This is a genomic window from Methylomagnum ishizawai (assembly GCF_900155475.1).
GTDB classification, from domain to species: Bacteria; Pseudomonadota; Gammaproteobacteria; order Methylococcales; family Methylococcaceae; genus Methylomagnum; species Methylomagnum ishizawai_A.
Genome location: NZ_FXAM01000001.1, coordinates 2,239,651 through 2,297,321 on the forward strand (window position 1 = coordinate 2,239,651; position 57,671 = coordinate 2,297,321).

Below are 57,671 nucleotides of genomic sequence, written 5' to 3' on the forward strand. Positions count from 1 at the left end.
TGCAATTGCAGCTTGAAGCCGCCCACCGAACTCATGCCCCGGATCGGCGGCGGCGCGAACACGGCGACATAGGCGTCGCGGATGCCGAACATGCGCTGCTGGATTTGGCCCATGATGGCATCGGCGGATTGCTCGGGGTGGAGGGCACGCTCCTCGAACGGCCCCAGCCGGGCGAACAAGGTCGCGGCGTTGGATTGCGCCCCGAAGGTCAGGATCGAGAAGCCGGCGTAGGCGTTGACATGGGCCACGCCGGGAATCTGGGTGATGATTTCGCTGGCTTCCTTCACCACGGCGTCGGAGCGCTCGAACGAGGCGGCGTCCGGCAGTTGCGCGTAGATGATGAGATAGCCCTGGTCGGTCTGGGGGATGAAGCCGGTCGGCACCTTGTCGAAGGCCAGGAAATTCAAGCCGTTCAGCCCGGCGTAGAGGATCAACATCACCGCGCCGAACCGGATCAAGCGCCGGACCAAGCGGGCATAGCCTTCGCTGAACGCCCCGAACACGGCGTTGAATCCCCGGAAGAACCAGCCGAACAGGAAATCCAGCAGCCGGGTCAGCGGGTCTTGCTTATGACTGTGGTCGTGGGCACGGTCCAGCATCAGGGCGCACAGGGCCGGGCTAAGGGTCAGCGAGTTGAAGGCGGAAATCAGGGTCGAGACCGAGATGGTCAGGGCGAATTGCTTATAGAACGCCCCGGTCACGCCGGTGATGAAGGCCGTGGGCACGAACACCGCCACCAGCACCAAGGCCGTGGCGATGATGGGGCCGACCACTTCGTCCATGGCGCGGCGGGTGGCGTCGCGGGCGTGGAGTCCCAGCGCGATGTTGCGCTCGACGTTCTCCACCACCACGATGGCGTCGTCCACCACGATGCCGATGGCCAGCACCAGTCCGAACAGCGACAGCGTGTTGAGCGACAGCCCCAGGGCCGCCATGATCCCGAACGTCCCGATCAAGGACACCGGCACCGCCAGCAGGGGGATGATGGTCGCCCGCCAGTTTTGCAGGAACACCAAGACCACCAGCACCACCAGGGCGATGGCCTCGAACAAGGTCATCACCACTTTTTCGATGGATTGCTGCACGAACACCACGGTGTCGTAGACCAGCACGTAATCCACGCCTTCCGGGAAGCGTTGCTTGAGCGCCTCCATGGTTTGGACCACGGCCTCCTTGGTCTCGATGGCATTGGTGCCGGGCATCTGGAAGATGGCGAGGCCGACGGTTTCCTGGCCGTCGAGGCGCAATTGCGAGGCGTAATCCTTGGCCCCGAGTTCGATGCGGGCCACGTCCTTGAGCCGGGTGATTTGGCCGTCCGCGCCGTTCTTGACGATGATCTCGCCGAATTGATGCTCGTCGGACAAGCGGCCTTGGGTGGTGAGGGTGAATTGGAATTCCTGGCCCCTGGGTACCGGCGGTTGCCCCAATACGCCCGCCGCGACCTGGATGTTCTGTTCGCGGACGGCGTTCACCACATCGCTGGCGGTGAGGTTGCGGGCGGCGATCTTCTCGGGGTCCAGCCACACCCGCATGCTGTATTCGCGGCCCCCGAACAGGAACACATCGCCCACGCCGGGCAAACGGGCCAGGGCGTCGCGCACTTGCAACAGGGCGTAGTTGCTGAGGTAGACCGAGTCGTAGCGCTGGTTGGGGGAAACCAGGTTCACCACCAGGCTCAGGTCCGGGCTGCGCTTGCGGACGCTGATGCCTTGGCGGCGGACCTCTTCCGGCAGGCGCGGCTCGGCCAGGGTGACGCGGTTCTGCACCAGCACCTGGGCCTTGTCCAGGTTGGTGCCCTGCTTGAAGGTGACGGTGAGCTGCATCACGCCGTCGTTGGTGGACTGCGAGGACATGTACAGCATGTCCTCGACGCCGTTGACCTCCTGCTCGATGGGCGTCGCCACAGTTTCCGCCAGCACCTCGGCGTTGGCACCTGGATAGGTGGCCTTGATCTGCACGCTGGGCGGGGCGATTTCCGGGTATTGGGCGATGGGCATGCCGATCAACGACAGCCCACCGACCAGCACGATGAGGATGGACAGGACCGAGGCGAAGATCGGCCTATCGATGAAGAAATGGGTGAGTCGTGTCATGGTTGGGCCGTCGTGTTATGCCGTTCGAGCGCCGATTCCGACAGGAGGGTGGTTTCCGGCTTGATCTTGGCACCGGGACGGAGCTTCTGGATGCCCTCGATCACGACTTGATCTTCCGGGGTCAAGCCCGCGGCGATGTCCCTGAGGCTGCCGAACAAGGCGCCGGGCGTGATCTTGCGGTATTCGACGCCACCGTCGGGCTTGGCGATCCAGACGAATTTCTGGCCCTGGTCGGTGCCGATGGCGCGGTCGGGCAGCAGCAGGGCGTCATGGGGCGTGCCGCCCGGAATCCTGACCCTGGCGAAGAAGCCGGGACTGAGGATTTCGTCCGGGTTGTGGAACACGCCGCGGATGCGCAAGGTGCCGGTATTGGCGTCGAGCCGCGGCTCCAGGTAGTCGATGACGCCGTGGTGGGGGAAGCCGGTTTCGTCCATCAGGGCCAATTCGACCGGGATGCCGGTGCCTGTGCCTTTGCTGGCCTGGGCCAGGCGGCGGTATTTCAAGACCGCCCGTTCGTCGGCGTCGAGGTAGACATAGACGGGGTCGATGGACACGATCCGGGCTAGTGGCGTCTCGTCGGCCTTGACCATGTTGCCCACGGTCAGGAGTTCGCGGCTGATCCGGCCCGAGATCGGCGAGCGTACCTCGGTGAATTCCAGATTGAGCCGGGCGGTTTGCAAGGCGGCTTCCAAGGAGCGCACCGCCGCCGTGGATTCGCGCACGGCCTTGGTCCTGGCGTCGTATTCCTCCTCGGAAATCGCCTTCGACTGGTGCAGCCGTTCGGCGCGGCCCAGGTCGTTGCGGGCGAGGTCGAGGCGGGTGCGGGTTTGTTCCAAAGCGCCCTCGGCCCGGTCCAGTTCGGCGCGGTAGGGCCGGGGGTCGATCACGAACAACAGGTCGCCCTTGCGCACCACATCGCCATCCTTGACATTGACCTTGTCCAGATAGCCATAGACCCGCGCCTTCACCTCGACCGCCTCGGCGGCTTCGATGCGCCCGGTGTATTCGTCCCATTCCGCCACGGGCTTGTGCAGGGGCAGGGCGGTTTTGACCGGGACCGGCGGCATTTGCGGGGGGCCGGGCGCCGCCGCGGGCGTTGGGGGTTGGCCGCAGCCCGACAGCAGGAGCAGCGGCAGCAGGGCCGCGAACCAGCGCGGCGTTGAGGAGTGGGAGGCAGCGATATTCATAGGCTGGACCGGGGGGGGTTGGGGGAGCGTCTGACGCGCCTGGAAAAGGTAATCTTCCTTTTCATTATTTTCGTTAAAATAAACGGCGGAGTCCACTACAAACACGAGTCAATTTTTATGATGTGCCTAGGCCGTCCCAAGAAGGGCGAGGAAGCCAGACGCCGCGAGCAACTGCTGGAACACGCCGTGCGCTTGTTCGCCGAACATGGCTATAGCAACCTGAGCCTTGAAACCATCGCCCGCGAGGCGCGGGTGTCCTTGCGGACCATCTACCGCCAGTTCGGTGGCAAGGCCGAGTTGTTCGGCGCGGTCATCCGCCATTTCAGTGATTTGTTCGTCGCGACCCTGCCGCTGGACCCGGCCCAAGCCAAGCCCATCGAGGACATCCTGGTCGATTTCGCCAGGGAATATCTGTTCCGGCTAACCCGGCCCGAGATGATCCGGCTGTGTACCCAGATGCAGGGAGAAACCCGTCAATTTCCCTGCCTCGCCGCCGAGTTCTACAGCCAAGGGCCGGAACGCACCCTGCGGCGGCTAGCGCAGTTTTTCGCGGTGCATCAAAAAACGGGGCGGATCGCCGCCCTCGATCCCGATTTCCTGGCGGGGCAGTTCATAGGTTGTTTGCGTGGGGAGTGGTTCCACCGGCTGCAATACGGCTTGGCGGCGACGCCCGGCGAGGCCGAGATCGAGACCCGGTCGCGGCAAGCGGTGGATTTGTTCTTGCGGGGTTGCCTGACGGCGGCGGGGTAGGATGGGGGCCGGACCCCGTGGGGTCCGGCCTGTCTGCGGGGTCAGTTGGTGCCGGACAGACTGTTTGTCTGCTTGGCGGGGGTGGTGGCCGGTTTCGGGTAGACCAGGGTTTGCGGGGCGCTGTTGGTCTGGGTGAAGTTCTTGGCGTCGCTCACGCAGGACCAGCCGCCGATTTCCACCTTGACCTGGGTGTTGATGCTCGGTTTGGTCATGTTCAGCTTGTTGCCGGTCAGTTTGACCGTGCCCTTGTTGCCACCACAGCCCTTCACGTTGAACGCGAACGAATCCTTGCCCGACTTGGCGCTATCGACGAGTTGGCCTTTGACCAAGCTGCCGGTGGCGTTGGCCGTGCCCGTGTTGTTGTTCACGTAGGCGGTCAGGGTGTAGTCGCCGCTGCCGAACAGGGCGGTATCGCTGCCGGGCGGTCCCGAGACCAGGATGTAATAGTCTGCCGTGGCCGGGGTGTTGATGGTGAACTGGAAGCCGTCGGTCGAGGCGCATTGGCCCGCCGTCACCGTGTAAGCCTGTTGCAGGAAACCTTGGGTGTTGAAATACGACAGGGTGTAGACCTCGCCCGTGTCTTGGCAGCGGAAGGTGATCGGCACCGTGTTGTTGGGGTTGGTGCCGGTGTCGTTGTGGTAGACGTAGTAATCGAGGTCGGTGATCGAGGACAACTGGGCGGTCACCGGCACGGTGTTGGACAGGGGATAGGCGTTGACCGGGGTGTCGTTGGGCTCCAACTCGCCGGGCAGGCGCACGGTGGGACCGGATACGCCGCTATTGCTGGCGATGGCCAGCACGGTGTAGTCGGCCTGGGTGAAGCTGTCCGGTTCGCCGGAGGGCGGCGAGGTGACCACGAAATAATACCGGGCGGAAACCGGCGCATCGATGGTGAATAGGTAGCCACCCGCCGCCGAGCATTGGCTGGAGGGGATTTCGTAGCTGGTTTGCTCCACACCCTTCTCGTCATAGGAAGAAAGGATGTAGTAGGTATCGGACTGGCTCTTGCAGCTGAAATAAAACGGAATCTTGCCGGTTTTGTTCTTGGTGCTGTCGTTGTCGATATAGAACCAATCCTGGTCGTACATGGAGGCGAGTTGCGCGGTGGCGGTGGTGCCCGAAACCAGGGGCACCGCTTCCACGATGCCGTCGTTGGGTTCCTGCTGTCCGGCGATGCGGGAGGTATAGAGCCTCAGGGCATAGTCGGCGGTCGGGGTGACGATCTGGTCGTAGAAGGTTTTGCGGGTTTTTTGTTCGGTGCCGATGGTGATCTGGTCTTCCAATATCACGTTGGCGGCGATCATCCTGCCCCAGACCCGCACGTAATAACGGCCTGGGCGCTGGGTGTTCATTTGGAAGCGCATCGGACCTTTGGTATCCGCCGTGCCGCGTTTGCAATCGCTGGGGGGAACTACGTAGCTGCTTTGTTTCTCGACCCCGCCCGCCGTGGTGGGGTCGGCGTCGTAAAAGTATTCGATCCGCCAGGTGAGGTCTTTTTCGGGATCGATGGTGAGCGATATCATGCTTTCCACATAATAGCCCAGTGTCTTGTCGCAGCCGAAATAGACCGGCGTCACCGGGCGGCTGGAATCGGGGACATCCACGTAGAACCAGTCGTAGTCGCGGGGGCTTTGCAATTGGCCGACGATTTCATCGGTCAAGGAAAACGGCGTCGCGAGGCTGGGGTCCAGATTGGCCGAGCCATCGAAATCGAAATTCCCGTTCAGATCGGTTTCGAGGACGTACCTGACCAGTGGGTCGGAAGGCTGGTAGATGGCGGAACCCGAGATTTTGGAATTGGGTTCTTGTTCACTCACCGAGGCCTGGGACTGTGTTCCCAAAAAGACCAGTGTTGACGCCAAGATAGATTGATAACGCATTGGATGTCCCCAAGCAGGAAGTGATTGGAATCGGACCCACCCGATGAGGCACCGTGCGTCCCGGTCTGGCCTGGTCGGGTCGGGCGAATGGCTATTAAGTGTAGCCGTTCGGGATCGATCCGGGACGGTGCGCCGATGACCGGGGGTTCCGGGATGTTCAACGGAGGGCCGGGGTTGGGTGCGGGTTCAGTCCGGCGGCGGGGGCGGGGCCAGCACTTCGCGGCTACCATTGGTCTCGGCGGGGCCGACGATGCCGACCCGCTCCATGTCCTCGATCATGCGGGCGGCCCGGTTATAGCCCACCTTGAGCTTGCGCTGCACGCTGGAGATGGACGCCTTGCGCGATTCGGTGACGAAGCGTACCGCCTCGTCGTAGAGCGGGTCGGTTTCCTCGCCACCTTCGCCGCCGCCCGCGCCGCCCTTGAAGCTCCCGGCCTCCGCCTCTTCCGAGAACTTGGTGATCTCGTGGATATAGTTGGCGGGGCCGGTGCGTTTGAGGAATTCCACCACATTGTGGACCTCCTGGTCTGAGACAAAAGCCCCATGTGCCCGCATCGGCAAACCGGTACCGGGTGGCAGGTAGAGCATGTCGCCGTTGCCGAGCAGGGATTCCGCGCCGCCTTGGTCGAGGATGGTGCGGGAATCGATCTTGGAGGAGACCTGGAAGCCGATGCGGGTGGGGATGTTGGCCTTGATGAGGCCGGTGATGACATCCACCGACGGCCTCTGGGTCGCCAGGATCAAATGCAGCCCGGCGGCGCGGGCCTTCTGGGCCAGGCGGGCGATGAGTTCTTCCACCTTCTTGCCCACGATCATCATCATGTCGGCCAATTCGTCGATGACGATGACGATATAGGGCAGGGGTTCCAGCGCGGGCGGTTCCTCGCCGTCCAGGGCGTCGGCGGCGGACCACAGGGGATCGGCGATGTATTCACCATCCGCCGCCACTTCGGCCAATTTCTGGTTGAAGCCGGCCAGATTCCTGACGCCCAACAGCGACATCAGCTTGTAGCGGCGTTCCATTTCGGCCACGCACCAGCGCAGGGCGTTGGCGGCTTCCTTCATATCGGTGACGACGGGCGTCAGCAGATGCGGGATGCCCTCGTAGATCGACAATTCCAGCATCTTGGGATCGATCATGATGAGGCGCACTTCCTCGGGCCGGGCCTTGAACAACATGCTGAGGATCATCACATTGACCGCCACCGACTTGCCCGAGCCGGTGGTGCCCGCCACCAGGAGATGCGGCATCCGCGCCAGGTTGGCGACCACCGGCTGGCCGCTGATGTCCTTGCCCAGCACCAGGGTCAGGGGCGAAGGGCTGTGCTGGTAGGCGTCGGAGGCCAGCACCGAGTGCAATAGCACCATCTCGCGCTCTTCGTTGGGGATTTCCAGGCCGATCACCGATTTGCCGGGGATGATCTCCACCACGCGCACGCTGGTCACGGACAGGGCGCGGGCCAAGTCCTTGGCCAGCCCGCTGATCCGGCTGACCTTGACCCCCGGTGCGGGCTGGATTTCAAAGCGGGTGATGACCGGGCCGGGCAGTACGTCCGTCACCTGCACCTCGACATTGAAATCATCGAGGATGCTTTCCACCTGCCGCGACATGTCCTCCAAGGCGGCTTCGGAATAGCCCTTGATCTTGGGCGTGGTGTCGCTGAGCAATTCCAGCGGGGGCAGGGTGCCGGGCTTGACCGGCGGCAGGTCCAGGGCGGGTTTGGACAGGGGGGCGCGGGGTTTCGGCGGCTGTGGCGGCGCGGCTTGGGTGGGTGTGGGCGCGGTGGGATTGTGAACTGCGGGAGGTGCTTCCACCAGAGCTTTGGGACGGGCGACGGGCACGGCGGCTTCGGCGGGCGGTTCCGGGGTTTCGGCACCGGGGGGTTCGGCCACCCGCTTGGGTTGGGGCTTGGCCTTGGTGGGCGCGGGTTCCAGGGGCGGCGCGGTGCCGGGTTCGGACTCGGCTTCGACTTCCGGCCCAGCGGCGGGCGCGGGCTTGAACGGTTGGAACAGCGACAACACGGCGTCGATGGCGATCAAGGCGGCGCGGCCCACGAGGTCGATCAAGCCCAGCGACGAACCCAGCCAGGACAGCCCGGTGAACAGCGAAATCCCGGCCACGAATACGGTCAGGAGCAAGATGCTCGACCCCGCCCGGCCAAACGAACCCGCGAGCAACTCGGCGGTTTCCCCGCCCAGGATGCCGCCGCTGGTGCCGGGCAAGGCCAAGGGCGGATGGATGACGTGGAGGTCGGTGAGTCCCGCCGCCGCCGCGATGGCCGCGCCGAAGCCGGTCCAGCGCAGGGCGCTGTCGATGGGATTGGCCGGGGCGGCGAGACGGCCCTGGAAGATGATGTAGCCATAGCCCGCCAGCAGGAACGGGAACAGGAAGGCGGTGACGCCGAACAGGGTTAGGAAGAAATCGGCCACCCAGGCGCCGACCGCGCCGCCGGCGTTGGCGATGGTCTTGCCGGTGCCGATATGGCTCCAACCGGGATCGTCGGCGTTGAAGGTGATGAGCGCGACCAGCAGGAACAAGGAGACCGCCAGATAGACCAGGAACACCGATTCGCGCAAGCCCCGCACCAGGACCGCGCCCAGGTCTTGGCCGTCGAGCAGCTTTTTATGGAAATCAGCCAAAATGCCCACCAAATCAAAGGAATAAACGATGCGGGCGCTATTGTTCGGGATTGGGGGGGAGAGTTCAAGAGCGCCCGTTCACGGTCGCGCCATCGGACAGGGCCGGGCAAACTGGAGCGCGAATTTTGAGTTTGCATGGGCCGACCCGGCACGCAAGCCAAAGTCCGCGCTCCGGGGGTGGCCAATCACGCCAAGCGCCACCCTGAAATAGCCTGCTTCCACAAGGTTTCCGGCAACGCCCCCAAGACGCGGACCGGAACCTTTACGCTCAAATCCCACACCGTCATACTTGGTTTTTTGTGCCACTCCCAACACCGAGGAATTCGATGACTGAACAGAGACATTGCCGCTTGCTGATTTTGGGCTCGGGACCGGCGGGCTATACCGCCGCCGTCTATGCGGCGCGGGCCAATCTGAAGCCGGTGCTGGTGACCGGCCTGCAAATGGGCGGGCAACTCACCACCACCACCGAAGTGGACAACTGGCCGGGCGACGCCGAGGGCGTGCAGGGACCGGAACTGATGGAGCGCATGAAGCGCCATGCCGAGCGCTTCGAGGCCGAGATCATCTTCGACCATATCCATACCACCGATTTATCGGCCCGCCCGTTCAAGCTGATGGGCGATTCCGCCACCTACACTTGCGATGCCTTGATTATCGCCACCGGGGCTTCGGCCCGTTATCTGGGGCTGGATTCCGAGGAAGCCTACAAGGGCCGGGGCGTGTCGGCCTGCGCCACTTGCGACGGTTTTTTCTACCGCAACAAGCCGGTGGCCGTGATCGGCGGTGGCAATACGGCGGTGGAAGAAGCGCTTTACCTCGCCAACATCGCCTCCCATGTGACCGTGGTGCATCGCCGCGACAAGTTCCGTTCCGAGAAAATCCTGGCCGACAAGTTGCTCGAACGCGAGCGCGAGGGCAAGGTCAGCATCGCCTGGAACCATGTGATGGGCGAGGTTTTGGGCGACGACGCGGGCGTGACCGGGCTCCGCATCAAGCATGTGCGGGAAGGCAGCACCCAGGATATCAAGCTGGACGGCGTGTTCGTCGCCATCGGCCATAGCCCGAACACTGAAATCTTCGCCGGGCAGTTGGAAATGCGGGATGGCTATATCGTGGTCAAGAGCGGCCTGGGCGGGAACGCCACGGCGACCAGCGTGCCGGGCGTGTTCGCGGCGGGCGATGTGGCGGATTCGGTCTACCGGCAGGCGGTGACTTCGGCGGGGTCGGGCTGTATGGCGGCCTTGGATGCGGAGAAGTATCTGGACGGGCTGGAGTAAGCGGGTTTGGGACCGGCGTGTGGACGTGCCGTGCGCCGGTTCAATCCTGTTTGTCGGTGGTTAAGGTGGATCATGTGGCCCAAGGAAGCGCTCGCCATTGAAATGGAGGGGCATCCGCTACCCATACCTTGGTTTCCCAAGCGATTTCAGCGAGATATCGAGCCATGATTTCCCGATGAGGGAAACTTGGCCGTCTCGATCCCCGCGTACCTCCGCCGGTCCTTCTCCGACAGCCTCTCGAACAGCCGCCGCATCTTCGTCTCGATGGCTTCGTCGTAACCCATCATCCCCACTCGTCCCTCAATCCGCCAAGGCCTTCATTATCCACCGGCCCGCTTGTTCCGGCGGGAAGCCGGGAAGTTATTTCTGGCCAGATCCTAAATCCACCGCCTAGTGGAACCCCATCCCTCGTTACGGTTCAAATAACCCGTTGCGGTTTAAAAAAGCCAATGGTACGGTTTATTTAAACCTAAGCTGTTGCGTCGCCCTCTACAGTCTGGTTTAATAGTTTCGCATCGAAACTATTGGACGGCGACCCGCAACGCCCGGACCCATCCCCGGCATCGTATCCTCCAGGAGGACAACCCCATGATCCGTAGACAGTTTTCCTATTATTGGCGATATCTTGGCCGGGATATTCCGGCCGGGATCGTGGTGTTCCTGGTCGCGCTGCCCCTGTGCCTGGGGATCGCGCTGGCCTCGGGTGCGCCCTTGTTATCGGGCGTCGTGGCCGGCGTGGTCGGGGGCTTGATCGTGACCTGGGCCAGCGGTTCGCAACTGAGCGTGTCGGGACCGGCGGCGGGGCTGACGGTGATCGTGGCCCAGGGCATCGACCACCTGGGCGGCTTTCCCGCCTTCCTGGTGGCGGTGGTGCTGGCGGGGTTGTTGCAATTGGCGCTGGGCTTCCTGCGGGCCGGGATGATCGGGGCTTATTTCCCGTCCTCGGTCATCAAGGGGATGCTATCCGCCATCGGCTTGATCCTCATCATGAAGCAATTGCCCCATGCCGTGGGTTACGGCGCGGACCTGTCGGGCGAGGAGACCTACATCCCCCAGACGCCCGGCGGCACCCTCGATGAAATCTTCCTCGCCTTCGACGCCATTTCCCCCGGCGCGGCCCTGGTCAGCCTGGGGGCGCTCGTCATCATGGTGCTGTGGGAAACCCGCTGGTTCAAGCCGCTGGCCTGGATACCCGGCCCGCTGGTCGCGGTGGCCTTCGGGGTGGCGTTCAACCTGTTGAGCCAGGGCACGGCTTTCGCCATCGCCGAGGTCCACCGGGTGGCCTTGCCGGATTTGCAGGGCTTGGGCGATTTCGCCGGGCATTTGGTGTTCCCGGATTTCGCCCAGCTCGCCAACCCGGCGGTGTACACCATGGCGGCCACCATCGCCGTCATCGCCAGCCTCGAAACCCTGTTGAGCCTGGAAGCCGTGGACAAGCTCGATCCCTTGCGCCGGATCGCCCCCACCAACCGCGAATTGAAGGCGCAGGGTTTGGGCAACCTCGCCAGCGGCCTGTTGGGCGGTTTGCCGATGACCGCCGTGATCGTGCGGAGCTCGGCCAATGTCAACGCGGGTGGCCGGACCAAGCTGTCCTGCTTCGTCCATGGCCTGTTGCTGTTGTTCAGCGTGGGGTTCCTGTCGCGCTACCTGAATTATGTGCCCCTGGCGGCCCTGGCGGCGATCCTGTTGCTGACCGGCTATAAGCTGGCCAAGCCCGGCTTGGTGGTGGAGATGTACCGCAAGGGCACCGACCAATTCGTGCCCTACGCCGTCACCGTGGCGGCGATCCTGACCACCGATCTGCTCAAGGGCATCATGGTTGGCATCGCCTGCGGGTTGTTCTATGTGATCCGGGCCAATTTCCAGGCGGCGGTGAGCCTGACCCGCAACGGCGACCATTATTTGCTGCGCCTGCGCAAGGATGTGTCCTTCCTCAACAAGGCGCTGGTGCGGGAAGCCCTGGGCCGGGTCGAGGCCGGGGGCGATGTGCTGATCGACGGCACCCACGCCGATTTCATCGACCACGACGTGTTGGAAACCCTGCGCGATTTCCTCAAGGCCGCGCCGGACGATGGCATCACGGTGGAATTACGGAACGTCCGGGGCTTGCGGGTCGGGGACGCGCCGGAGTCCAAGCCGGTGGTTCCGTTCCGGCGGCGCGCCGGGCACGCCGCCGCCCTTCCGCTACCACATTGACGATTCCGGGACCGGCGCGGGGGTGTGTCCTGGCCGCTTACCCCCTCGCGGCGGGATGTGGGTTCCCGCGCCGGTTCCGCCTTTTACAGCCATCCGGGGAGATACTATGCAACCCTTCGAAAGACTCTTGTTGGAAAACCGCGCCTGGGCCGGGGAAAAAAGCGCCAAGGAGCCGCATTATTTCGAGCATCTGGCGGGCGGGCAGCGGCCCGAGTTCCTGTGGATCGGCTGCGCCGACAGCCGGGTGCCCGCCGAGATCATCGTCAACGCCCAGCCGGGCGAGATGTTCGTCCACCGTAATATCGCCAATCAGGTCATCACCACCGATTTCAGCAGCCTGGGCGTGTTGCAATACGCCGTGGACGTGCTGGAGGTCGGGCATATCATCGTCTGCGGCCACTACAACTGCGGCGGCATCCGGGCGGCTTTGAAGCGGCAGAACCCGGCCCTGCCCATCCTCAACAAATGGCTGAAGCACATCAAGGATGTCTACCGCCTGCACCAGGCCGAACTCGAAGCCCTGCCCGGCGAGGAAGAACGCGCCCACCGGCTGGTGGAGTTGAATGTCGTCGAGCAGGTGTACAACCTCGCCCATACCTCGCTGGTGCAGCAGGCCTGGAAGCGCAAGCGCCGTCCCGCCCTGCATGGTTGGGTCTACGGCCTGGACGATGGGATCATCGCGCCGCTCATCAGCTTGCCGCCGGGCAGTTTGGTGAATCCGATCTACCAATACGCCGAGGCTTAGGCGGGAGGTGGGCGATGGGAATAACGACGATATTGGCCGCAGGCGGGCTGGTGGTGGCGTTCATCGTCCTGGTGTTGATCCATTCCGCCGAGGTGGATCGCCGGGGGCCAAGGCGATGAACCCCGGACTGGTGGAGGTGGGCGGTTTATCCTCGGCCTGGGACCTTTTCGGTTTGGGTGTCCGGGCCGCCGGGGTGGGCACGGAATACGCGCCCACCCTGCGGAAAATATGAAAATGCCCTAGCCGGCCAGGGCGGGCATCGCTTCCTGCGCCGCCACCTGGGCGTCGCGGCGGGATTTGTAGAAGGCGATGGCCGCTTCCCCGACCAGCTTGGACACGGCGCTGGCGCTGATTCCCGAGGCCGGGATCGCCGCCACCGGGGCCCATTCCAGGGCGTTGACCAGCAAGGGCATCGCGGCGGACGCGCCCGAGGCCGCCACCACCGCCATCATTTCCCCGACCCGCGCCTGGTCGTCGATGTCCTGGCCGTAGAGCAGGGCGACCTCCAGGATCAGATACAGGTTCATGCGGGCCATCATCGACGCGCCGCCCACGAAGCCGGCCAGTTTCAGGATGTTCCCCGCGCCGGGGAACAACTGCGGCAGGTGCAGGAGGGCGCCGCCCACCAGGGACAGCGAGCATTGGGCCAAGATCAGGCGGCGGGCCAGTTGTTCGGTGCTTTCGTCCGGGTAGAGGGATTGCACGCGCTGCACCACGCGGCGGATCTCGCCCTTCCTGAGCCTGAGGAAGAAATAGAAGAACTGGTCGGTCGCCACGCTCTGCGGCTTTTTTTTGAGGGCGACGGCGCGGCGGCGGGCGGGTTTCTCGGTCGCGGACGGGTCTTGCTTGAGGGGGATGCGCGGCATGGTGGAAGGTCTCCTGGTCTCGGTTCATGGATGGCGAATGTTAGCACCAAGCCCAGGCCGTGAGTCACCGTCGCTTCCCCGCGTCCTGGTGTAGCGCGGTCTCGGGCAGGGGACCCCGTGGTTTTGAATCCGGGGTGGCGGTCAGCGCGCCAGCAAGGCACGCAGGGCTTCCAGGGCGGGTTGATAGTCGTAGTTGCCGACCAGCCGTTCGATTTCCTCGATGCCGGGACCGTAGATCGCGCGTAATGCGGGGCCGGCTTCCCGCAGCGCCGTCCCGGCCTGGATATCGTCGTCGGCGAGCAGAGCTTCCAGGCGTTGGGCGGCGGCCAGGGCTTGCGTGGGATCGATGGGCCGGGCCACTTCGGCCAGGTTGGGCAAGGCGCGGACCTGGACCGCGAGTTGGGCCAGTTCCCGCTCGCACTCGGCGATGCGCCTCCCGGGTTGGCCGGGGTCCGAGGGTGCGAGGATGTCCTGGTTGATCTCGCTGACGAGGTGGTGCAACCGGGTCGCGCCCAGCGTGCCCGCCGCGCCCTTGAGGTTATGGGCCAGCCGTTCCGCCCCGGCGCGGTCGCCCGCGTCCAGCCGCTCGCGCAGGAGCGCCATGTCCGCCACGTGGTGGTCCAGGAACATCCGCAAGAGTTGCAGGTAGCGCTCCGGCTTGCCGCCGGTCCTCCGGCATCCGGTCTCGACATCGAGACCGGCGATCTGGAATGGGAACGGCGGGCGGCGCTCCGGTCCGGGGACGGTGGGCGGGGCGGGCCGCCTCAGCCATTTCTCCAGGGTGGCGAACAACAGGTCCGGGTCCACCGGCTTGGCGACATAATCGTTCATCCCGGCTTCCAGGCAGCGCTGGCGGTCCTCGCTGAAGGCGTTGGCGGTCATGGCGAGGATCGGCACTTGCTGGCGACCCGGCAGGGCGCGGATGGCGCGGGTGGCCTCCAGGCCGTCCATCACCGGCATCTGCACGTCCATGAAGATCAAGGCGTAGTCCTGGCGTCCCGCTTTGTCCAGCGCCTCGGCCCCGTTTTCCGCCACATCGACCACGAGCCCGGCTTCCCGCAGCAGTTCCAAGGCCACATCGCGGTTGATGGGGTTGTCCTCGCAGAGCAGCACCCGCAGTCCCTTGGGCAGGCAACTGGGGGCGGTGGCGTGGGGCGGGGCGGGGAGGTGGGGTTCGCCGCCCAGGATGCGCATCAGGCTGTTATGCAGGGCCGAGGGCGTGACCGGCTTGTCCAGCACCACGTCGAATCCGGCCTCGCCCGCCAGTTCCTTGAGTCCCGGCTCGTCGTAGGCGGTGACCAGCAGCCGGGCCGGTGGGCGCGACAGGGCCAGGCCGCGCAGGCAGCGGGCGGTTTCGATGCCGTCCAGCCCCGGCATCCGCCAATCCAGGACCACCAGGTCGAAGGGTTCCCCGGCCCGGTCGGCCCGTTGCAACAGGTCCAGCGCCAGCGCGCCGTTGCCGGTGGTTTCGGCGCGGAAGCCCAGCGCCGCCAGCAATTCGGCCAGCACCAGCCGGGCTTCCGGCAGGTCGTCGGCCACCAGCACGCTCAGTCCCGCCGAATAGGGCCGGGGCGTGGCCGGGGCCGGGGGGGCGGCTTTTTCCAGCCGCGCCGTGAGCCAGAAGGTGCTGCCCCGGCCGGGTTCGCTGGCGACGCCGACGCTCCCGCCCATCATTTCCGCCAGCCGCCGGGTGATGGCGAGTCCCAGCCCGGTGCCGCCGTGGCGGCGGGTGGTGCCGGCATCGGCCTGCTCGAAGGCCTGGAACAGGCGTCCGGCGATCTCGGGGGCGATGCCGATGCCGGTGTCGCGCACCTCGCAGTGGATCAGGGCGTCCTGGACGGTTTCCTCCAGCAGGCGGGCGTGCAGGACGATGGTGCCTTGGTCGGTGAATTTCACCGCGTTGCCGGCGTAGTTGAGCAGGGCCTGGGTCAACCGGGTGGGGTCGCCCCGGAAGCCCCGGCACAGCTTGGGGTCGATATCGACCACCAGGTTCAGCCCTTTGGCGCGGGCGTTCTCCAGGACCAGGGCGGCGACCCGGCCCAGGATCGGTTCGAATTCGAAATCGGTGGCGTCCAGGCTGAACTTCCCGGCCTCGATCTTGGAGAAATCCAGGATGGCGTTGATGACCGCGAGCAGGTGGCGGGCCGATTCGGAAATCTTGCGTAGCTTGTCGCGCTGGTCCGGTCCCTGGACGCTGTTCTGGAGCAGGTGGGTGAGTCCGACGATGGCGTTCATCGGGGTGCGCAGTTCGTGGCTCATATTGGCCAGGAAGGCGCTCTTGGACTGGCTGGCCTGTTCGGCGGCCTGCTTGGCGTGCAGAAGGGCTTCCTCGGCGGCGTGGCGCTCGCTGATATCGGTCACGAAGGCGATGAAACCGCCCAGCCCCGGTGCGGTTTCCCGGTAGTACAGCTTGACCTCGACCGGGATCGGATGGCCGTCCTTGTGGAGGTTGACCGACTCGAAATGGCCGTAGCCGCGCTCCTGGATGGGCCGGGTCCGTTCCGGGAAGCCTTCCCCGGCGAAGCTGGGATCGATATCCGGCACCTTCATTCCCAGCAGTTCCCCACGGCTATAGCCCAGCATGGCGCAGGCCGCGTCGTTGACGTAGAGGAGGCGGCCCTCGGCGTCGGCCCAGCGGATGGCGATGCCGATCCGGTCCATGGCGAACTGGGTTTCGCTCAGGCGTTGGTTGCTGGCTTCGAGCGCCGCCGTGCGCTCGCGCACCTGGGTTTCGAGTCCCAGTTTGAGCGCGTGCAGTTCGCGGAGGAGGTGGTGGGTGCGGAGGGCGGCGTGGACCGCGAGGAACACCCGGTCGGTGGCCAGCTCCGACTTGAGCCGGTAGCCGTGGATGCTGTAGTCGCGCACGGTCTGGCGTCCGGGGACGTAGTCGGTCTGGCCGGAGAGCAGCACGACCTGTAGGGTTTGGTTGCCGAGGCCTTGGCGGATGTGGCGCAGGAGGTCCAGTCCGGCCGGTTCGGTGTCCTGCGCGATATCGAGCAGGAGCAGGGCGGTGTCGGGGTGTTGGACGAGGAGGGTGGGTGCCGCCGCCGCGGAGTCGGCGTCCAGCAGTTCGAGCCGCCGTCCCTCGACCCGCTCCCCGCCCAGCGTCCGGCGCAGCGCGGCGTGGATGTCCGGGTCGGCGTCCACCAAAAGGATTTTCCACGTCGGCTCCGGCGACTCCAAGGCGGGGCGCGGGGGCGGCCCGGGCGTGAACCATGGGGGGAAGTCGTCCGGTTCCGTCATAGGGAATCTCCTTTGGCAAGCACTGGTTCAGGCCAGGTCCGATCCGCCGGTGCGGGCTGCACCGCCGGGGAGGCGCTGGGCCGGTGCGGGCCGGACCCATGCCCTGGCTTGAGCCTGTGGCGAGGCATGGTCGAAGCTGGCGGAGTGGGTTTCTTGTGTCATCGTGCCCGCGCCTTATCATGGTAATCGATAATCGGCTGATCGTGACGGTATGAGCGTTTTTAGCGGTATTTTGGGCGGTTGGCCCTGGGGGTTGGGTCCGGGCCGTGTTCAGGCGGCGGGCGGGGTGTCTTTGTGGCCGCGTTCCAGCCATTTGAGCAGGGTGGCGAACAACATGCCGGGGTCCACCGGCTTGGCGATGAAGTCGTCCATGCCGGCCGCGAAGCAGGCATTACGGTCTTCTTGGAAGGCGTTGGCGGTCAGGGCCACGATGGGGACGTCCTGGAAACCGGGCTGCCGGCGGATGTGGCGGGTGGTTTCCAGGCCGTCCATTTCCGGCATCTGCATGTCCATCAGGATCAGGGCGTAGCCGCCTTGCGCCAGCAGCCGTAGCGCTTCCCTGCCATTCGCGGCCAGGTCGGCGGAGAGTCCGGTTTCCTCCAACAGCATCAGGGCCACTTCCTGGCTGATGATATCGTCCTCGACCAACAGGATGCGGGTGCCCCGGTGGTCGCGCCGGAGCCGGGCTTCCGGGGGATCGGCCGCCTGGGGCGGGGCGGGGTGGCCCTTGCGGAGCCGCGCCGTGAACCAGAACAGGTTGCCGCCGTCCGGGGTGTTCCCGGACCCGGCCCCGCCGCCCATCGGCTCCGCCAACCGCCGGACGATGGCGAGCCGCCGCTCGGGGGAGGTGGCGGCGCCGCTGTCGGCGACCTCGAAGCGGATCAGGCAATCCCCGGCGGTTTCCCCGGCCATCCGGGCCGACAGCGTGACGTGGCCGCGTTCGGTGGACTCGATGGCGTTGTCCAGATAGTGCGTTAACGCTTGGCCGAGCCGGGGGGCGTCGCCTTCGAGTTGGCGCGGCACCTGGGCCAGGTTGACCCGCAGCGAAAGCCCCTTGGCCTGGGCGCGGGTGCCGAGTCCGTCCAGGGTGGCGCGGATCAGTTCGCTGAGGTTGAACGGGGTTGCCACCGGTGCCGATCCCTCCGCTTCGACGGCGGTGGGGCCGAGCCAATCCCCGGCCAGGCGCAGCGCATGCCGGGCCAGGGCTTCGATCCGGTCGAGCGGCTCGGTTTGGCGTTCGGCCACGCCTTCCCGCCGCAGCCGTTCGACCCAGTCCAGCAGGCTGTTGAGCGGGGTTTGGATGTCCTGGCCGGCCTGGGCGAGGAGGGCGCTCTTGGCCTGGCTATCGGCTTCCGCCGCTGCCCGCGCCCGCGCCAGCCGGTCCAGGACTTGGCGGCGGCGCAGGATGGCCTGGAGTTCATCCCCGAGCCGGCGCAGGCGGGTTTGGTCGGCCTCGTCGTAGTCGTCAGCCTTGTGGCCCACCCGCAGCAACAGCCGGGTTTGGCCGTCCTCGATGACCGGCGCTTCCAGTTGATGCGGGGGCGTGAGGGGGTTCCAGGCCGGGTCGGCGCTGGAGTCCTGGGGATATAGCGCGATGGTTTCGTGGTCGCTCCCACCCAGGCGGGCATAGCCGACCGCGCTGCCGGTGGCGCGGGCCGCGATGGCGAGGCCCAGTTCCAGGATGTCCCGCTCCGGCAAATCCTCGGCCCGGCGGTCCAGGTCGCGCAGGTCTTGCAGCCAGGGTTCGTCCGCCGCTGCCGGGGTTGGCTGGGCCGCGCGGCCCGGATCGGCCAGGGCGTGGCGCTCGATGGCGCGCTCGATGGCGCTGCTCAGCCAGGTGGGGTCCGCCGCGTCCCACGCGTCCCCATAGTCCTCGACGGCGATCCTGACCAGCGGGTAGGGCGGCGTTTCCGTGCCGTCCGCCGCCGTGGCGGGGCCGAGCAAGACGCAATCGGGCGGGGTTCCGCGGCTGAGGGCCAGTCCCCCGGTCCAGGTCTCGGCTTCGGCGATGTGGTAGGGGTGCGGGCCCTGCAGCAGACGGCGGCCCAACTCGGCGCGGCGGTCCGGGTCGGCGTCGATGATCAGGATCGACCGGGGAGCGGCGCTCATGGTTGGGTCTCGTGTCGGCGGTATGGCATGGTTGTTCGTCCGGGGGCGCGATTTTGCGCGGTATAGGGCTTGGAAGATACCAGATGGCCCCAGCGTAAAAAATAGCAGGGCCACCGGTCTTCCGGTGGCGAACGTGTGGTTTATCGGTCGATCCGGTTTGTCGTGATCCGATATGGGGTGTCCGGGGGATGGGCGCATGCTGGGCGATTCTTGTCTCTTTAAAGGAGGTGGATGCCCAACAGTCGGCATGGCTCCCGCTAGAACCGATCTGTGAGGACGTGACATGGCTGTATCGGTTTGCTGGGCGTGGGTGGGAGGTATCGCTTGGTTTCCGCTACCTATGCAGCGGGTAGGTCTGGCGGGGCCGTGCCGATGACTTGCCGCTGGGATGGGGCGCGGGCGCGGAAATGCCAGTTGGATACCGTCTTGTCTCTGTTCGATAGCTCGATGGCGTCCCGCGCTCTAAAGAGTGTTCGGTTGCCAGGACACGGGCGGGCGTCCAGCGATGCTGTGGGCTTGGCCCGTTGCCAGGCCCGGCTTGGGCTGCGAGGCCGAGGGCTGGACTATGCTTGCGGAGTGGGATGCCCCGTGGGGGAGTCGGCGGCAGTGGGCCGGGGAAGCGGTGGCCTGGATGGATCGGATTATAAATTTTGCCAAATTGGTTTAATATTATTTAAAAAAGCAAAACTTTAATTCACCATCGAGGAAACACGATGCGTTTGATCTCACGCATAAAAAGCCGGTGGTCGGAATCCCTGTTGAGTTGGTCGGAAAGCGTCGGGTTGGGAGCGGAAGAATCGGCCAGGACGGGAAAGCCGGGGTCCGAGTCCATGCCCATCACCCTGCCCATGCTCAGGCGGTTGTTCCCGATCCGCCATCTCGCCGAGGATGAACTGGCCGCCTTCCAGGCCGGGCGCGAAGCCGAGTTTTACGAGTCCGGTCGGGTTTTGTGCCGGATCGGCGACCCCGACCGGGCGTTGTGGTACCTGTTGGAGGGCCGGGTGCGCGTCACCCCCAAGACCGGGTCGGCCTACGAACTGGGGACGGATGATGTGAAGGCCAACTTCCCGCTGTGCGCCAACCGCGAGGAAGGCGTCACGGCGACCGCCCTGACGCCGGTGTGGATGCTGAGGGTTTCCCCGTCCCTCATGGCCCACAGCGCCCTGCGCAAGCCCAGGGAATGGGGTGGCGATCCCAAGCTGCCCGCCGGGTTGCGCGGCAATCCGCTGCTCCGGGCGTTGCGCGATATCTATCCGCGCCGGCATTTGAGCCTCCCGGTCCAGCCCCAGGTGCTGGCCTGCCTGCAAGCCGCCGTGGGCCGCCAGGCCGAAGCCCCGGAAATCGCCGCCATCGCCCTGACCGATCCCGCCATCGCCACCAAGCTGGTCGCCATCGCCAATAGTCCCTTGTTCTTTGCCGCCGATGGCGCTTTCTTGAATGGGCAAGCCGCGGTCGAACGCCTGGGGCCGAAGGCCATCCGTGTGCTATTGGCCGCCTTGTACCGCCCGGAGCCGGAAGGCGGGGCCGATCCGTTGCTGGTCCGCCTGCGCCAGCGCTGGTGGCGCGATAGCCTCTACCGCTCGGCCCTGTGCTGGGAGTTGGCGGCCCAATGTCCCGGCACCGACCCGGACCGGGCGGGTCTGGCGGGTTTGCTCTCCGCCGTTGGCGGCGGTGTCTGCCTGGACCTGGTGGCCCAGGTTTCCCGCGAATTATGGCAGGAAGACGATATCACCCTGGTGTCGCACTGGGTCGGCGGGACGCTCGGGGCGTTCTTGCTGGAACGCTGGAACTTCCCCAAGGAATGGACCGTCCTGCCGCTGCGGGCCAGCGAATGGACCCGGCCTCAAAGGGACGGAACCCTGGCCCCGACCGATCTGGTGGCACTGGCCCATTGGCTGGCCGCCAGCGAATCCGGCGCGGATTGGGAGTTGCCCAGCATCGACGCCTTGCCAGCCTATGCCAAGTTCAGGGCGGTGGCGTCCGGCAAAAGCCTGTCCGCCGTGCAGGGCCAGGCCCGGCGGCGGGCCGAGGCCGCGCTCGGGATGTTGGGGTTATAGGTGTTCTTGCGTATGGTCCGCGCCCGCCGAGGCTAGGAATATATCGCCGCAAGGGCAAGGAAGCGCAAAGGATGCGTCGAAGGGCAAGGGGATAGCCAATGGAAGCCGAGGCCGACCGGGGAAACCAGGTCGGCCTTTTTGTTGGCACGTTGCGGAACTGCGCGTCCCGGTCGGGATGGGCTCCCAGCGATGTAACCCATCATCCCCGCTCATCCCTCAATCGGCCAAGGCCTCCATTATCCACCAGCCCACTTGTTCCGGGGGGAAAACGGGAAGCTATTTCCGGCCAGATTCTTATCGACGGCAAAACGGACCCGATCCCACCCCCAAAATCGGCGCTATCATACGAACCGCTTTCAATTGGCCCGAGGAGGGCGGTTTTTCTTGAACCCGAACCGCGCCATAGAATCCCCCTGCGTCCGCAACTGCTGCCTAGACCAACACAATATCTGCCTGGGTTGCTTCCGCGCCCTCGAAGAAATCATGCGCTGGTCCCAGGCCGATGACACGGAACGCGCCGCCATACTCGCCAATACCCGGCGCAGGCGGGCGCTTAGCCTCGCCAGCAAGGACAACCGGCCCGGCCTGGACTAGCGGTTTTTATCGCCGCTTTTTGTGAACCGGGCGGCAAAAACGCAAAAAATTGGAGGACGGAGCCGATGGCGGATGGCGGTACGCGCTAAACTGGGAGTAGGGCATACCCAGCACGCCCTTGGAGGAAGATATGAGCGCTTATCCGGTCGGCGGCTCCGGCTCCCAAGCCCTACAGCAAGCCTATAAGCACATGAACGACGCGGCTTCCCGGATCGCCCGCGATTCCACTACCGCCGCCCATCCCAAAACCGAAGCCGCCAGCAGCGGCAACAGCGCCACCCAATCCTTGGTCGAGATGAAGGAGTCCTCGGCGCAAACCCAGGCGGGCGTCAAAGCCGTCAAGGCCCAGGACGGCATGGTCGGCACCTTGTTCGACGACTACGCTTGATCCTTGCGGGCGGCGGCCTCAGCGTAGCGCGTAATCCAGCGCCAATCCCGCGAACACCGCCAGCCCGAACCAATTGTTATTGAGGAAGGCCCGGAAGCACTCGGGCTTGCCCCGCTCCCGGATCAGTCCTTGCTGATAGCCCGCCAGCCCTGCCGCCACCGCCAGCCCGGCGTAATACGCCCCGCCCAAATCCGCCTGCCATCCCACCGCGCCCAAGATCGCCAGCATCAGCGCCTGCAACAGGGTCAGGATCAGCCGGTCGTGCCGCCCAAACAGGATGGCGGTGGATTTCACCCCGATCCTGATATCGTCGTCGCGGTCCACCATGGCGTACATGGTGTCGTAGATCAGCGCCCAAAGGATGGTGGCGGCGTAGATTTCCCAGGCGATGAAGGGGACGCCGCCGGTTTCCGCCGCGAAGCTCATCGGCACCGCCCAGCCGAACGCCAGCCCCAGATATGCCTGCGGCCAATGGGTGTAGCGCTTCATGAAGGGGTAGGACGCCGCCAACAGCGCCCCCGGCACCGACAAAGCGATGGTGAGCCCATTCAGGGTCAATACCAGGGCGAAGGCAACCAGGCACAGCGCCACGAACAGCCATAGGGCCGACTTGGGCGCGATTTCCCCCGCCGCGATGGGCCGGAGCTTGGTGCGCTCGACATGCGGGTCGAAATCGCGGTCGGCGTAGTCGTTGATGACGCAACCGGCGGCCCGCATCAACACCGTGCCCAGGACGATCACGAACACCACGTAAGGCGAGGGATGGCCTTGCCCTGCGATCCACAAGGCCCATAGCCCCGGCCAGAGCAACAGCAGGATACCGATAGGTTTGTCGAAGCGCATCAAGCGCCAATAGGCGTCGAAACGGGCGGCGGGGATGGGCGTCATCATGGGTTTTGCTCCAGGGCGAACAGGGCGGGCAGGAAGAATTCGGCGACCAGCAGACAGCCCGGACCGATGCGGTAGCAGGAACGGCGGCCCCGGATTTTCCCAGTGAGATTGAGGCTTGCCGCCAATTCGCGCCGCCAGAGCCGGGGTTCGAGGGCCGTGAGTTCCAGATGGGTGCGTTCCAGGCGGGGGTCGCGGAATAGGATTTCCCCGAGGGGGCGGGTGCCCAGGCGGGCCAGCGCGTGCCCGGCCCCGCGCAGGGTGTCCGCCGGGATGACGCTACGGGCCGCGACCAAGGGCCGGTCGCCGCATTGCAATAGGACTTCGCGCACCACCACCCGCCGTAGCTGGGGGAGTCCGAGCGCCCGCGCTTCGTCGGCATAGGGCTGTGCCCAGTTTTGCCGTAGCAGCCGCACCCGGAATTTTTCGCCGCACAGGGCGCGGAGCCGCAGGGTTAGCGAGCCTTGCTCGAATAGCCAGGATTCGGCACCGGGCGGGATGTGGTGGCTTTGGCCGGGGCGGACGGGACGCCAAACGGGCGGGCGGGCGAACAGCGGGCTGCGGGTGGTCAAAGGCGTGGTCTCGGGATGGGGCGGGGCATTCTAGCAAAGGGCAGTGGGCCTGAGGGTGACACGTGCCGTGTTCCGCTACGCTCCATCCGGGCACGGCTATCCGAGTGAGGTTATTCGTCGTAGTCGTCGGGGTATTCCGTGATGGTTCTGCCCTAATCGGGATTTGACGGGGTGATCGGGGTGGAGGTGACCACGGTGGAATGGTCGGACTGTGGGGTGTTCGAGGGGTTGCTCGACCAGATCGAGGGCTGGATCGGGCAAGTGGACGGCGATGGCGCTTACGATATCTGCGGGGTCTACGAGGCGGGGATGGCGCGGGACGCGGCGGTGGTGGTGCCGCCGAGGGGGAACGCGGTGCCCTGGGAGGAAGGCCATCCCCGCATGCAGGCGCTGGCCGACATCGTCGGCAGTCCCTGCCGGGCTGGAAGCAAGCGACGGGTTACCACCGTCGGAGCCTGGTCGAGAACGCCTTCTACCGTTTCAAGCAACTGTTCGGGGATCGCCTGGCCTCGCGGATCTTCGAAAGGTAGGTGACGGAAGTCCACGCGCGGGTCGCCGCCATGAACACCATGACCGCCCTCGGCATGCCGGTTTCGGTTCGTCTAGGCGTTACTGCGCCCTGAACTTGCAGGGGCAAGGGAAAAAGCGACCATACCGTTATTTACGCACCAACGCCCTGGTCAACCCATAGTCATCGCAGAACCGGTGGAAATATCCCTTGTCCGCGTCTAGCAAGGTCAGTTCCGCCCGCGACGCGCCTTCCCCGGTCGTCAACAAATGCACTTCGGTCGGGATGTACGGCACGGCACGCAGACGGGCCAGTTCGGTCACCACTTGTGGCGTCAGACCGGTGACCGCCAACAGGATGCGGCGGGGATAGGTTTCCGGCTGCGTGGCCCGGGTCCCAATTATCCCGTCAGCGTGGCCGGGAGAAATATAAAGCCGCCCCCGGCCATGCCGGGGGCGGCTTTTGCGTGGCGGCGGGGTTTAGAGCAGCCCGCCCATGGCCGGATCGGAGAGGCTGTCCTTGCCGTTCTCGACATGGCCGGCCAGGTGGTGCTCGAAACCGGCGTCCTCGGCCACCGTGACCACCAAGTCATACCAGCCATATTGGCTGCGCAGCGACCAGGAGCGCGACACCGCTTCCAAGGCCGGAATCGCCTTTTGGAAGACCTTGCCGGTGTATTGGTCCAGGACCGATACCCGCAGCTTGCGCCCGGTCAGGTTAACGATATTCAGCGCGATATTGCCCTTCTGTTGGTCGTAGCTCGCTTGCACGTCCAGGTTGGCCCGGCCATGGCCCTCGACCCCGCCCTTGAAGCCCCGGTAGAAGCCATTGGGACCATAGACCGACAGGTCGTATTCGGTGGTGCCGCCCGCGGCGATGTTCCAGACGCCTTCGAGCTGCTTGCCCGGTTCCACCGTGTAGCAGCGGGGCGCGTCCAACTCATGGCCCGAGCGGACCTGGAACACGGCGGTGGCCTGGCCGATGTTGTCGAAGTCGATGGCGAAGGATTGCTTCGCGGTTTGCACGCTGCCGTGGGCGTGCAGGGTGTAGGGCAGGGCGCGGGCCGGACGTACGCCGGTTTCCTGGTGCGGCATCAGCGGCAGGGTGGGCGGCACCAACGGATCGTTGGGATGGGGTACCAAGTCGGTGGGCAGGTAGGACGCCGCCTTGGGCAACTTGACCTTGCGGGCGTTGGCCTTGGAGAAATCGAAGGCGCTGGTGAGATCGCCCACCACCGCCCGCCGCCACGGGGTGATATTGGTTTCGGCCAGGCCGGGATGCTCGTCGCCGAAACGCGCTTCGATGAAGTGGATCACCGAGGTGTGGTCGAACACCTGCGAATTCACCCAGCCGCCCTTGCTCCAGGGCGACACCACCAGCATCGGCACGCGGATGCCGAGTCCATAGGGGGCGGGCACCGGCTGGCGGGGGTCTTGCGGATTGCCCGGATAGATTTCATTGCGGGTATCGACCGTCGAACCGCCTTGGGTGGCATCCATTGGCGGGGTGGGCGGGACCATGTGGTCGAAGAAGCCGCCTTCCTCGTCGAAATTGATGAACAGGACGGTCTTGCTCCACACCTCGGGATTGGCGACCAAGGCGTCCATCACCTGGGACACATACCAAGCGCCCCAATTGGCCGGCCAGTTCGGATGTTCGGTGTAGGCTTCGGGCGCGGCGATATAGGAGATTTGCGGCAGGGTGCCGTTCAGCACGTCGGCGCGGAAATCTTCCAGCAGCTTGTGCGGGTCGCGGCCCTGGGCTTTGATCTCGGTGCCGGTGCGGGCGTTGTCGTAGAGCGGGTCGCCGGGCTGGGCGTTCTGGTACTGGTGGAAGTACAGCAGGGAATTATCGCCGTAGTTGCCGATGAAGGCGTCGCCGGTCCAGCCCCACCAATGGCCATTGTCGGCGTCGAGTCCGTCGCCGATATCTTGGTAGACCTTCCAGGTGATGCCCGCGCTTTGCAGGCGTTCCGGGAAGGTGTGCCAAGCGTAGCCCGCCTCGTCGTTGAAGATCACCGGGCCGCCGCCTTGGCCGTCGTTGCCGCACCAGCCGGTCCACAGGTGGTAGCGGTTGGTGTCGGTGCCGCCCATCACCGAGCAGTAATAGGCGTCGCACACGGTGAAGGCGTCGGCCAGGGCGTAGTGGTAGGGAATATCCTTGCGGGTGTGGTAGGTCATGGCGACCTGGCCCTTGTTGGCGATCCAATCGTTGTACTTGCCCCAGTTCCACGCGCCATGGGTGTTGTTCCAGCTATGCGGCGGGTCGCTCAGGAACATCTGGCCCACGCTCTCCACATCGGGCCGGAACGGCAGCAATTCGCCCGCGCCATTGGGCTGGACCCAGACCGGCTTGCCATTGGGCAGCTTCGCGGCGCGGGGGTCGTTGAAGCCGCGCACGCCCCGCAACGCGCCGAAATAATGGTCGAAGGAGCGGTTTTCCTGGGTCAGGATGACGATGTGTTGGACATCCTTGAGCGTGCCGGTGGGGCTGGAGGCCGGGATTTCCAGGGCGCGGGCGATGTTGTCCGGGAGCATCGAGCTGGTGGCTCCCAAGCCCATGATTTTCAAGAAGTCGCGACGGTCGAATTGTGACATGGTGGTATTGGCCTCGTTAAGCGATGGGCGGATAAAAACGCCGCGCAAGCTAACAAGGCGGTATGTCAGGTCGATGTAGGAACGGTTATGCAATGATGGCAGGACGATCCGCGCCGCCCAGGACCGGGCGGGCTGTTAAAATCCCGCCTTCCCATCCATCCTTCCCCGAACACCCCCCATGTCCGCAACCATCCCCAAAACCCTGGTCCTCGTCGATGGCTCCTCCTTCCTGTACCGCGCCTTCCACGCCCTGCCGCCCCTGACCAATTCCAAGGGCCAGCCCACCGGCGCGGTGCTGGGCGTCGCCAATATGCTCAGGAAACTGGTCGCCACCCACGCCACCCGCCATATCGGCGTGGTGTTCGACGCACCGGGCAAGACCTTCCGCGACCAGTTGTTCGAGCATTACAAGGCCCACCGCCCACCGATGCCGGACGAACTCCGCGTCCAGATCGAACCCTTGCGGGCCATTATCCGGGCGCTGGGCTTGCCGTTGTTGGTGGAACACGGGGTGGAGGCCGACGACGTGATCGGCACGCTGGCGACCCAGGCTGCGGGGCTGGGCTACCGGGTGGTGATTTCGACCGGCGACAAGGACATGGCGCAATTGGTCTGCGACCGGGTGACGCTGGAAAACACCCTGTTCGACAAGACCCTGGACCGTGCAGGTGTGATCGAGAAGTTCGGGGTGCCGCCGGAATGCATTGTCGATTATCTGGCCCTGGTCGGCGACAGCGCCGACAACATCCCCGGCGTGGACAAGGTCGGGCCGAAGACTGCGGCCAAGTGGTTGCGGCAATATGGCTCGCTCGACGCCCTGATCGAGAACGCCGCCGCCATCTCCGGCAAAGTCGGCGAGAACCTTAGGGCCGCGCTGGATAAGATTCCGCTGTCGCGCCAACTCGCCACCCTCCGCTGCGATGTGCCGCTGGAGTTAGGGCCGGACGATCTGGTCTGCGCCGAACCCGACCGCGCTGCCCTGCGCGGCTTGCTGGTCGAATTGGAATTCGGTTCCTGGCTCAAGCAACTGGACGCCGCCGGCGACGCCCCGCTGCCGGAAGCCAAGCCGCAAGCTCCCCGGATCGAAGCCCGCTATGAGACCGTGCTGACCCTGGCGGACTTGGATATTTGGCTCGACCGTTTGCAACAAGCCGAACTGTTCGCTTTCGACACCGAAACCACCAGCCTGGATTACATGCGGGCCGAGATCGTCGGGCTATCGTTCGCGGTGCAACCGGGCCATGCGGCCTACGTGCCCCTGGCCCACAACTACCCCGGCGTGCCCGACCAACTCGACCGCGCCGCCGTGCTGGCCCGGTTCAAGCCCCTGCTGGAAGACCCCCACCGCGCCAAGCTGGGCCAGAACCTCAAATACGACGCCAATGTGCTGGTCAATCATGGCATCGCCCTCGCAGGCATCCGCCACGACACCATGTTGCAATCCTATGTGCTGGACAGCACTGCCAGCCGCCACGATATGGATTCCCTGGCCCTGCATTATCTCCAGTACCACACCCTCGGCTACGAGGACGTGGCCGGCAAAGGGGCCAAGCAAATCCCGTTCGAGCAGGTTGGTATCGAAGAAGCCACCCGCTACGCCGCCGAGGATGCCGATATCACCTTGCGCCTGCACCAACATTTGTGGCCGCTGGTGGAGGCCAAGGACCGCCTGCGCGGCCTTTACGACAGCGTGGAGATTCCGCTGGTGCCGGTGTTGTCGCGGATCGAGCGGACCGGGGTGTTGGTGGATGTGTTCAAGCTGGGCGAACAAAGCCGCGAATTGGAACGGCGCCTGGCCGAGATCGAACGGGAAGCCCACGTCGTCGCCGGACAGCCCTTCAACCTGGGTTCGCCCAAGCAAATCCAGGCCATCCTCTACGACAAGCAGAACCTGCCGGTTTTCAAGAAAACCCCCAAAGGCCAGCCCTCGACCGATGAATCGGTGCTGGCCGATCTGGCTGACAAGGGCTATGAACTGCCACGCTTGATCCTCGACCACCGCTCGGTCGCCAAGCTGAAATCCACCTACACCGACAAGCTGCCGCAGATGATCGACCCTAGCACGGGCCGGGTGCATACCTCGTATCACCAAGCCGTGGCGGCGACCGGGCGGCTGTCGTCGTCCGATCCCAATTTGCAGAACATCCCGGTCCGCACCGAAGCAGGCCGCCGTATCCGCCAGGCTTTCGTGGCCCCGGACGGTTATCGCATGGTGGCGGCGGATTATTCCCAGATCGAGCTACGGATCATGGCCCATTTTTCGGGCGACCCGAACCTTTGCGCCGCCTTCGCCGATAACGCCGATGTCCACCGCCACACCGCCGCCGAAGTGTTCGGCGTGGCCCCCGACCAAGTGACCCCGGATCAGCGCCGTTCGGCCAAGGCCATCAATTTCGGCTTGATCTATGGCATGTCGGCCTTCGGCCTCGCCCAGCAATTGGGCATCGAGCGAGGTTTGGCCCAGGCTTATATCGACGCCTATTTCCGGCGCTATCCCGGCGTCAAGGCCTTCATGGACCAGACCCGCGAATCCGCCAAGGCCAACGGCTACGTGGAAACCCTGTTCGGGCGCAGGCTCTATATCCCGGAGATCGATTCCCGCAACGCCCAGCGCCGCCAATACGCCGAGCGCACCGCTATCAACGCGCCCATGCAAGGGACGGCGGCGGACATCATCAAGCGGGCGATGATCGCGGTGGATGGCTGGATTCAAGGCCAGCCCGAACCCGGCGCGGTCAAGATGATCATGCAGGTCCACGACGAACTGGTGTTCGAGGTGCGGGAAGACCTCGTGGCGCGGACCCGCGCCGAAATCCGCGTCTTGATGTGCGCGGCGGCGGAATTGGCGGTGCCGTTGTTGGTGGAGGTGGGCGTCGGCGGGAATTGGGACGAGGCGCATTGAACGCATGGCGCTCCGGGCGCGAACACCCACCCCCGGCCATGAAAAAGCCAAAGCCGGGGAACCGGCTTTGGCTGTTGGCGGAAGGGGCGCTTATTTTTCCGGGAGGAACCCCGGCCCGGCCAGGCCCGGCCGCCAAGCTGCCACCGGTTCGCTGCCCGCCGCCGGGTCGCGCACCTCGACCGGCCGGCCCAGGCACAGCCGCTGGAACACGCCCGCCGCCGCGATGCCGTTCAGCACGAACGAGAGCGCGATCAAGGCCACCAACCAGGGGAAGTGTTCGCTGACATGGTAGAGCAGCAAATCCTCGCCGATGAAGGCGGGCGTGACCGGGAAGCTGACCAGCCCCAGGAAGCACAGGAACAGCAGGATCGACAGCGCGGGCTTGCGCTCGGCCATGGCCCGGTAGGCATAGGGCGCGGCGGCGAAGTCGTCCCCTTTGAGCAATAGGGCGAGGAGTCCCAACCCCAGGCACCAGGCCGGCAGGAGGCCGCTCAGGAATAGCTCGACATGGTCAGCCGCGTTGTCGCCCGCCAACCAGGCCACGCCGCCGCTCAAAAGGCCGCTGAAACCCACCAGGTTCCACACCCGGAACACATCGCGCTTTTCCGCGAACGCGCCCAGGGAAGCGACGAGCATCGCCAGCGCCGCCGGAATCGCCAGATAAGGCCGGGGCAACAGCCCGCTTTCGAGTCCCAGCCAGCCCAACCCGATCACGCCCAAGGCCACCCCGAGCTTACGCCAGGGATCGACGGCGTTGATCGCCGCGCCCGTCCGTTTCAAAGGTTCCCACAGCACGGCCCTCACCCCGGTTTCCAGGTTGAACTCCTGTAGGGCGAGGACTTGCAGGGTGGTTTCCAGCGCCTCGGGCAGGCTGCTACGCAGGGAGCGCGGCAGATGCCGGGCGAAGGCGCTGTGCTTGATATCGAAGCCGGTGTTGGCGGCCCCTTCGACCCTGAGCAAATGGGCGACGATGGAGGGCGACACCAACAGTTGATAGCAGCGCAGGAAGGTATTGCCCATGAAATGCAGCAAGACCAGGGATTCCAAGCCCAGCGCCAGTTCCATGAACATGAAGCCCACCTGGGCGATGGAGGCGTAGGCGATCTGGCCCTTGATATTGGATTGGGCCTTTTCCGCCACGCTGGCGACGATCACGGTCAAGAGTCCGATGGTCAGCACCAGCGCCCGCGACAAGAACTCGAAGCCCCAAATCGGCAAGGTCCGCAGCAGCAGGAACACGCCCAGATGTACCGACAAGGCCCCGTAGAAAATCGCGCTCGACGGCGTCGGTCCCTCCATGGCGCGGGGCAGCCAGAAGCAGAACGGGAACTGGGCCGATTTCCCCGAGGCCGCGATCACCAGGCACAGTGACAGCGCGAACAAACCCAAGGTCCCGCCCGGTGGCACCGCGCCCTGGCCGAAGACCGCGCCTAATTGGCTGAAATGGTTGCTGCCGTGCAGGAATAAATCCATCAGCAGGGCACCCAGCAACAGCCCCAGGTCGCAGAAGCGGTAGACGGTATAGGCCCGCAAGGCGTTGCGGATCGGCTGCGCCCGGTGCCGGTAGAACGCGATCAGGAGGAACGAGGCGATGCCGACGATTTCCCAGCCCGCGAACAACATATCCAGCGAACCCGACAAAATCACCATGTTCAGCCCGAACACGAAGCCGAAGATGGTCAGGAAGAAGCGCTTATATCCCAGCTCGCGGTGCAGGTAATACCGGCAATAGCGCACGATGACCGAGAAAATCACCCAGGTGCAGAACAAATAGGCCGCGCCCACCGGGTCCAGGTAGAACAGGATATGGAAATGGTATTCGGCCTGTTCGTACAGCGTGACCCACAGATATTCATGGGCCGGGAAGCCCTCGAACGCCCAGGTCGCCAACAGTCCCAGGATCGCCGCGCCCATGGCATGGGTGGCCCAGAAACTGATATTGGCGACCCGCCGTTCGCTCGAACCCAGGACGAAAATCAGCAGCCAACCCAACAGCGGCAGGAATTGGCAAGCCACAAGCAAGCTGTTCATACGGACTCCTTGACGAGGCGGTGGACCGGGATGGTGCGGGTATGGCCGGGGAAGATATCGAGCGAGCAGGCGGCTTGCGGCACCGGGATGTCGGTGGGCAGGTCCAAGGGTTCCCAGCCATGCGGGGTGTAGAGCAGGGTTTCCCACGTGTCGGGATGGCAGGACACCAGCCGCACCCATTCGTTATCCAGCCATTCCTGGAGCGCCCCCAGCCGCTGGTAGGCGGCGTGGATCACCCTGGGGCTTTGCTCGATGACGATGAGCAGCCGGGCCGGTTCGTGGACCTCGATCATCTGCGAGGGCAGGCCGGTCCTCAAATCGCCGTCCACGCCATTGGCGACCCCCAGCAGCCCGATGACGTTGTGCGGCAGCTTGGTGCCCGCGCCGTAGACCGAGTTATCCACCCGCGAGAACAGATATTCCAGGTTGATGCCGCCACAGACCGGGATGATGGCGTTGAGGATGCGCAGCAGGATATCACCCTCCGGGTCGGAATCCGGGTCGTAGGAATGCAGGAAGGCCCGGCGGTCCAGGAACAGGTCGGCGGTCAGGCGGCGGCGTCCGACCACGCAATACAAGTTGTTGGAATGGTTCAACTCGGGCCGCGGCTCGAAGATCGAGGTCGCCCGCGATTGCACATGCTGGTGCGAGAGTTCCGGGTCCGTACCTTGCGGTCCCAACTCGAACCAGCGGCAACGTTCGTGGGCATTGCGGCGTAGCGCTGCGGCCATGGCGGCCTGGAACGCCGCCCAGCCTTGGGGTTCCCGTTCCCAGGTGTGCTGGTCGAAATATTGGATTTCGTCGCGGCTGGTGTTGTGCAGCGCCGCCACGAACCGGGTGGCGTCCGGGATGTCGATGCCGCGTTCCCGCAACAAGCCCCGCACGATGCCATCGTTCGCCATCTGGGCGAAGGCGCGGGCATTGGGCGCACCCGGCTTGCCGGCGCAGGCGCCGCAATCGTAGGCGGCGAAATGCGGGTTGTTGACGCTGCTGGACCCGTGCGCCACCACCACCACCAGCGGCGCGAAATCATGGGTCAAGCCGATGGTGCGGAGGATGCCTTCCAGCTTGTCGGCCATCTCGCCGTAGGAAAAGCCCAGGAAGCGGCCTTGTTCGTCCGGTTCGTCGCTCTCGCGCAGGAGGTGCAATTCGGTATGGGCGTCGATCTCGCCGAGGTGCTTGATCTTGGGCAGTTTGGAGCCGGGCCGGAACACCTCGAACGCCAAGCGGGCGGCATAGCCCAGGCCCAAGGCTTGGGTGAAAATCCAGCCCCGCAGCGCCGAATTCGATTTGAGGTGCAGCTTGGAAAAATCGGGTTGGATCGGCTTTTTCTTGCCATCGGTGGAACCGACCGCCGATTCCACCACCAGATGGCGCGGCGTCACCACCACCGGGCATTGCGCCACTGGATAGGCGTCGTCGATGCCCTTGTACAGGAAATCGATGCCGAAGAAACCCGCCGCGCCATAGGTGGCGATGCGCGGATCGAGTTCTTCCAAATGGCGGCGCAAGGAGCATTCGCGGTCGTCGAGGCAGAACAGCGCCTGGGCGGTGGCGGTCGGCGTTTTGGCCGCGCCGCCTGTTGCGGGCAGCGCCCGCAGCAATTCCGCGTACAGGGAGAACTCCATGGCTTCGTGCCAGACCTTGAGCCGCAGCGGCACCACGGGCCGGGCCAGGGCGTCGGCCAGCCGGTCCACTTGGTCGAGGCGCGGTGTCGCGGCGACCGGGATGCAATCCGCCCCGCGCTTGCCGCGCAGGAAGGCCAGTTCCAGCGCCAGTTCCAGGGCGATGAACTCTTTCAGCGTGATGCGGCGGCGGGCCAGGAGGGCGTCCGGCGCGGTCTCGATCACCCGCACCATCCCGGCCCAACCCGGGTGGGCCAGCAGCATTTCCAACAGATATTGCTCGTACAAGCTTTCATCGCCCACGATGCGGGCGAGGCAGGCGCGGATGGCCGCATCCGGGGTTTGGTTGATGGCGGCGCGGGCCTCGGGTTCCTGGAACGGGTACAGCGGGATGAAGCCGCCTTCCACCAGCCGCCACACGCAATCCCAGAAGCTTTCCCCGGCCTGGGCGACGGTCCAGCGGCTGATGCCCTGGTCCAGGAAATTCGCGGTCAGGCGGAACAATATGGGTTGGACCAGGGCGTTCAGGTTCACGCCGATATGGGTGAGCCAGCGCTCCCGGATGCCGTGGTTGGCGAGCGAAACCGGCGGGTAATGCACGGTCTGGTCCGGCTCGAACAGCGAGCGGCGCAGGGCGTCGCGCTTGACGGGGTCGGATTCGGCGCGGGCGACGGCCCAGTCGATGGCGAACGTCCCGATCCGGCCCGCACGGTGGCGGGCTTGGTAATCGGCCAGGGGCAGGTAGCTATGGGCGCCGAAGATTTTCGCCGCCAGCGCCACGCCTTCGTGGAAGGGACGGTCCTGCACCGCGTGCAAGGTGTTGTGGTGGACGAAATCCTTGATGGGCTGTTGGGTGGGTAGCCAATGGGCGATATGGTCTATCGCGGAATCCAAGCTGAATCGGTGGGCCGGGGTGCCGCCCGTGATGGCCACCGATTCCGCGTCGTAGCTTGCTCTGTACATGGGCTTTGAACCAAGGTAGGGGAAAGGACGCCTCCGGGGTGGGGAAGGGGGAGGCTCCTGATGCCAGGCGGGGGATGTAAACCCATGGGCCTGGGTCTTGGCGACCGCATAGCATGATTCGCGCCATTTTATGGTGATTGGTGAATCAATGACTTGGAGCGGATGGGCCGGGAATTCCGGCGGGGGCGTGGTCAAAATGAACCAGCGGGGATGGGGCTTGAACCAGTGCGCCCTTTGGCGTTCGAGATTCGCCATCCCTGGTTCGGGCGGACTTTCGGCTATCGCGGGCGGTTCGAGGTGCCGGGGGATTGAGCCGGGGTGGAACTGGAATCCAGGGCGGCGGGACGCCCCGGATTCCGCTACGCTCCGTCCGGGCTACGGATTCTGCAACATCCGCTTCAATTCCAAAGCCTGCGCCAAGGTGCTGTCCACCGCGTCGCCCAGCACGTTGAAATGCCCCATCTTGCGGCCGATGCGGGCGGTTTTCTTGCCGTAGAGGTGGAGCTTGGCGTTGGGCAGGCTGAGGAGCTTGTCCCAGGCCGGTTCGTCGTCGCGCCAGATATCGCCCAACAGGTTGACCATCACCACCGGGCTGAGCAAGCGGGTGGAACCGGGCGGCAGGCCGCACAAGGTCCGCACCTGCTGCTCGAATTGGTCGTTGATGCAGGCGTCGAGGGTGTAATGGCCGCTGTTATGGGGGCGCGGGGCGATTTCGTTGATGACCAGTTCGTCGCCACCCAGCACGAAGAATTCCACCGCCAGCACGCCCCGGTAATCCATGGCTTCGGCCAGTTGCAAAGCCATGTCCCGCGCCCGTTGCGCCACGGCGGGGGCAACCCTGGCCGGGACGATGCTGATATCGAGGATGCCGGCTTCGTGTTGGTTCTCGGCCACCGGGAAGGTGGTGGTTTCGCCGGGGCCGGTGCGGGCCACGATCACCGAGACCTCGGTCTTGAGGTTCAAGCGCCGTTCCAGTACACAGGGCTTTTGGCCCAGTTGCGCGAACGCGGCCTGGGTTTCCTCGACCGTCGCGACCCGGATTTGCCCCTTGCCGTCGTAGCCCAGGCGGGCCAGCTTGAGGATGCCGGGCAGATGGCCGCTCAAGTCCTGTTCCAAATCCTGGGCGGTTTCGATGGCGAGGAACGGGGCCACCGCGAGACCGGCTCCGGCGATATAGCGTTTTTCGGCGATGCGGTCCTGGGCGATGGAGACGCTGTCCGCCGAGGGGCTGACGCGGGTGCGTTCGGCCAGACGGCGCAGGCTTTCGGCGGGCACGTTCTCGAATTCGGTGGTGACGGCGGCGCAGGTCGCGGCCAGTTCGTCCAGGGCCGCCGGGTCGTCGTAGGCGGCGCGGAGGTGGACATCGGCCAAGCCGCCCGCCGGGCTTTCCGGGTCCGGGTCGAGGACGGTGACGCGGTAGCCCATGGCCCGCGCCGCGATAGTGAACATGCGGCCCAGTTGGCCGCCGCCCAACATGCCCAGCATGGCATTCGGCAGGATGTGTTTCATAACGGAGCCTCTTGCTCGGGAAGGGAGAGGATGCGGATTCAATCCAGTTCTGGCAATGCGGCGGCGAGGACGCTTTCAGTTTGTTTCCGGCGGAATTCGGCCAGCCGGGCTTGGAGGGCGGGATCGTGGTGGGCGAGCAGGGCGGCGGCGAACAGCCCGGCGTTGACCGCGCCCGCTTCGCCGATGGCGAAGGTGGCGACCGGGATGCCCTTGGGCATTTGCACGATGGAATACAGCGAATCCAAGCCCTTGAGATATTTGCTGGGCACCGGCACGCCCAGGATCGGCAGCGTGGTTTTGGCCGCCAGCATCCCCGGTAGATGGGCCGCGCCCCCGGCTCCGGCGATGATGGCCTTGAGTCCCCGCGCCTGGGCCGTTTCCGCGTATTGGAACAGCAAGTCCGGTGTCCTGTGGGCGGAAACCACCTGGGTTTCGTAGCCGACGCCCAAGTCCTTCAATTGCCGGGCCGCGTGCCGCATGACTTCCCAGTCGCTGGTGCTGCCCATGACGATGCCGATTTCTACCATTGCTCCGCGCTCTCGCAAGAAAAAACGGCGATTTTACCTGATTCATATTGGCGGCAAACAATAAGGATGGGTTTCGGTGGTGGCGGGCCTGGGTTATAAAACCCGCCTACCGAAATTCCCCAGGAGCGACCCCCATGAACCCGTCCACCCCGACCCTCGACCCCGCCGAAGCCGCCCGTTTCGAGAAGCTGGCCCAACTCTGGTGGCAGGCGGACGGGCCGTTCTGGCCTTTGCACCGGCTGAACGGGTTGCGGGTGGGCTATATCCGCGACCGGCTGGCGGGGCATTTCAACCGCGCCGCCACCGCCGGGGCGCCGCTGGCGGGACTCGGGCTGCTGGATATCGGCTGCGGTGGCGGTTTGCTGAGCGAGGCCATGGCGCGGCTGGGGGCCGAGGTGCATGGGGTGGATGGGGTGGAGAAGAACATCCGCATCGCCGAGCGCCACGCCCAGGCCTCCGGGCTCGCCATCCGCTACGAATGGACCGGGGCGGAGGACTTGCTGGCGCGGGGCGCAAGCTACGACGCGGTCCTGAATATGGAAGTGGTGGAGCATGTGGCCGATTTGCCCTTGTTCATGCGGACTTGCGCCGGGTTGGTGAGGCCGGGCGGGATGATGGTGGTCGCCACGATTAACCGGACTTGGGCCTCGTTCCTGGGGGCGATCCTCGGGGCGGAATATGTGCTGCGCTGGTTGCCCAAGGGCACCCACCAGTGGCGGAAATTCCCTAGCCCCGAGGAACTCCGGGCTTTGTTGGAACGGGACGGGATGCGCGTGGTGGAGCGGACCGGGGTCGGCATGAATCCTTGGCGTCGGACGTTCCGGCTGACCCGGTACGAGGGCATCAATTACATGCTGGTGGCGGTGAAGGATTGAGGGGTCCGGCGTTTTTCCACAACCCGGCCAGATACTCCCGCCGGAAGTCGAAAATCGCCCTGAGCCGCGCCCCGATGAACACGGCATGGACCAGCCGTCCGAACCAGCCCCAAGGCATGACGTAATGCACGGTGTCTTCCATTTCGATGCCGCCCTCGACCGCCCGGAAACTGTGTTCGTGATACCAGAACCGGAACGGCCCGATCCGCTGCTCGTCCACGAAACGGCGTAGCGGTTCCACATGCTTGATTTCCGTCGCCCAGGTCATCGGTATCCCGGCCACGGCGGCGATCCGGTAGGTGATGATGAGTCCCGGGTAGATATCCTCCGGCGGGTCGGAGGTGATCGCGAAATGGAGGAAACCCGGCGTGATGCGTTCCAGATTGCGCGGGGTGGAGAAGAACGGCCAAGCTTGTTCCAGACTGACGGGCAGGCGTTGGACGCGGTGTAAACGATAAACTTTCATGACGGCGGCGGAAGTTGGGGGAGGGCGCTTATCCTAACCCGGCGGGCGATGTGGCCGAGCCGTCCCCTTCCAAAATCCCGAACCCTAACCCATCAGGAGCCTCCCATGTCCGAACCGAACCACACTGTTTTATACGATGGTGGTTGCCCGCTGTGCAGCCGCGAAATCGCCCATTACCGCCGCATCGCGGGCGCGGCGGCCCCCATCGATTGGGTGGATATCGCCCCGCTCGCCGCCGACCCCGCCGCCTATGGCGTGTCGCGCCTGGAAGCGCTACGGGTGTTCCATGTCATCGACCCCGCCGGGCAGCCGCATAAAGGGGCGCGAGGGTTCCTGGCGTTGTGGGCGATCTTGCCGCGCTACCGTTGGCTAGCCCGCGGGTGCCGGGCCTTGCGCTTGGAACCCGTGCTGGATTGGGCTTATCGCCATTTCGCGGGCTGGCACTTCGCCAAGCGTTGCCGCGAGGGCGTGTGCGGGACGGGCGGCGCATGAAGACCGCGATGGTTTGGTTCCGCCAAGACCTGCGCCTCGCCGACAACCCCGCGCTGCGGGCCGCGCTCGCCGCCGCCGAGCGGGTGGTGCCGGTCTATATCCACGCCCCGGTCAGCGGCGGGACTTGGCCCCTGGGGTCGGCGTCCCGTTGGTGGCTGCATCATAGCCTCACGGCGCTCGATGCCGATTTGCGCCGTCTGGGTTCGAGGCTGGTGCTGCGGCGCGGGGCGAGTTTCCAGGTGCTGGCTGGGCTGTTGGCCGAGACCGGCGCGACCGCCGTTTATTGGAACCGCTGCTACGAACCTTCCGCCATCGCCCGCGACGCCGAAATCGAGCGGGTGCTGCGCAACGAGGGTTATTTCACGGTCGAGAGCCATAACAGCGGCCTGTTATACGAGCCTGGGGAATTGCTGCGCGAGGGCGGACAACCCTACCGGGTGTTCACGCCGTTCTGGAAGGCGATGCAGAAACGCGGGCTGGATTGCCTGCCCGGAGCCGCGCCGACAGCCTTGCCGCCGGTGGCCGACGAGTTGTGGGGCTTGGCCGTCGGGGATTTGGGATTGTTGCCCCGGATTCCTTGGGATGACGGTTTCTATGGAAGTTGGCAACCGGGGGAGGCGGGCGCGGCGCGGCGCTTGGCCGCATTCGTCGATTCCGGCTTGGCGGCTTATCACGAGCTGCGCGACCGGCCCGATTTGCCGGGGATCTCGCGTTTGTCGCCCCATCTCCATTTCGGCGAGATCGGCCCGCGCCAGATCGTCCACGCCGTGCGGCGGGCGTTGTCGCCCGAGGTCGAGGCTGGGGCCGAAGCCTATCTCCGCGAACTGGCGTGGCGGGAATTCGCCCATCATCTGCTTTCTCATTTTCCCGAGACCACCGACGCGCCCTTGGACGCCAAGTTCGAGGCGTTTCCCTGGGCCATGGATGACCAGGCGGCGCTCACGGCTTGGCAAGATGGCCGGACCGGCTACCCCTTGGTCGATGCCGGGATGCGCGAGCTATGGCGCACCGGCTGGATGCACAACCGGGTGCGGATGGGGGTGGCGTCGTTCCTGACCAAGAACCTGCTGGTGCCGTGGCGGGAAGGGGCGCGGTGGTTCTGGGAGACCTTGGTCGATGCCGATCTCGCCAACAACACCCTGGGTTGGCAATGGACCGCCGGTTGCGGGGCCGATGCCGCGCCCTATTTCCGGGTGTTCAATCCGGTGTTGCAAGGGCAGCGCTTCGACCCCGACGGGGCTTATGTGCGGCGCTGGGTACCGGAGTTGGCGGGCTTGCCGAACGATGTCATCCATCGACCTTGGGAAGCCGCGCCCGCCGTGTTGCGGGGGGCGGGCGTGCGGCTCGGGGAAACCTATCCCTTGCCCATCGTGGATTTGAAATCCAGCCGGGAGCGGGCTTTGGCGGCGTTTGCGCGGCTCAAGGCGGCGGAATAGCGGGTGGATCAGCGCATGGCGAGGCCGAGCCCATGGGCTGCCAGCGCCTCGACGCGGCGGCCCAGCAGTTTGGACATGACCGCGCCGATGGCGGGCGGCGTGGCGGCGGTGGTGTAGAAGGTCTCGCTGGCGGGGCCGCTGTGGGCTGGGACCGGGTCGGCGGGGAGTTGCCGCGCCAATTGCCGGGCTACGGCTGCCGAGGGTTCGATGAGGACGACATCGGGACCGACCAGGCCGCGGATCCGGTCGGCCAGGAAGGTGAAATGGGTGCAGCCCAGCACGATGACATCCCCCGCCCGCGCGGCCACGGGAGTGAGGTAGCGTTTGAGCAGGTTGGTGACGGCTTCCCCGTCGATGTGGCCGGCTTCGACCAAATCGGCGAGTCCAGGGCAGGCTTGCAGTATGATCTGGGCACCGGCTCCGTAGCGGACACAGAGTCGGGCGACGGCTTCGCTTTGAGTGGTCCTCTGGGTCGCCAGCACGATGACCCGGCCGCCCCGGCTCAAGGCGGCGGCGGGTTTGATGGCGGGTTCGATGCCGACGATGGGGATGGGATGCTTGGCCCGGAGCGCGGCCACGGCGGTCACGGTGGCGGTGTTGCAGGCGATGACCAGGGCTTGCGCGCCGCGCTCGACCAGGGCGTCGGCGATGGCCGCGACCCGGTGGGCGATGTAGGCGGGTTCGCGGTCGCCGTAGGGCGCGAAGCCGGAGTCGGCGACGTAGATGAAGGCTTGGTGCGGAAGTAGTTCGCGGGCGGCGCGGTGGACGGCCAAGCCGCCGACGCCCGAGTCGAAGATGCCGATGAAGCTCGATTGCATAGGAAGTTGGGATGGAACTGGTTGGGGACCGTGGGCGCGGCGGAACCCATGGACGGGTCGCCGTCGCCCTGGGTTTATCCTACCGCGCCCAGGAGGGATGCCCAAGTGCCGTAGGCTTGGAGGTGTCCGATCCTTGGCGGCGGGCATGGCATGACGCCGCTTCACGCGAAGGCGCAAAGCGCGCCAAGAGGCGGAAGCATATGGAAACCTCCGCGCCTGGGTGCGAGGTTCCGCCCATCATCGATCAATCCGCTGGCGGCGCGTCTCAGCGCACCAAGGCCAGCAACACCCCCGCCGCCACCGCCGACCCAATCACCCCCGCCACGTTCGGTCCCATGGCGTGCATCAACAGGAAGTTGTGCGGGTTGCTTTCCTGGCCCACCTTGTTGGCGACGCGGGCCGACATCGGCACGGCGGACACCCCGGCGGCCCCGATCAAGGGATTGACCTTGTTGTTCGGCGTGATGAGGTTCATCACCTTCGCCATCAGGACGCCCGAAGCCGTGCCGAAGCTGAAGGCCAAGGCCCCCAGCACCAAAATCCCTAGGGTTTCGGGCCTGAGGAACTGCCCGGCGCTGAGCTTGGAACCCACCGACAGCCCCAGGAAGATGGTCACGATGTTGATGAGTTCGTTCTGCGAGGTCTTGCTAAGGCGGTCCACTACGCCGGATTCGCGCAGCAGATTCCCCAGGCAGAACATGCCGATCAAGGGAGTCGCCGAGGGCAGCAGCATGGCGCTCAACATCAGCAGCACCATGGGGAATACCACTTTCTCGACGCGGGACACCCGGCGGAGCTGGGCCATTTCGATCAAACGCTCTTCCGGCGTGGTGAGGGCACGCATGATGGGTGGTTGGATCAGGGGCACCAGGGCCATATAGGAATAGGCCGCCACGGCGATGGCCCCGAGCAGGTCCGGGGCCAACTTGGAGGCGACATAGATCGAGGTCGGACCGTCCGCGCCGCCGATGATGGCGATGGCGGCGGCGTCCTGGAAGCTGAAGTGGAGTCCTGGCACCAGGTTCAAGGCCAAGGCTCCGAGCAGGGTGCCGAAGATGCCGAACTGCGCCGCCGCCCCTAGCAGCAGAGTTTTGGGATTGGCCAGCATCGGGCCGAAATCGGTCATCGCCCCCACGCCCATGAAGATCAACAAGGGGAACACGCCCGATTTGATGCCGAGATAGAGATAGGACAGGATGCCGCCTTCCTCGGCGATGCCCGCGACGGGGATGTTGCTCAACACCGCGCCGAAGCCGATGGGCAACAGCAGCAGCGGCTCGAATTCCTTCTTGATAGCGAGGTACAGCAGCAGGAAGCCCACCGCCATCATCATCGCCTGTCCGGGCTGGAAATTGGACAGCCCGGTGCTTTCCCAGAGTTGGATGAAACCTTCCATCGTCCACCTCACTCCAGGGTCATCAGAACGTCCTGGGCCGCGACGGTATCGCCGACCTTGACGGCGATGTTCGCGACCAGGCCGCCGTTGCGGGTGCGGATTTCGGTTTCCATCTTCATGGCTTCCATCACGATCACCACCTTGTTGGGTTCGGCGTGCTGGCCCTCCTTGACCTGGATGCGCAGGATATGGCCGGCCATCGGGGCTTTGACGGTTTCACCACCGCCGCCGCTGACGGGCCGTGCCGCCGGCACCGCGCCCGCCGCCGGAGCCACGGCGACCTTGTAATCGCGGCCATTGACCGACAGCACTTCGCCGCTGCCCGCATCGACCCGGTAGACCCGGCCATTCACGGTCACGTCGAACGCGGTGGCCTGCGATGCCGTTTTTTCGGCGCTGGGCGGTGGCTCGAAGGCTTCGGGCTTGCCGCGGTTTTGCAGGAATTTGAGGCCGATCTGCGGGAACAGGGCATAGGTCAGCACATCGTCGATGGCGTCCCCGGCCAGTTTGAAGCCTTGTTCGGCGGCGAGCTTGTGGAGTTCCGCCGTGAGCTTGTCCATCTCGGGTTCCAGCAGGTCGGCGGGTCGGCAAACGATGGGTTCGGCCCCTTGCAGCACCCGCTCCCGCAATTCGGCGTTGACCGGGGCGGGCGTGGACCCGTATTCGCCTTTCAGGATGCCTTGGGTTTCCTTGGCGATGGATTTGTAGCGCTCGCCCATCAGGACGTTCATCACCGCCTGGGTGCCGACGATTTGGGAGGTGGGCGTCACCAGCGGGATGAAACCCAGGTCTTCGCGCACGCGGGGGATTTCTTCCAGCACGGCGTCGAATTGGTCCAAAGCGCCTTGTTCCTTCAATTGGCTTTCCATGTTGGTCAACATGCCGCCCGGCACCTGGGCCACCAGGATGCGGCTATCGACGCCCCTAAGGCTCCCCTCGAACTTGGCGTATTTTTTCCGCACCTCGCGGAAATAGGCGGCGATTTCTTCCAACAGCTTGAGGTTCAGGCCGGTGTCGCGGTCCTGGCCTTCGAGCGCGGCGACCACGGCCTCGGTGGCACTGTGGCCGTAGGTCATGCTCATCGAGGAAATCGCGGTATCGACGTTGTCGATGCCGGCTTCCGCGCATTTGAGGATGGTGGCGGTGCTTAAACCCGTGGTGGCGTGGGATTGCATGTGGATGGGCACGCTGACCGCTTGTTTCAGGCGGCCGACCAGTTCGTAGGCCACATAGGGTTTCAGCAGCCCGGCCATGTCCTTGATGGCGATGGAATGGGAACCCATGTCCTCCAGGCGCTTGGCGAGGTCCACCCACATCTCGATGGTGTGGACCGGGCTGACGGTATAGGAAATCGTGCCCTGGGCGTGCTTGCCGACGGCCAGGGTGGCGCGGATGGCCCGTTCGAAATTGCGGGGGTCGTTCATGGCGTCGAAGATGCGGAACACATCCACCCCGTTGACGGCGCAGCGTTCCACGAATTGATCGACCACGTCGTCGGCGTAATGCCGATACCCTAGGAGATTCTGGGCGCGCAGCAGCATTTGCAGCGGCGTCTTCGGCAGCGCTTGCTTGAGGGTGCGGAGGCGTTCCCAGGGGTCTTCGCCGAGATAGCGGATACAAGCGTCGAAGGTCGCCCCGCCCCAGCTTTCCAGCGACCAAAAACCGACTTGGTCCAGTTTTCCGCAGATCGGCAACATGTCCTCGATGCGTAGGCGGGTCGCCAGCAGGGACTGGTGCGCGTCGCGCAGCACGACATCGGTGATGCCTAAGGGAGTAGCCATTGAACAAGCTCCTTATTGTTGTGGGGTTTCACGGGTGCCGGTAACGGTGGAGCGCCGCGCCGATGACGGCGACGACCTCATCCTCTTCGGCTTCGCCCAGCCCCAGGCTGGAACGGGCCGGGCCGGGTTCCGGGGTATAGCGGTTGAGCAGCTTGTGCGTCATGCCGATGATCCAGACCAGCAGAGCCAGGAAGAGGTACACGATGCCCATGCCGATTAACATGAGCTTGGCGCCTGAGAGCAATAGTTCGGGCAGCGAGGGTTCCATAACTGGTCAAACCTCCGGGAGTCATGTCTGGAACGATAGGGGGAATTTTTTTAAGAATTTAAAAAACAGCGCTCGGGGCGGGGGGGTGCCCGAATAATAATGCCCCACCTAGGGAAAGTCGAACCTGGATTGCCCGGTGGGAAACGGCCTCCCGGCGCGGGCGTAAGCCGGAAAAAGGCCCGTCCATGCGTTCCGGCGACCCGGTTTCCGGGAGCGGGGAAGCTCTGGGCGGGTGCGGAAGGCACACCGGAATAGCCTGTTTCCCGGATAGCGGGACTGTGCGGCAAAAGCCGGAGCCGGTGTGTCAATCCGCATATCCTCTATCCGCCGTTATCCATGGCATAAGAACCTCTGATAGGGACACGGGCAAATAGCCTGTAGAATTTATGCCTACCTCAACAGGACTTTCGCGGTGGGCCACTTTCGTTCCCTCGGGTGCGCCGGGCCAAAAGTTCTCCTCCTCTTGGCGACCCTCGGCGGTCGCTTTTTTTTGCCCAAAAAAAAGCCCGCGACTCTGGCGGGCTGATTTTTTATTGTTTTTTTTACTGTATGGACGCCGCTGGGGGCGGTCCGTGCGTAGTGCTTTTTTGTTGTTGTATATAGCCCAACCGGGCTTCCTCCTCTTTGACGACTCTCAAAGTTGGCTTCTTCCCTGAAGCTGCGCGACAGTCTAAAGAAAAAAAATTCAGTGTCCACACTTTTTTCTTAAGCCTGTTAGGCATGTCCGATTGTCCTTTTAAATCAAGCATATGGCAAAACCGGTTTTAGCGCGGGCCGGGCCGGATTCAGCTTGGGTTCAGGATCGTCCGTTCCAGCCACCGGGAACCAGGGCTGGGGCGGCTCTGTCCGGCCCGGCATGAAACGCCAGTGGCGGGCTTATAATGGCGGCCGGCAGCGGATCGCGTTGGGATGATTCTAGTATCGGATACCCCGGTCCGGCATTGCCTGCCATTCCTATAAACAAGGACGGGTATAACACCCAGAGGAGGAGACTATGAGAATAATAATACTATTGGTCGCGGTTTTGGCTTTGGTGTCTTGTGGCAGGAAAATACCACCGGAACTCCAGGCCGCGCTGCAAAAGCAGTTCGCCGGGGAGAAAATGGAAACCGGCTGGCAATTCGTCAAAGTCACCCATGGCTTCGGCGATCAGGAGTTGGTCGCGGATATCCTAGTGAAGGAGGCTATCCCCGGCCCGCCCGAGGCACAGCAGGCGCGGCTCAAGGGTGAAATCTGCCCGGCTCCGGCGGGTAACGATGCGTTTTGGAAGCAATTGCAGGGCTATAAGCTGTCCGTAGCCGCTTATACCCAGGATCGGAAATTCACGGTATTGGTGGATTGCGATAATCCGCTCGCGATGGCGGATGGAGGCAAGTAAATGAACCGCCTCCATCGGTATGGGATGGATGCGTTGCCTGATTGTTTCCACCGGCCCGAAATAAGTGTCATCGCAAAACCGTTTGTGGTGAATCTTTGGCGACCCTGCACGGTCAAGGCCAGTCGTTACGGCGGCGGCCTTGTCAAGGTGTGTGCTTGGGGTGGTTTTGTGGATATTGGCCTGCGTTGTGGCGGTCCGCCTGCTGGGGGGTGATTGGCGCATCCCCGCTCTCCCGGAACGGCGGCTTGCCCATCCCCGAACCCTGTTAAAATGCCCGCCCGGCGCAGGCCGCCCCTGGGACGGCCTACCGGCAATCCCTCCCATCAAGCCAAACCCAACATGAAAATCATCATCCTAGGCGCGGGCCAGGTTGGCAGCAGCGTCCTCGGCAGCCTCGCCAGCGAGGCCAACGATATCGTCATGGTCGATAGCCAGCCCGGCCTCTTGAAGGATTTGCAGGACCGCTTTGATATTGGCACGGTCCAGGGCAACGCCGCCCATCCCACCGTGCTGCAACGGGCCGGGGCCGCCGAAGCCGATATGCTCATCGCCGTTACCAGCGACGACGAGACCAATATGCTGGCCTGTTCCATCGCCGATGTCCTCTTCAAGGTGCCGCGCAAGATCGCCCGCGTCCGCGCCTTGGAATATTTCACCTATCCCGGCATGTTCTCGCCGGAAGCCATCCCCATCGATGTGGTCATCAGCCCGGAACGCATCATCACCCAGTTCATCGAGCGCCTGCTGGAATATCCCGGCGCGTCCCAGGTCTTGGATTTCGCCGAAGGCAAGGTGCGCCTGGTTTCGGTCAGCGCCCGCGAGGGCGGTCCCCTGGTCGGCCACGAAATCCGCGAATTGCATCAGCACATGCCCAACGTCCATGCCCGCATCACCGCGATCTTCCGCAAGGGCAAGGCCATCGTGCCCAATGGCCGCACTATCATCGAGGACGGCGACGAGGTGTTCTTCCTGGCGTCCGCCGAGGAGATCAAGGACGTGATGGGCGAATTGCGCAAGACCGAAAAGCCCTATAAGCGCCTGATCTTCGCGGGCGGCGGCCATATCGGCAAGCGGGTGGCCTTGGCGCTGGAATCGCGCTACCAGGTCAAGGTGATCGAGAAGGACCGGAAAAGGGCTAAGAAGATCGCCAGCGAACTGGCCAATACCGTGGTGTTGGCGGGCGATGCCTCCGACAAGGAGTTGCTGCTGAACGAGAACATCGAGAACACCGATGTGTTCTGCGCCATCACCAACGACGACGAGGCCAATATCCTCTCGGCCATGCTGGCCAAGCGGCTGGGGGCGCGGCGGGTCATCAGCCTCATCAACAAGAGCGCCTACGCCGATATCGTCGATAACGCCCAGGTGGATTTGGTGATTTCACCGCACCAGGCCACCATCGGCGCCTTGCTGCGCTATGTCCGGCGCGGCGATATCGTGCAGGTGTATTCGCTGCGGCATGGGGCGTCCGAGGCCATCGAGGCCGTGGCCCATGGCCGTCCCGGTTTTTCCAAGGTGGTGGGCCTCCCGCTCGGCAAGATCAAGATTCCCCCCGGTGTGGTGATGGGGGCGCTGGTGCGCGGCGAGGAGGTGATCCAGTTCCACCACGACACCGTGATCGAGGAGGGCGACCATGTCATCATGTTCCTGATCGACAAGAAGCTGATTCCCGCCGTGGAGCAGATTTTCCAGGGCGAGGGCGAGGACCGGCCATGACGCGGGACGGGCGGGCGGCGCGGGAGAAATGGGACCGGATTTACCGGGTCCGGGTGGCGGGCGCGGTGCCGGAACCGGCGCGGGTGTTGGCGGAACATGCCGCCCATCTGCCCTTGGGCGGGGCGGCGCTGGATTTGGCCTGCGGCCTGGGTGGCAATGCGCTGTTCCTGGCCCGCCGTGGCTTGGCTACGACGGCCTACGATATTTCCCCGGTCGCCCTGGAGCGCTTGGCGGAATCCGCCAGGGCGGAAGGCTTGGCGGTCGCGGTCGAGGCCAGGGATGTGGTGGCGCGGCCCCCGGCGGCGGACGGCTTCGATGTGGTGGTGGTCAGCCGGTTCCTGGACCGGGATTTGGTCCCGGCCCTGATGGCGGCGCTGCGGCCCGGCGGCGTGTTGTTCTACCAGACCTACACCGTCGGAAGTGCAACGGGGCCGTCCAATCCGGCCTATTTGCTGCGGCCCGGCGAATTGCGCCTGCTGTTCGGGGCATTGGAACCGCTGGCCTATTGCGAAGACGGGGACCAAGCCCGGCTGGTTGCCCAAAGACGCTGATTTTTTGCCGCGGCCTTGGCCGCGCCCACCTTCGATGGAGCAATCCCATGACTGCGATTAAACGTTTGACCCCTCCCGAAGCCTACGCCGCGTTGCAAGCCGGGGCGGCCGCCCTGTTGCTGGATGTGCGCGATCCTTTGGAATATTCGTTCATCGGCCATCCGCTGGGGGCGGTCAACCTGCCCTGGAAATTCGCGCCGGATTGGCGGCCCAACCCCGAATTCCTGGAACGCGCCCGGCAGTTGGCCCCGGACCCGGAAACCCCGGTGTTCCTGCTGTGCCGCAGCGGACAGCGCTCCTGGGACGCCGCCAACGCGCTGGCGGCGGCGGGCTACCGCAATCTGGCGAATATCGAGGAAGGATTCGAGGGGCCGCTGGATGGGCAGAAACACCGCGGCGCGGTGGGCGGTTGGCGCTGCCATGGCCTGCCTTGGGAGCAAAGCTGACGGGGTTGGACGGATGGGAATCCCCGCGACCACCGGATTGGGCGGCGCGGGGATTTTTTTATGGCCTATGGCTGGCCTTCGGTGCTGACGAAGGCCATCTTGCCGATGCCGGCCCGTTGCACGGCGGCCATGACCTTGGCGACCTGGGCGTAGTTCACGGCCTGGTCGGCGTAGAGGTGCACGGCCAGTTCAGGATTGCTTTGGACCTCGGTCTTCAGCGTGGTTTCCAGCGCGGCGAGGTCGGCGACCGGCTGCGTGTTCAGGGTGACGCCGCCCTGGGCGTCGATGCCCAGCTTCATGGGCTGGTCCTTGTCGCTTTGGTCGGTGCTGGCGGTCTTGGGCAGGCTGACCTTGACCGATTGGGTCAGCAGCGGGGCCGTGACCAGAAACACCACCATCAGCACCAACATCACGTCCACCAAGGGCGTGACGTTGATCTCGCTCATCGCTTCCTGTTCTTCGGATTGGGCTTGGAACGCCATGTCAGCGGCCTCCGTTGGCGGTGTCGGGGTTGAGGACCAGATGTAGGAAATCGCGTCCGAAGCTTTCCAATCCCAGCCGCTGCAACTTGGCCCGGCGCAGGAAGAAGTTGTAGGCCAGAACGGCGGGCACGGCCACGGCGATGCCGATGGCGGTGGCGATCAGGGCTTCGCCGATGGGACCGGCCACCACGTCCAGGGTCGCGGTGCCGGCTTTGCTGACCTCGTGCAGGGCGTGCATGATGCCGACCACGGTGCCGAACAGCCCGACGAAAGGCGCGGTGCTGCCCATGCTGGCGAGCGGGGTGAGTCCGCGTTCCATGGCGTGCTGCTCTTTCCGCAGTTGGCGTTGCAGGGCGCGTTCCAGCAATTCTTCCGGGGTGCCGCGGTATTTCAGGCGTCCCGTGGTGTCGCTCCTGAGTTCCTTGAGCCAGAGGAAACCGGCGCGGGCGATGCGGGCCTTGGGTCCGGCTTCCGGGTCGGCGGATAGCCGTTCCGCCGTTTCCAGGTCGGGCGTGTCCCAGAACGAGGTATGGAAGGTCCGGTTCTGCCGTCCGCTGCGCCAGATTTGGACGCTTTTGAACAGGATGATGGTCCAGGTCGCCACGGAAAACGCGGTCAGGGTGTAGAGCGTGCCATCGACGATGGCGGTGGCCGGGATTTGGGACATGGTTCTCCTAGTCTGCTTGCTTGAGGGTGAACTTGATGACGACTTCGTAGGTGTCGGAAACGGGGGTATCGCCTTTCATCGAAGCGGAGAACCGCCAGCGGTCCCGCACGGTTTCCACCGCCGCCTCGTCGAGGATTTCATGGCCGGAACTTTGGACGACCGCCACTTTTTCCACCTCGGCGCTGGCCGATACCCAAATCTTCACTTTCACATGGCCGGTCAAGCCCCGCGATTTGGCCGATGCCGGGTAGTGCGGTTCGGGCCGGCTCAACAGCCTGCCGTGGGCGACCGAGACCGGGGTCGGCGCTTTGACCACGGGCGCGGCCCTCGGCGGGACCGGGGCTTCCACGGCGTGCGCGGACTCGCGGGGGGGTTCCGGCGGGGCGCTGTCGCGTTCGGGCGTGGGTTCGGGACGCGGCGGGGCATCGGGGCTTTTCTGCACCGGCTTGGGTGCCGGTTTGACCACTTTTTTCACTACCGGCTTGGGCGGCGGAGGCTTGACCACAGGTTTGGGTTTGGGGGGTGGCGGCTCGACCTTTTGTGGCGGAGGTGGCGGCGCGGGGGGTTGCGGCACCGGCTCCGGGGCGGCTTGGGGCTGCGGGATTTCGGCGGCGACCAGGGCCACATCCATGGGAGGGGGGACCGGCGGTTTTTCCTGGATGGGCACATGGGCTTGTTTCAGCCACACCAGCGCCAGGAAATGTAGGGAAACCACCAGGACGGCCAGCAAGCTCCAGAGCCGGGTGGGATGTTCTTCCCCGTCCATGATCCACGCGATGAAAGGGGCTGGACGTGGGGGCTGGTGGTCCGGGTCCATGCCTGTCCGGTTCGCGGCGCTGCCGGGGCTTCCGTTGGAATCGCTTAAAAACACGGTTCTAGTCGAGGGTAAAAGTTCGATTCTATTCGAGTTTCGTGCCAAATGAAAATCATTCCGGGAATCGGACGGCGGTTCACATCCCCCAATTCCAAACAATGGATGGTATGCGTTATATACAATATTTATTGTGTTATTTGACGCAACAATTTGAGGTCATGAGGTGGGCCGCATAGCTTGAAAATCAAGCGGGCGTCGCTTGAATAGCGCGTGGCTATTCCATTGGGTTGCTTTGGGGAGGCGTTTTATATTCATTTGCATCGTTTCCAGGGCATGGCTTGCCCCTTAAAGGTTATCGTAACGGTTCAGGTCGAACCAACCCGCCGTGACCGGATGGCGGTTGTGGTGGCGCTGGTTGAAGAAGTCCGAGAATTCCCAGAACCTAGGGTCGGCGCGGCGGACGCCGAAGCGTTCCACCAAGGCCGCGACATCGTCCGCGCCCTTGATCGCAGTCACCCGGCCCACGAATTCCGGCAGGTCGCGGCGGTCGAGGTCGAAGAAGAAATTGGGATAGCTGCCGACCAAATCCGGCACCACGGTCAGGGTATCCTCGCCCGGTAGCCGCCGGAGGTTTTCCATGAACAGCAGCGACACGTTCGTGAGCGCCTCGTTCTTGACCAGGCTGAATACCGGGCTGGCCTCGGTCTTGGCCGGGCCGTCGTGGACGCGGAGGTACGAGAGTTCCGGGAGGTATTGGATGCCGCCGCCTTGCAATTCGTCCAAGGGCTTGAGCGCCGCCGCCACGCTTTGTTCCAAGGCCGTGAGCGGGCGCGGGCCGCATTCCCGGCCCGGACAGCTATCGAATCCGGCGGGCGTGGGCCGGGCTTCCGCCACCTTGGCCCGGATCAGTTCGAACAACTCGCGCTTAGGGTCGGCGGTTTGGAACGCCACCGCCGAATCCGGCCCGTAGCCGTAATAGGGGTTGTAGATCGCCGCGTGCAACTGGCCCAGGGCGCCCCGGTTCCATTGGTCGTGTATGGCTTTGCGTTCCCGCGCCGGCAACAGGCTCAGGAGATTGTTCTCGCCCTCCAGCCGCATCATGTCCATGAAGGTCCGGGTCGCGAGCTGGTGCTTGACGTTGCCGAACACGTTGAAGCCCGCCACCAACAGGTAATGGATGCGCTCCAATAGCGGATAGTCCAACAGCCAGCCGGTCAGGGGCGCGTCGCCGATGAAGCCCCGCTCCAGCGAGGCGCTGTCGAAATGGCGGAAGGCGGTCAGCAGCGCGTCACGGTTGCGTCCGCCGCCGTCCCAGATCGCCGCCAGCGAGTTGCGTGGATGGCCGTCCAAGCGGTTCAGGTATTCGTGCTTGGCCTTGAGGTAGGACTTTTGGATATCGGCATAGCCCGACCAGGCGTCGCCCAGTTCGATATCGTTGTTCTTTTCACTGGGGATGCGCAGCCGTTCGCCCTGCTCGGCCAGGAAGGCCGCGTCGTTGCTGATGGCGTCCTGTTCCGGGTCGAAGAACGCTACCCAGAAGCGGTCGCGGATCACGTTCAGCGCCACCTGTCCCCGGCACACCGGCCCTTTCATATAGCCCGCCACGAAGAAATAGGCGTCGTCCAGCATGAACTGGTAGCGCGAGCGCGGCGGGATGGCGGCGAAAGCCTTGAAGGGATTGGCGGCGATCTCGGGCGCGTAGCCGGGCATTTCCCTCACCTCGTAGCCGGGTTCGATGAACAATTGCTGGAAGCGCCGCAGCCGCGCCGCGCCCAGTTCGTAGACCAGGTGGCTTTTGTCCACCACGGTTTCCCGCAATGGCAACAGGCGGTAATAGACCCGCCCGGTGCCGGGATCGTCGTAGGGCTTGGGCGTGGCGATTTCTTTGACTTCCGCGCCGGGCGGGGTGGTGGAGCGCACCAGCCGGAAGAATTCGCGCTCGGTATAGCCTTTGAAGTGCAGATGCCCCGCGAACAAATGTTCGTAGAGGTAGCGCGAGACCAGTTGTTGCTTGGGCGTGTCCTGGTTGAGGAAGCTTTCCCATTGTTTCACCTCGGCCTGGGCGCGGGCGGACACCGGGGCGGGTGGTGGCACCATCGCGCCTTGCTTGAGCCACAGGGTAATCGTGTCGAATTCCTGCGGGCGCAGGCCGGGGAGGCCATAGGGCATCCCCCAGTCCGGGTGTTCGCGGGCGAAGCCTTGGAATTCCTCGCGGGCCGGGCAATGCAACTCGCGGTCCAGGCCGAACTCGAACGTGTCCGGCAAGCGTCCGCCGGTCGGTAGGGGATGCTGTTTTTTGAGCAGCAGCATTTGGTAGAGCAGGGCGTTGTCGGTATTAGCCTGCTCGGACTCCATGCGCTCGTTCAGCACCGGGAAGAAGCCCTTGTCCCGCCAAGCCGCCGTGTCCTGGGCATCGATGAACAGCCGGGTGGGGGGCGCGGCCTTCATGCGGGCGCCATCGTAGACCAGGGTCTTGGACGCGCCCCGGTCCAAACCTTCGGCGGATTCCAATTTCAATTGGCAAGGGGCGTCGTAGCAGCCATGGCAGACCACGCAGCGCGAATCGAGGATGGGTTTCACATCGCGCCCGAACGAAACCTTGCCCTCGGCAAGGCGATGTGTATATTGTTCGCCGGTTAGCCAGCGTGGTTTGGGGTGGGCGGGTCCGTACAGGACCGAAAAATCCTGTTTCGCCACGAAAGCCGCGCAGCCGGCCAATAAGGCCAGCCCCAAGCATAGGAAGAGCCATTTCGGTGGGTTCATGGATCGAGCCGTTTTTTTTTATGGGTCCGAGGGAGCGGATACCGGGCCGCCATGGCCGGGTCCGAGGCTGTTTTAAAGATAATAATAAATTTCCGATGCGTACCTTTGGTCGATCCTTCCCGGTGTCCCGCCCGCCTGATCCGATCCCCTGGGACGGGGTGTTTCCATTCACCTTCCACACGGTCCACGATGCCCTCCACCCTTTACGCTTCCATTCAACCCAAAGATCAGAAAAACCTGGTGATCGCCGCCCTGGGCGTGGTGTTCGGGGACATCGGTACCAGCCCACTTTACACGATGCGCGAATGTTTCGGAGGTGCCCACGCGGTGGAACCGACCCCGGACAATATCCTGGGGGTCTTGTCCCTGATCTTCTGGGCCATCCTGATCGTGATCTCGCTCAAGTACGTGGTCTTCATCATGCGGGCCGACAACAAGGGCGAGGGCGGCATCATGGCCTTGATGTCCCTCATCACCCAGAAGGCGCGGATCGCCCCATCCTGGCGCGCCGCGCTGATGATGCTGGGGCTGGCGGGGGCTTCGCTGTTCTATGGCGACGGCATCATCACCCCGGCGATCTCGGTGTTGAGCGCGGTCGAGGGCCTGGGGGTCTTGAAGCCGGAGCTACACGCCTACGTCATCCCCATCGCGCTGACGGTATTGATCGCCTTGTTCGGGGTGCAGCGCAGCGGGACGGCGGTGGTCGGGGCGTTGTTCGGGCCGATCATGGTGCTGTGGTTCCTGGCCTTGGCCGGGTTCGGCATCCATAGCCTGGCCGGCGCGCCCGGGGTGTTGGCGGCGCTCAATCCTTGGCACGCCGCGCATTTCTTCGCCGCGCATGGTTGGCATGGGATTTTGGTGCTGGGTTCGGTGGTGTTGGCGGTGACGGGGGGCGAGGCGCTCTATGCCGACATGGGCCATTTCGGAGCCGCGCCGATCCGCAAGGCCTGGTTCTACATGGTGTTGCCGGCCTTGCTGCTGAATTATTTCGGCCAGGGCGCCTTGCTCATCCAGGATGCCACGGCGGTGCAGAATCCCTTCTACCTGCTGGTGCCCAACGAATGGCTGGCCCTGATGATCGGCCTTGCCACCCTCGCCACCATCATCGCCTCGCAGGCGGTGATTTCCGGGGCGTTCTCGCTGACTTCGCAGGCCATGCACCTGAGCTTCCTGCCCCGTTTGAACGTGCAGTACACCTCCGAGGAGGAGATGGGGCAAATCTATATCCCCTGGATCAACTGGGCGCTGATGATCGGCATCGTCGCCCTGGTGCTGGGTTTCCGCTCGTCCTCGAACCTGGCCGCCGCCTATGGCATCGCCGTGACCGGCACCATGGCCATCGATACCCTGCTGGCCTTCGTGGTGGTCTATAGCCTATGGAAATGGAATCCCTATCTCAGCGGCGTGGTGGCGTTCCTGTTCCTGCTGGTCGATCTGGCGTTCTTCGGGGCCAATTCGCTGAAGATACCGGAGGGCGGCTGGTTTCCGCTCGCCATCGGCCTGACCGTGTTCACGGTGCTGACGACCTGGAAGCGGGGCCGTGATTTGCTGATGGAGCGCTTGAAGGAGGAAGCGATGCCGATCAATGTGTTCCTGGCCCGCGTCGCCGAGCAACCGCCGGTGCGGGTGCCGGGGACCGCCGTGTTCATGACTGGGAGCCAGTTCGGCGTGCCCTTCGCCCTGCTCAACAATCTCAAGCACAATAAGGTCTTGCACCAGACCGTGGTGGTCATGACCGTGCTGACCGAGCCTTTGCCCTGGGTGGCGGCGGAACGGCGGCGGGAAGTGACCAAGCTGGCCGACGGCATGTTCAGGATCGTGTTGCGTTATGGCTTCATGGAAACCCCGAACATTCCCCGCGTACTGAAATCGAGCAGCCGCGAATTCGATATCGATCCCGCCGACACGACGTTTTTTCTCAGCCGCGAAACCCTGCTGCCATCGCCGAACCCCAGGATGGCGCTGTGGCGCATGAAGCTGTTCATCGGGCTGGCCCGCAACACCAGCAGCGCCGCCAGCTATTTCAGGATTCCCTCCGACCGGGTGATCGAACTCGGCACCCAGGTGGTGTTGTGAATCCCGCTCCACGGGGCGCATAGGCCATCGGGTGGACGCTGTGTTTCGCCTTGGGCGGAGCTTGGCATGGAATGCGCTAAGCCGCGCCTGACGGATCGCAGCCCGACTCTGTTAGAATCCCTGGCTTTTCCCATCCCCGCCCGAATCCGGGTTATTTTTCCCATCATGATCGAAAAATTACGCAACATCGCCATCATCGCCCATGTCGACCATGGCAAAACCACCCTGGTGGACAAGCTCCTACAGCAATCCGGCACCTTCGCCGCCCACGAGAAGGTGGAGGAACGGGTCATGGATTCCAACGCCCTGGAGAAGGAGCGCGGCATCACCATCCTGGCGAAGAACACCGCCATCGATTGGAACGGCTACCACATCAACATCGTGGACACTCCCGGCCACGCCGATTTCGGCGGCGAGGTGGAACGGGTGCTGTCGATGGTGGATTCGGTGTTGCTGCTGGTGGACGCGGTGGACGGCCCCATGCCGCAAACCCGCTTCGTGACCCAGAAGGCGTTCGCCCTGGGCCTGCACCCCATCGTGGTCATCAACAAGATCGACCGGCCCGGCGCCCGCGCCCATTGGGTGCTGGACCAGACCTTCGACCTGTTCGATAAGCTCGGCGCGACCGAGGCGCAACTGGATTTCCCGGTGGTCTACGCCTCCGCCCTCAACGGTTATGCCGGGGATAATCCCGACATCCGCGAGGGCAGCATGGACCCCTTGTTCCAAACCATCGTCGACAAGGTGCATCCGCCCCTGGTCAAGGAGGAGGGCGGCTTCCAGATGCAGATCAGCCAGTTGGACTACAACTCCTATGTCGGCGTGATCGGCATCGGGCGCATCCAGCGCGGCGCGGTCAAAACCAATACCCCGGTGGTGGTGGTGAGCCGCGACGGCAAGCAGCGCACCGCCCGCGTGTTGCAGGTGTTCGGTTTCAAAGGCTTGGAACGGGTCGAGGTGCCGGAGGCCAGCGCGGGCGATATTATCGCCTTCACCGGCATCGACGCCCTGGAAATCTCCGACACCATCTGCGCCCCCGACGCGGTGGAGATGTTGCCGCCCTTGACCGTGGACGAGCCCACCGTGACCATGACCTTCCAGGTCAACAATTCGCCGTTCGCGGGCAAGGAGGGCAAGTTCGTGACTTCCCGCCAGATCCGCGAGCGCTTGCAGCGCGAATTGCTGCATAACGTGGCGCTGCGGGTGGAGGATACCGCCGACCCCGACAAGTTCAAGGTCTCGGGCCGCGGCGAACTGCACCTCTCCATCCTGATCGAGAACATGCGCCGCGAAGGCTATGAACTGGGCGTGTCGCGCCCCGAGGTCATCGTCCGGGAAATCGATGGCGAGGCTTGCGAGCCTTACGAATCCGTCACCATCGAGGTGGAAGAGGCCAACCAGGGCGCGGTGATGGAGAAACTGGGCGAGCGCAAGGGCGACCTCCTCAACATGGTGCCGGACGGCCAGGGCCGGGTGCGCCTCGAATACATGATGCCCTCGCGTGGCTTGATTGGCTTCCAGACCGAGTTCATGACCGCGACTTCCGGCACCGGGCTGCTCTACCATGTTTTCGACCACTATGGCCCGATGAAGAAGGGCGATATCGGCCAGCGTATCAACGGTGTGTTGGTGTCGATGGTGGCGGGCAAGGCGCTGGGTTACGCGCTGTTCAACCTACAGGAGCGCGGGCGGCTGTTCATCGAGCATGGCACCGAGGTCTATGAAGGCATGATCCTCGGCATCCATTCCCGCTCCAACGATTTGGTGGTCAACCCGACCAAGGCCAAGCAATTGACCAATATCCGCGCCGCCGGCAGCGATGAAAACATCCTGCTGACGCCGCCGATCAAGTTCAGCCTGGAGCAGGCGCTGGAATTCATCGACGACGACGAACTGGTCGAGGTGACGCCGAAGTCCATCCGCATCCGCAAGAAGCTGTTGTCCGAGAACGACCGCAAGCGGGCGGGCCGCGCCGCCGCCGCCGAATAGGCCGGACAATAAAAAGCCCCGCCGGTCCGGCGGGGCTTTTTTATGCCCGGTGGTTGGGAAAAGCCCTAGACCTTGCGCTCGCTCCGCATCTTGCGCAACCGGACCAGGGTCAGGGCCGGGCCCGACACCGCGTAGCCGCCGAAGATCACGAACAGCATCAAGGGCGGGTTGGTGAACACCAGGGCGAACACCAGCATGATGAGGATGGCCCACAGGAAGGGCACCCGGCCCCGCAGGTCGAAATCCTTGAAGCTGTAGTAACGGAAGTTGCTGACCATCAGGAGTCCGGTGGCCAGGGCCAGCCCGGCGGCGACATAGCTCACCGATTCGGCCTGGATCCCATGGCTCTCGCTGAACCATAGGAAGCCCGCCAGGATGGCGGCGGCGGAGGGGCTGGGCAGCCCTTGGAAGTAGCGCTTGTCGGCGGTGGCGACCTGGGTGTTGAAGCGGGCCAGGCGCAGGGCCGCGCCCGCCGCGTGGACGAAGGCCGCGACCCAGCCGAATTTGCCGAGGCCCGCCAGCGACCAGACGTACATCGCCAGGGCCGGGGCCGCGCCGAACGAGACCATGTCGGCCATGCTGTCGTATTCGGCCCCGAAGGCGCTCTGGGTGTTGGTTAGGCGGGCGACGCGGCCATCCAACCCGTCCAGCACCATGGCGATGAAGATCGCGATGGCGGCGGTCTCGAAGCGATGGTCGAAGGCGGCGGTGATGGCGTAGAAACCGGCGAACAGGGCCGCCGTGGTGAACAGGTTGGGCAGCAGGTAGACGCCGCGCCGGGGTTTGCCAGGGGGGGTGTGGTTGCGTTCCATCGTCGGCTCGTGCAAGGGCGGCATAGAACGGGCGGAACCCCGCCCGCACGGAAGGGCGGACGCTAGGGTCCGCCCGGCGGGTCGATCAGTTCTTGCTCTTATCGACGATCTTGTTGGCCTTGATCCAGGGCATCATGTCGCGCAGTTTCGCGCCGACCTGCTCGATCTGGTGTTCGCGGCCCAGGCGGCGCTTGGCCTTGAGGGTGGCGGCACCGGCTTGGTTCTCCAGGATGAATTCGCGGGCGAATTCGCCGGTCTGGATTTCCTTGAGGATTTTCTTCATCTCCAGCTTGGT

Annotated in this window: 46 protein-coding genes (2 of these 46 only partly in view); 18 read left to right on the forward strand and 28 right to left on the reverse strand. The window is 64.5% G+C overall.

Features of this window, described 5'->3' with window-relative positions; all coding sequences use genetic code 11:
* Nucleotides 1-2,093, reverse strand: partial view of an efflux RND transporter permease subunit gene (locus B9N93_RS09930; RefSeq protein ID WP_085213203.1) — the 5' portion only. 1,096 nt of this gene lie to the left of the window's left edge; only the first 2,093 of its 3,189 coding nucleotides appear in the window; the start codon lies at nt 2,091-2,093; the stop codon falls past the left edge of the window.
* Nucleotides 2,090-3,280, reverse strand: coding sequence for an efflux RND transporter periplasmic adaptor subunit (locus B9N93_RS09935; RefSeq protein WP_085213205.1), 1,191 nt, complete (start codon nt 3,278-3,280; stop codon nt 2,090-2,092). The genes B9N93_RS09930 and B9N93_RS09935 overlap by 4 nt, the downstream gene beginning before the upstream one ends.
* Before the next feature lie 117 nt (nt 3,281-3,397).
* Here B9N93_RS09935 and B9N93_RS09940 point away from each other — a divergent pair, with 117 nt between their 5' ends.
* Nucleotides 3,398-4,030 carry a TetR/AcrR family transcriptional regulator gene (locus B9N93_RS09940; RefSeq protein WP_085213207.1) on the forward strand — a complete coding sequence of 211 codons (633 nt, stop codon included), beginning with the start codon at nt 3,398-3,400 and terminating at the stop codon, nt 4,028-4,030.
* Nucleotides 4,031-4,071: 41 nt separating this feature from the next.
* Here the strand turns inward: B9N93_RS09940 and B9N93_RS09945 are convergent, their stop codons facing one another.
* Together B9N93_RS09945 and B9N93_RS09950 are read right to left on the reverse strand one after the other, a co-directional pair.
* Nucleotides 4,072-5,847: a hypothetical protein gene (locus tag B9N93_RS09945; RefSeq protein ID WP_085213210.1), complete on the reverse strand. Its 1,776-nt coding sequence runs from the start codon at nt 5,845-5,847 to the stop codon at nt 4,072-4,074.
* 249 nt (nt 5,848-6,096) lie between these two features.
* A complete protein-coding gene (locus tag B9N93_RS09950) occupies nt 6,097-8,550 on the reverse strand; it encodes a DNA translocase FtsK (RefSeq protein WP_254899371.1) in 2,454 nt (817 codons plus the stop codon).
* A gap of 326 nt (nt 8,551-8,876) precedes the next feature.
* Between B9N93_RS09950 and trxB the strand changes: the two genes are divergently transcribed.
* On the forward strand, nt 8,877-9,830 hold the full coding sequence (gene trxB, locus B9N93_RS09955) for a thioredoxin-disulfide reductase (RefSeq protein ID WP_085213212.1): 954 nt from the start codon (nt 8,877-8,879) through the stop codon (nt 9,828-9,830).
* Between the two features lie 70 nt (nt 9,831-9,900).
* On the opposite strand, the gene B9N93_RS26830 is transcribed toward trxB, so the two are convergent.
* On the reverse strand, nt 9,901-9,996 hold the full coding sequence (locus tag B9N93_RS26830; protein WP_368655811.1) for a hypothetical protein: 96 nt from the start codon (nt 9,994-9,996) through the stop codon (nt 9,901-9,903).
* Nucleotides 9,997-10,418: 422 nt separating this feature from the next.
* Here B9N93_RS26830 and B9N93_RS09965 point away from each other — a divergent pair, with 422 nt between their 5' ends.
* Nucleotides 10,419-12,026 carry a SulP family inorganic anion transporter gene (locus tag B9N93_RS09965; protein WP_085213214.1) on the forward strand — a complete coding sequence of 536 codons (1,608 nt, stop codon included), beginning with the start codon at nt 10,419-10,421 and terminating at the stop codon, nt 12,024-12,026.
* 106 nt (nt 12,027-12,132) lie between these two features.
* Nucleotides 12,133-12,771, forward strand: coding sequence for a carbonic anhydrase (locus B9N93_RS09970; protein ID WP_085213216.1), 639 nt, complete (start codon nt 12,133-12,135; stop codon nt 12,769-12,771).
* A 239-nt stretch (nt 12,772-13,010) separates the two neighbouring features.
* On the opposite strand, the gene B9N93_RS09975 is transcribed toward B9N93_RS09970, so the two are convergent.
* The 4 genes from B9N93_RS09975 to B9N93_RS09985 all read right to left on the reverse strand — a co-directional run bounded on the left by B9N93_RS09975 (nt 13,011) and on the right by B9N93_RS09985 (nt 18,989).
* Entirely contained in the window at nt 13,011-13,637 is a 627-nt protein-coding gene (locus B9N93_RS09975) for a hypothetical protein (protein ID WP_085213218.1), read from the reverse strand.
* Nucleotides 13,638-13,778: 141 nt separating this feature from the next.
* Nucleotides 13,779-16,880, reverse strand: a complete 3,102-nt coding sequence (locus tag B9N93_RS09980) for a hybrid sensor histidine kinase/response regulator (RefSeq protein WP_085213220.1) — start codon at nt 16,878-16,880, stop codon at nt 13,779-13,781.
* Between the two features lie 27 nt (nt 16,881-16,907).
* Nucleotides 16,908-17,042 carry a hypothetical protein gene (locus tag B9N93_RS26315; RefSeq protein WP_254899372.1) on the reverse strand — a complete coding sequence of 45 codons (135 nt, stop codon included), beginning with the start codon at nt 17,040-17,042 and terminating at the stop codon, nt 16,908-16,910.
* A gap of 108 nt (nt 17,043-17,150) precedes the next feature.
* The gene (locus B9N93_RS09985) at nt 17,151-18,989 is read right to left on the reverse strand and encodes a response regulator (RefSeq protein ID WP_125468919.1); all 1,839 of its coding nucleotides are present in this window, start codon (nt 18,987-18,989) and stop codon (nt 17,151-17,153) included.
* A 713-nt stretch (nt 18,990-19,702) separates the two neighbouring features.
* Between B9N93_RS09985 and B9N93_RS09990 the strand changes: the two genes are divergently transcribed.
* The 3 genes from B9N93_RS09990 to B9N93_RS10000 all read left to right on the forward strand — a co-directional run bounded on the left by B9N93_RS09990 (nt 19,703) and on the right by B9N93_RS10000 (nt 22,028).
* Nucleotides 19,703-21,046: an HDOD domain-containing protein gene (locus tag B9N93_RS09990; RefSeq protein WP_085213224.1), complete on the forward strand. Its 1,344-nt coding sequence runs from the start codon at nt 19,703-19,705 to the stop codon at nt 21,044-21,046.
* 384 nt (nt 21,047-21,430) lie between these two features.
* Entirely contained in the window at nt 21,431-21,640 is a 210-nt protein-coding gene (locus tag B9N93_RS09995) for a DUF1289 domain-containing protein (protein WP_085213226.1), read from the forward strand.
* A gap of 130 nt (nt 21,641-21,770) precedes the next feature.
* On the forward strand, nt 21,771-22,028 hold the full coding sequence (locus B9N93_RS10000) for a hypothetical protein (RefSeq protein ID WP_085213228.1): 258 nt from the start codon (nt 21,771-21,773) through the stop codon (nt 22,026-22,028).
* Between the two features lie 18 nt (nt 22,029-22,046).
* Here the strand turns inward: B9N93_RS10000 and ubiA are convergent, their stop codons facing one another.
* Together ubiA and B9N93_RS10010 are read right to left on the reverse strand one after the other, a co-directional pair.
* Nucleotides 22,047-22,919, reverse strand: a complete 873-nt coding sequence (gene ubiA, locus B9N93_RS10005; RefSeq protein WP_085213230.1) for a 4-hydroxybenzoate octaprenyltransferase — start codon at nt 22,917-22,919, stop codon at nt 22,047-22,049.
* Complete coding sequence (locus B9N93_RS10010) at nt 22,916-23,488, reverse strand: chorismate--pyruvate lyase family protein (RefSeq protein WP_254899373.1); 573 nt, start codon at nt 23,486-23,488, stop codon at nt 22,916-22,918. Before B9N93_RS10010 ends, ubiA begins: the two co-directional genes overlap by 4 nt.
* A gap of 171 nt (nt 23,489-23,659) precedes the next feature.
* Here B9N93_RS10010 and B9N93_RS26990 point away from each other — a divergent pair, with 171 nt between their 5' ends.
* Entirely contained in the window at nt 23,660-24,022 is a 363-nt protein-coding gene (locus B9N93_RS26990) for a hypothetical protein (RefSeq protein ID WP_085213232.1), read from the forward strand.
* A gap of 123 nt (nt 24,023-24,145) precedes the next feature.
* Here the strand turns inward: B9N93_RS26990 and B9N93_RS10020 are convergent, their stop codons facing one another.
* Both B9N93_RS10020 and B9N93_RS10025 read right to left on the reverse strand, forming a co-directional pair.
* Nucleotides 24,146-24,349, reverse strand: a complete 204-nt coding sequence (locus B9N93_RS10020; RefSeq protein ID WP_085213234.1) for a CRISPR-associated ring nuclease — start codon at nt 24,347-24,349, stop codon at nt 24,146-24,148.
* Nucleotides 24,350-24,475: 126 nt separating this feature from the next.
* Nucleotides 24,476-26,593 carry a phosphocholine-specific phospholipase C gene (locus tag B9N93_RS10025; protein WP_085213236.1) on the reverse strand — a complete coding sequence of 706 codons (2,118 nt, stop codon included), beginning with the start codon at nt 26,591-26,593 and terminating at the stop codon, nt 24,476-24,478.
* A gap of 178 nt (nt 26,594-26,771) precedes the next feature.
* Here B9N93_RS10025 and polA point away from each other — a divergent pair, with 178 nt between their 5' ends.
* Nucleotides 26,772-29,495 carry a DNA polymerase I gene (gene polA / locus B9N93_RS10030; protein ID WP_085213238.1) on the forward strand — a complete coding sequence of 908 codons (2,724 nt, stop codon included), beginning with the start codon at nt 26,772-26,774 and terminating at the stop codon, nt 29,493-29,495.
* 90 nt (nt 29,496-29,585) lie between these two features.
* Here the strand turns inward: polA and B9N93_RS10035 are convergent, their stop codons facing one another.
* The 4 genes from B9N93_RS10035 to purE all read right to left on the reverse strand — a co-directional run bounded on the left by B9N93_RS10035 (nt 29,586) and on the right by purE (nt 36,150).
* The gene (locus B9N93_RS10035) at nt 29,586-31,526 is read right to left on the reverse strand and encodes a proton-conducting transporter transmembrane domain-containing protein (protein WP_085213240.1); all 1,941 of its coding nucleotides are present in this window, start codon (nt 31,524-31,526) and stop codon (nt 29,586-29,588) included.
* Nucleotides 31,523-34,114, reverse strand: a complete 2,592-nt coding sequence (locus B9N93_RS10040) for a YbcC family protein (RefSeq protein WP_085213242.1) — start codon at nt 34,112-34,114, stop codon at nt 31,523-31,525. The genes B9N93_RS10035 and B9N93_RS10040 overlap by 4 nt, the downstream gene beginning before the upstream one ends.
* Before the next feature lie 375 nt (nt 34,115-34,489).
* Complete coding sequence (locus B9N93_RS10045) at nt 34,490-35,623, reverse strand: 5-(carboxyamino)imidazole ribonucleotide synthase (RefSeq protein ID WP_085213244.1); 1,134 nt, start codon at nt 35,621-35,623, stop codon at nt 34,490-34,492.
* A 38-nt stretch (nt 35,624-35,661) separates the two neighbouring features.
* Nucleotides 35,662-36,150, reverse strand: coding sequence for a 5-(carboxyamino)imidazole ribonucleotide mutase (gene purE / locus B9N93_RS10050; protein ID WP_085213246.1), 489 nt, complete (start codon nt 36,148-36,150; stop codon nt 35,662-35,664).
* Nucleotides 36,151-36,284: 134 nt separating this feature from the next.
* On the opposite strand from purE, the gene ubiG reads away from it, so the two are divergent.
* A complete protein-coding gene (gene ubiG, locus B9N93_RS10055) occupies nt 36,285-37,025 on the forward strand; it encodes a bifunctional 2-polyprenyl-6-hydroxyphenol methylase/3-demethylubiquinol 3-O-methyltransferase UbiG (RefSeq protein ID WP_085213248.1) in 741 nt (246 codons plus the stop codon).
* Here ubiG and B9N93_RS10060 read toward each other — a convergent pair.
* The gene (locus tag B9N93_RS10060; RefSeq protein ID WP_085213250.1) at nt 36,994-37,491 is read right to left on the reverse strand and encodes an SRPBCC family protein; all 498 of its coding nucleotides are present in this window, start codon (nt 37,489-37,491) and stop codon (nt 36,994-36,996) included. The genes ubiG and B9N93_RS10060 overlap by 32 nt on opposite strands.
* 105 nt (nt 37,492-37,596) lie before the next feature.
* Between B9N93_RS10060 and B9N93_RS10065 the strand changes: the two genes are divergently transcribed.
* Nucleotides 37,597-37,983 carry a thiol-disulfide oxidoreductase DCC family protein gene (locus tag B9N93_RS10065; RefSeq protein ID WP_125468921.1) on the forward strand — a complete coding sequence of 129 codons (387 nt, stop codon included), beginning with the start codon at nt 37,597-37,599 and terminating at the stop codon, nt 37,981-37,983.
* On the forward strand, nt 37,980-39,419 hold the full coding sequence (locus B9N93_RS10070; protein ID WP_085213254.1) for a cryptochrome/photolyase family protein: 1,440 nt from the start codon (nt 37,980-37,982) through the stop codon (nt 39,417-39,419). The genes B9N93_RS10065 and B9N93_RS10070 overlap by 4 nt, the downstream gene beginning before the upstream one ends.
* Nucleotides 39,420-39,427: 8 nt before the next feature.
* Here the strand turns inward: B9N93_RS10070 and murI are convergent, their stop codons facing one another.
* From murI to B9N93_RS10090, 4 genes are all read right to left on the reverse strand, one after another.
* Nucleotides 39,428-40,237 (reverse strand): glutamate racemase, encoded by an 810-nt coding sequence (murI, locus tag B9N93_RS10075; protein WP_085213256.1) that lies wholly within the window; start codon nt 40,235-40,237, stop codon nt 39,428-39,430.
* A gap of 265 nt (nt 40,238-40,502) precedes the next feature.
* Nucleotides 40,503-41,633, reverse strand: a complete 1,131-nt coding sequence (locus B9N93_RS10080) for a sodium ion-translocating decarboxylase subunit beta (protein ID WP_085213257.1) — start codon at nt 41,631-41,633, stop codon at nt 40,503-40,505.
* Nucleotides 41,634-41,641: 8 nt separating this feature from the next.
* The gene (gene oadA / locus B9N93_RS10085) at nt 41,642-43,414 is read right to left on the reverse strand and encodes a sodium-extruding oxaloacetate decarboxylase subunit alpha (protein WP_085213259.1); all 1,773 of its coding nucleotides are present in this window, start codon (nt 43,412-43,414) and stop codon (nt 41,642-41,644) included.
* A gap of 28 nt (nt 43,415-43,442) precedes the next feature.
* Nucleotides 43,443-43,682 carry an OadG family protein gene (locus tag B9N93_RS10090; RefSeq protein WP_085213261.1) on the reverse strand — a complete coding sequence of 80 codons (240 nt, stop codon included), beginning with the start codon at nt 43,680-43,682 and terminating at the stop codon, nt 43,443-43,445.
* A gap of 994 nt (nt 43,683-44,676) precedes the next feature.
* Between B9N93_RS10090 and B9N93_RS10095 the strand changes: the two genes are divergently transcribed.
* From B9N93_RS10095 to B9N93_RS10110, 4 genes are all read left to right on the forward strand, one after another.
* Nucleotides 44,677-45,060, forward strand: a complete 384-nt coding sequence (locus tag B9N93_RS10095) for a hypothetical protein (protein WP_125468922.1) — start codon at nt 44,677-44,679, stop codon at nt 45,058-45,060.
* A 339-nt stretch (nt 45,061-45,399) separates the two neighbouring features.
* On the forward strand, nt 45,400-46,776 hold the full coding sequence (trkA, locus tag B9N93_RS10100) for a Trk system potassium transporter TrkA (RefSeq protein WP_085216230.1): 1,377 nt from the start codon (nt 45,400-45,402) through the stop codon (nt 46,774-46,776).
* Nucleotides 46,773-47,327: a class I SAM-dependent methyltransferase gene (locus tag B9N93_RS10105; protein ID WP_085213265.1), complete on the forward strand. Its 555-nt coding sequence runs from the start codon at nt 46,773-46,775 to the stop codon at nt 47,325-47,327. The genes trkA and B9N93_RS10105 overlap by 4 nt, the downstream gene beginning before the upstream one ends.
* Nucleotides 47,328-47,374: 47 nt before the next feature.
* Nucleotides 47,375-47,773 carry a rhodanese-like domain-containing protein gene (locus tag B9N93_RS10110; RefSeq protein WP_085213267.1) on the forward strand — a complete coding sequence of 133 codons (399 nt, stop codon included), beginning with the start codon at nt 47,375-47,377 and terminating at the stop codon, nt 47,771-47,773.
* Between the two features lie 65 nt (nt 47,774-47,838).
* Here the strand turns inward: B9N93_RS10110 and B9N93_RS10115 are convergent, their stop codons facing one another.
* The 4 genes from B9N93_RS10115 to B9N93_RS10130 all read right to left on the reverse strand — a co-directional run bounded on the left by B9N93_RS10115 (nt 47,839) and on the right by B9N93_RS10130 (nt 52,499).
* Nucleotides 47,839-48,255: an ExbD/TolR family protein gene (locus tag B9N93_RS10115; protein WP_085213269.1), complete on the reverse strand. Its 417-nt coding sequence runs from the start codon at nt 48,253-48,255 to the stop codon at nt 47,839-47,841.
* A 1-nt stretch (nt 48,256) separates the two neighbouring features.
* Entirely contained in the window at nt 48,257-48,922 is a 666-nt protein-coding gene (locus B9N93_RS10120) for a MotA/TolQ/ExbB proton channel family protein (RefSeq protein WP_085213271.1), read from the reverse strand.
* Nucleotides 48,923-48,929: 7 nt separating this feature from the next.
* Nucleotides 48,930-49,688 carry an energy transducer TonB gene (locus B9N93_RS25470; protein ID WP_176225212.1) on the reverse strand — a complete coding sequence of 253 codons (759 nt, stop codon included), beginning with the start codon at nt 49,686-49,688 and terminating at the stop codon, nt 48,930-48,932.
* A gap of 393 nt (nt 49,689-50,081) precedes the next feature.
* Complete coding sequence (locus B9N93_RS10130) at nt 50,082-52,499, reverse strand: fatty acid cis/trans isomerase (RefSeq protein ID WP_085213275.1); 2,418 nt, start codon at nt 52,497-52,499, stop codon at nt 50,082-50,084.
* A 189-nt stretch (nt 52,500-52,688) separates the two neighbouring features.
* Between B9N93_RS10130 and B9N93_RS10135 the strand changes: the two genes are divergently transcribed.
* Complete coding sequence (locus tag B9N93_RS10135; RefSeq protein ID WP_085213277.1) at nt 52,689-54,575, forward strand: potassium transporter Kup; 1,887 nt, start codon at nt 52,689-52,691, stop codon at nt 54,573-54,575.
* Between the two features lie 165 nt (nt 54,576-54,740).
* Nucleotides 54,741-56,564 carry a translational GTPase TypA gene (typA, locus tag B9N93_RS10140; RefSeq protein WP_085213278.1) on the forward strand — a complete coding sequence of 608 codons (1,824 nt, stop codon included), beginning with the start codon at nt 54,741-54,743 and terminating at the stop codon, nt 56,562-56,564.
* A 65-nt stretch (nt 56,565-56,629) separates the two neighbouring features.
* Here typA and pssA read toward each other — a convergent pair whose 3' ends face one another.
* Nucleotides 56,630-57,376: a CDP-diacylglycerol--serine O-phosphatidyltransferase gene (gene pssA, locus B9N93_RS10145; protein WP_085213280.1), complete on the reverse strand. Its 747-nt coding sequence runs from the start codon at nt 57,374-57,376 to the stop codon at nt 56,630-56,632.
* Nucleotides 57,377-57,461: 85 nt separating this feature from the next.
* Nucleotides 57,462-57,671, reverse strand: the 3' portion of a protein-coding gene (ilvC, locus tag B9N93_RS10150) for a ketol-acid reductoisomerase (protein WP_085213282.1). 807 nt of this gene lie beyond the right edge of the window; the window shows 210 of its 1,017 coding nt (coding positions 808-1,017); its start codon lies off the right edge, out of view; its stop codon occupies nt 57,462-57,464.

Coding starts and splice junctions, on each gene's coding strand:
- B9N93_RS09935 (WP_085213205.1), bottom strand. CDS start 3,280: ATGAATATCGCTGCCTCCCACTCCTCAACGCCGCGCTGGTTCGCGGCC.
- B9N93_RS09940 (WP_085213207.1), top strand. CDS start 3,398: ATGATGTGCCTAGGCCGTCCCAAGAAGGGCGAGGAAGCCAGACGCCGC.
- trxB (WP_085213212.1), top strand. CDS start 8,877: ATGACTGAACAGAGACATTGCCGCTTGCTGATTTTGGGCTCGGGACCG.
- B9N93_RS26830 (WP_368655811.1), bottom strand. CDS start 9,996: ATGGCTCGATATCTCGCTGAAATCGCTTGGGAAACCAAGGTATGGGTA.
- B9N93_RS09965 (WP_085213214.1), top strand. CDS start 10,419: ATGATCCGTAGACAGTTTTCCTATTATTGGCGATATCTTGGCCGGGAT.
- B9N93_RS09970 (WP_085213216.1), top strand. CDS start 12,133: ATGCAACCCTTCGAAAGACTCTTGTTGGAAAACCGCGCCTGGGCCGGG.
- B9N93_RS09975 (WP_085213218.1), bottom strand. CDS start 13,637: ATGCCGCGCATCCCCCTCAAGCAAGACCCGTCCGCGACCGAGAAACCC.
- B9N93_RS09980 (WP_085213220.1), bottom strand. CDS start 16,880: ATGACGGAACCGGACGACTTCCCCCCATGGTTCACGCCCGGGCCGCCC.
- B9N93_RS26315 (WP_254899372.1), bottom strand. CDS start 17,042: ATGACACAAGAAACCCACTCCGCCAGCTTCGACCATGCCTCGCCACAG.
- B9N93_RS09985 (WP_125468919.1), bottom strand. CDS start 18,989: ATGAGCGCCGCTCCCCGGTCGATCCTGATCATCGACGCCGACCCGGAC.
- B9N93_RS09990 (WP_085213224.1), top strand. CDS start 19,703: ATGCGTTTGATCTCACGCATAAAAAGCCGGTGGTCGGAATCCCTGTTG.
- B9N93_RS10000 (WP_085213228.1), top strand. CDS start 21,771: ATGAGCGCTTATCCGGTCGGCGGCTCCGGCTCCCAAGCCCTACAGCAA.
- ubiA (WP_085213230.1), bottom strand. CDS start 22,919: ATGATGACGCCCATCCCCGCCGCCCGTTTCGACGCCTATTGGCGCTTG.
- B9N93_RS10025 (WP_085213236.1), bottom strand. CDS start 26,593: ATGTCACAATTCGACCGTCGCGACTTCTTGAAAATCATGGGCTTGGGA.
- polA (WP_085213238.1), top strand. CDS start 26,772: ATGTCCGCAACCATCCCCAAAACCCTGGTCCTCGTCGATGGCTCCTCC.
- B9N93_RS10035 (WP_085213240.1), bottom strand. CDS start 31,526: ATGAACAGCTTGCTTGTGGCTTGCCAATTCCTGCCGCTGTTGGGTTGG.
- B9N93_RS10040 (WP_085213242.1), bottom strand. CDS start 34,114: ATGTACAGAGCAAGCTACGACGCGGAATCGGTGGCCATCACGGGCGGC.
- B9N93_RS10045 (WP_085213244.1), bottom strand. CDS start 35,623: ATGAAACACATCCTGCCGAATGCCATGCTGGGCATGTTGGGCGGCGGC.
- purE (WP_085213246.1), bottom strand. CDS start 36,150: ATGGTAGAAATCGGCATCGTCATGGGCAGCACCAGCGACTGGGAAGTC.
- ubiG (WP_085213248.1), top strand. CDS start 36,285: ATGAACCCGTCCACCCCGACCCTCGACCCCGCCGAAGCCGCCCGTTTC.
- B9N93_RS10060 (WP_085213250.1), bottom strand. CDS start 37,491: ATGAAAGTTTATCGTTTACACCGCGTCCAACGCCTGCCCGTCAGTCTG.
- B9N93_RS10065 (WP_125468921.1), top strand. CDS start 37,597: ATGTCCGAACCGAACCACACTGTTTTATACGATGGTGGTTGCCCGCTG.
- B9N93_RS10070 (WP_085213254.1), top strand. CDS start 37,980: ATGAAGACCGCGATGGTTTGGTTCCGCCAAGACCTGCGCCTCGCCGAC.
- murI (WP_085213256.1), bottom strand. CDS start 40,237: ATGCAATCGAGCTTCATCGGCATCTTCGACTCGGGCGTCGGCGGCTTG.
- B9N93_RS10080 (WP_085213257.1), bottom strand. CDS start 41,633: ATGGAAGGTTTCATCCAACTCTGGGAAAGCACCGGGCTGTCCAATTTC.
- oadA (WP_085213259.1), bottom strand. CDS start 43,414: ATGGCTACTCCCTTAGGCATCACCGATGTCGTGCTGCGCGACGCGCAC.
- B9N93_RS10090 (WP_085213261.1), bottom strand. CDS start 43,682: ATGGAACCCTCGCTGCCCGAACTATTGCTCTCAGGCGCCAAGCTCATG.
- B9N93_RS10095 (WP_125468922.1), top strand. CDS start 44,677: ATGAGAATAATAATACTATTGGTCGCGGTTTTGGCTTTGGTGTCTTGT.
- trkA (WP_085216230.1), top strand. CDS start 45,400: ATGAAAATCATCATCCTAGGCGCGGGCCAGGTTGGCAGCAGCGTCCTC.
- B9N93_RS10105 (WP_085213265.1), top strand. CDS start 46,773: ATGACGCGGGACGGGCGGGCGGCGCGGGAGAAATGGGACCGGATTTAC.
- B9N93_RS10110 (WP_085213267.1), top strand. CDS start 47,375: ATGACTGCGATTAAACGTTTGACCCCTCCCGAAGCCTACGCCGCGTTG.
- B9N93_RS10115 (WP_085213269.1), bottom strand. CDS start 48,255: ATGGCGTTCCAAGCCCAATCCGAAGAACAGGAAGCGATGAGCGAGATC.
- B9N93_RS10120 (WP_085213271.1), bottom strand. CDS start 48,922: ATGTCCCAAATCCCGGCCACCGCCATCGTCGATGGCACGCTCTACACC.
- B9N93_RS25470 (WP_176225212.1), bottom strand. CDS start 49,688: ATGGACGGGGAAGAACATCCCACCCGGCTCTGGAGCTTGCTGGCCGTC.
- B9N93_RS10130 (WP_085213275.1), bottom strand. CDS start 52,499: ATGAACCCACCGAAATGGCTCTTCCTATGCTTGGGGCTGGCCTTATTG.
- B9N93_RS10135 (WP_085213277.1), top strand. CDS start 52,689: ATGCCCTCCACCCTTTACGCTTCCATTCAACCCAAAGATCAGAAAAAC.
- typA (WP_085213278.1), top strand. CDS start 54,741: ATGATCGAAAAATTACGCAACATCGCCATCATCGCCCATGTCGACCAT.
- pssA (WP_085213280.1), bottom strand. CDS start 57,376: ATGGAACGCAACCACACCCCCCCTGGCAAACCCCGGCGCGGCGTCTAC.